This window comes from Hoeflea algicola (assembly GCF_026619415.1).
Lineage (GTDB): Bacteria > Pseudomonadota > Alphaproteobacteria > Rhizobiales > Rhizobiaceae > Hoeflea > Hoeflea algicola.
In genome coordinates this window covers 2,824,190-2,881,860 of record NZ_JAOVZR010000001.1, presented here as the reverse complement: position 1 = coordinate 2,881,860, position 57,671 = coordinate 2,824,190, and the positions used below count along the sequence as shown (strand labels likewise).

The 57,671-nt window shown below is 60.3% G+C and carries 47 protein-coding genes, 2 pseudogenes and 1 riboswitch (2 of these 50 running past the window's edge); of the genes and pseudogenes, 29 read left to right on the top strand and 20 right to left on the bottom strand.

Features of this window, described 5'->3' with window-relative positions; genetic code table 11:
* Both OEG84_RS14115 and OEG84_RS14110 read right to left on the bottom strand, forming a co-directional pair.
* Nucleotides 1-356 carry the start of a response regulator gene (locus OEG84_RS14115; protein WP_267654335.1) on the bottom strand. 904 nt of this gene lie to the left of the window's left edge, so 356 of the gene's 1,260 nt are visible here — the first part of the coding sequence; the start codon lies at nt 354-356; its stop codon lies off the left edge, out of view.
* An 88-nt stretch (nt 357-444) separates the two neighbouring features.
* Complete coding sequence (locus OEG84_RS14110) at nt 445-1,803, bottom strand: GGDEF domain-containing response regulator (RefSeq protein ID WP_267654334.1); 1,359 nt, start codon at nt 1,801-1,803, stop codon at nt 445-447.
* A gap of 705 nt (nt 1,804-2,508) precedes the next feature.
* Between OEG84_RS14110 and OEG84_RS14105 the strand changes: the two genes are divergently transcribed.
* Nucleotides 2,509-4,359, top strand: coding sequence for a putative bifunctional diguanylate cyclase/phosphodiesterase (locus tag OEG84_RS14105; RefSeq protein ID WP_267654333.1), 1,851 nt, complete (start codon nt 2,509-2,511; stop codon nt 4,357-4,359).
* 59 nt (nt 4,360-4,418) lie between these two features.
* Nucleotides 4,419-4,718 carry a hypothetical protein gene (locus OEG84_RS14100; protein WP_267654332.1) on the top strand — a complete coding sequence of 100 codons (300 nt, stop codon included), beginning with the start codon at nt 4,419-4,421 and terminating at the stop codon, nt 4,716-4,718.
* Nucleotides 4,719-4,843: 125 nt separating this feature from the next.
* On the opposite strand, the gene OEG84_RS14095 is transcribed toward OEG84_RS14100, so the two are convergent.
* Nucleotides 4,844-5,590 carry an NYN domain-containing protein gene (locus OEG84_RS14095; protein WP_267654331.1) on the bottom strand — a complete coding sequence of 249 codons (747 nt, stop codon included), beginning with the start codon at nt 5,588-5,590 and terminating at the stop codon, nt 4,844-4,846.
* A gap of 174 nt (nt 5,591-5,764) precedes the next feature.
* Nucleotides 5,765-7,156: an MATE family efflux transporter gene (locus OEG84_RS14090; protein WP_267654330.1), complete on the bottom strand. Its 1,392-nt coding sequence runs from the start codon at nt 7,154-7,156 to the stop codon at nt 5,765-5,767.
* Between the two features lie 331 nt (nt 7,157-7,487).
* On the opposite strand from OEG84_RS14090, the gene OEG84_RS14085 reads away from it, so the two are divergent.
* On the top strand, nt 7,488-9,269 hold the full coding sequence (locus tag OEG84_RS14085; RefSeq protein ID WP_267654329.1) for an IlvD/Edd family dehydratase: 1,782 nt from the start codon (nt 7,488-7,490) through the stop codon (nt 9,267-9,269).
* On the top strand, nt 9,256-10,011 hold the full coding sequence (locus tag OEG84_RS14080) for an SDR family oxidoreductase (RefSeq protein ID WP_267654328.1): 756 nt from the start codon (nt 9,256-9,258) through the stop codon (nt 10,009-10,011). The genes OEG84_RS14085 and OEG84_RS14080 overlap by 14 nt, the downstream gene beginning before the upstream one ends.
* A gap of 83 nt (nt 10,012-10,094) precedes the next feature.
* Here the strand turns inward: OEG84_RS14080 and OEG84_RS14075 are convergent, their stop codons facing one another.
* Nucleotides 10,095-11,024 carry an AEC family transporter gene (locus OEG84_RS14075; protein ID WP_267654327.1) on the bottom strand — a complete coding sequence of 310 codons (930 nt, stop codon included), beginning with the start codon at nt 11,022-11,024 and terminating at the stop codon, nt 10,095-10,097.
* A gap of 354 nt (nt 11,025-11,378) precedes the next feature.
* Here OEG84_RS14075 and otnI point away from each other — a divergent pair, with 354 nt between their 5' ends.
* Nucleotides 11,379-12,158 carry a 2-oxo-tetronate isomerase gene (gene otnI, locus OEG84_RS14070; RefSeq protein WP_267654326.1) on the top strand — a complete coding sequence of 260 codons (780 nt, stop codon included), beginning with the start codon at nt 11,379-11,381 and terminating at the stop codon, nt 12,156-12,158.
* Between the two features lie 14 nt (nt 12,159-12,172).
* Here the strand turns inward: otnI and OEG84_RS14065 are convergent, their stop codons facing one another.
* Nucleotides 12,173-13,372 carry an MFS transporter gene (locus OEG84_RS14065; RefSeq protein ID WP_267654325.1) on the bottom strand — a complete coding sequence of 400 codons (1,200 nt, stop codon included), beginning with the start codon at nt 13,370-13,372 and terminating at the stop codon, nt 12,173-12,175.
* Between the two features lie 313 nt (nt 13,373-13,685).
* Here OEG84_RS14065 and OEG84_RS14060 point away from each other — a divergent pair, with 313 nt between their 5' ends.
* Both OEG84_RS14060 and OEG84_RS14055 read left to right on the top strand, forming a co-directional pair.
* Nucleotides 13,686-14,612, top strand: coding sequence for a fatty acid desaturase (locus tag OEG84_RS14060; protein WP_324288207.1), 927 nt, complete (start codon nt 13,686-13,688; stop codon nt 14,610-14,612).
* A gap of 254 nt (nt 14,613-14,866) precedes the next feature.
* Nucleotides 14,867-15,076 carry a cold-shock protein gene (locus tag OEG84_RS14055; RefSeq protein WP_267654323.1) on the top strand — a complete coding sequence of 70 codons (210 nt, stop codon included), beginning with the start codon at nt 14,867-14,869 and terminating at the stop codon, nt 15,074-15,076.
* Nucleotides 15,077-15,619: 543 nt separating this feature from the next.
* On the opposite strand, the gene rpmF is transcribed toward OEG84_RS14055, so the two are convergent.
* From rpmF to mtgA, 3 genes are all read right to left on the bottom strand, one after another.
* A complete protein-coding gene (rpmF, locus tag OEG84_RS14050) occupies nt 15,620-15,805 on the bottom strand; it encodes a 50S ribosomal protein L32 (RefSeq protein ID WP_267654322.1) in 186 nt (61 codons plus the stop codon).
* Between the two features lie 205 nt (nt 15,806-16,010).
* Nucleotides 16,011-16,658 (bottom strand): glutathione S-transferase family protein, encoded by a 648-nt coding sequence (locus OEG84_RS14045; protein ID WP_267654321.1) that lies wholly within the window; start codon nt 16,656-16,658, stop codon nt 16,011-16,013.
* A gap of 117 nt (nt 16,659-16,775) precedes the next feature.
* Complete coding sequence (gene mtgA, locus OEG84_RS14040; RefSeq protein ID WP_267654320.1) at nt 16,776-17,522, bottom strand: monofunctional biosynthetic peptidoglycan transglycosylase; 747 nt, start codon at nt 17,520-17,522, stop codon at nt 16,776-16,778.
* Nucleotides 17,523-17,682: 160 nt separating this feature from the next.
* On the opposite strand from mtgA, the gene OEG84_RS14035 reads away from it, so the two are divergent.
* Nucleotides 17,683-18,600, top strand: a complete 918-nt coding sequence (locus OEG84_RS14035; RefSeq protein ID WP_267654319.1) for a polyprenyl synthetase family protein — start codon at nt 17,683-17,685, stop codon at nt 18,598-18,600.
* A gap of 231 nt (nt 18,601-18,831) precedes the next feature.
* Nucleotides 18,832-21,324 (top strand): hybrid sensor histidine kinase/response regulator, encoded by a 2,493-nt coding sequence (locus OEG84_RS14030; protein WP_267654318.1) that lies wholly within the window; start codon nt 18,832-18,834, stop codon nt 21,322-21,324.
* A gap of 61 nt (nt 21,325-21,385) precedes the next feature.
* Here the strand turns inward: OEG84_RS14030 and ispG are convergent, their stop codons facing one another.
* Nucleotides 21,386-22,627, bottom strand: a complete 1,242-nt coding sequence (gene ispG, locus OEG84_RS14025) for a flavodoxin-dependent (E)-4-hydroxy-3-methylbut-2-enyl-diphosphate synthase (RefSeq protein ID WP_267654317.1) — start codon at nt 22,625-22,627, stop codon at nt 21,386-21,388.
* 104 nt (nt 22,628-22,731) lie between these two features.
* Nucleotides 22,732-23,175 (bottom strand): TspO/MBR family protein, encoded by a 444-nt coding sequence (locus tag OEG84_RS14020; RefSeq protein WP_267654316.1) that lies wholly within the window; start codon nt 23,173-23,175, stop codon nt 22,732-22,734.
* Nucleotides 23,176-23,432: 257 nt separating this feature from the next.
* Here OEG84_RS14020 and OEG84_RS14015 point away from each other — a divergent pair, with 257 nt between their 5' ends.
* On the top strand, nt 23,433-24,218 hold the full coding sequence (locus OEG84_RS14015; protein WP_267654315.1) for a DUF2189 domain-containing protein: 786 nt from the start codon (nt 23,433-23,435) through the stop codon (nt 24,216-24,218).
* Between the two features lie 35 nt (nt 24,219-24,253).
* On the opposite strand, the gene OEG84_RS14010 is transcribed toward OEG84_RS14015, so the two are convergent.
* Complete coding sequence (locus tag OEG84_RS14010) at nt 24,254-24,583, bottom strand: ArsR/SmtB family transcription factor (RefSeq protein ID WP_267654314.1); 330 nt, start codon at nt 24,581-24,583, stop codon at nt 24,254-24,256.
* An 88-nt stretch (nt 24,584-24,671) separates the two neighbouring features.
* Entirely contained in the window at nt 24,672-25,517 is an 846-nt protein-coding gene (locus tag OEG84_RS14005; protein WP_267654313.1) for a MurR/RpiR family transcriptional regulator, read from the bottom strand.
* Nucleotides 25,518-25,658: 141 nt separating this feature from the next.
* Between OEG84_RS14005 and OEG84_RS14000 the strand changes: the two genes are divergently transcribed.
* The 10 genes and pseudogenes from OEG84_RS14000 (at nt 25,659) to OEG84_RS13950 (ending at nt 38,744) form a co-directional block, all read left to right on the top strand.
* The gene (locus OEG84_RS14000) at nt 25,659-26,441 is read left to right on the top strand and encodes an N-formylglutamate amidohydrolase (protein WP_267654312.1); all 783 of its coding nucleotides are present in this window, start codon (nt 25,659-25,661) and stop codon (nt 26,439-26,441) included.
* A 63-nt stretch (nt 26,442-26,504) separates the two neighbouring features.
* Nucleotides 26,505-27,032, top strand: a complete 528-nt coding sequence (locus OEG84_RS13995) for a TRAP transporter small permease subunit (RefSeq protein ID WP_267654311.1) — start codon at nt 26,505-26,507, stop codon at nt 27,030-27,032.
* The gene (locus OEG84_RS13990) at nt 27,029-28,363 is read left to right on the top strand and encodes a TRAP transporter large permease (RefSeq protein ID WP_267654310.1); all 1,335 of its coding nucleotides are present in this window, start codon (nt 27,029-27,031) and stop codon (nt 28,361-28,363) included. Before OEG84_RS13995 ends, OEG84_RS13990 begins: the two co-directional genes overlap by 4 nt.
* Before the next feature lie 43 nt (nt 28,364-28,406).
* Nucleotides 28,407-29,460: pseudogene (locus OEG84_RS13985) on the top strand (TRAP transporter substrate-binding protein).
* Between the two features lie 180 nt (nt 29,461-29,640).
* The gene (locus tag OEG84_RS13980) at nt 29,641-31,005 is read left to right on the top strand and encodes a glutamine synthetase family protein (protein WP_267656187.1); all 1,365 of its coding nucleotides are present in this window, start codon (nt 29,641-29,643) and stop codon (nt 31,003-31,005) included.
* Nucleotides 31,006-31,063: 58 nt separating this feature from the next.
* Nucleotides 31,064-32,452, top strand: coding sequence for an aldehyde dehydrogenase family protein (locus tag OEG84_RS13975; protein WP_267654309.1), 1,389 nt, complete (start codon nt 31,064-31,066; stop codon nt 32,450-32,452).
* Nucleotides 32,449-33,594: an iron-containing alcohol dehydrogenase gene (locus OEG84_RS13970; protein ID WP_267654308.1), complete on the top strand. Its 1,146-nt coding sequence runs from the start codon at nt 32,449-32,451 to the stop codon at nt 33,592-33,594. Before OEG84_RS13975 ends, OEG84_RS13970 begins: the two co-directional genes overlap by 4 nt.
* Nucleotides 33,595-33,895: 301 nt before the next feature.
* Nucleotides 33,896-34,640, top strand: a pseudogene (locus OEG84_RS13960) (helix-turn-helix transcriptional regulator).
* Between the two features lie 87 nt (nt 34,641-34,727).
* Nucleotides 34,728-38,186 (top strand): pyruvate carboxylase, encoded by a 3,459-nt coding sequence (pyc, locus tag OEG84_RS13955; RefSeq protein ID WP_267654305.1) that lies wholly within the window; start codon nt 34,728-34,730, stop codon nt 38,184-38,186.
* Between the two features lie 153 nt (nt 38,187-38,339).
* Complete coding sequence (locus tag OEG84_RS13950) at nt 38,340-38,744, top strand: hypothetical protein (protein WP_267654304.1); 405 nt, start codon at nt 38,340-38,342, stop codon at nt 38,742-38,744.
* Nucleotides 38,745-38,748: 4 nt separating this feature from the next.
* On the opposite strand, the gene OEG84_RS13945 is transcribed toward OEG84_RS13950, so the two are convergent.
* Entirely contained in the window at nt 38,749-39,180 is a 432-nt protein-coding gene (locus tag OEG84_RS13945) for a GlcG/HbpS family heme-binding protein (RefSeq protein ID WP_267654303.1), read from the bottom strand.
* Between the two features lie 225 nt (nt 39,181-39,405).
* Nucleotides 39,406-39,999: a polyhydroxyalkanoate synthesis repressor PhaR gene (gene phaR, locus OEG84_RS13940; RefSeq protein ID WP_267654302.1), complete on the bottom strand. Its 594-nt coding sequence runs from the start codon at nt 39,997-39,999 to the stop codon at nt 39,406-39,408.
* Nucleotides 40,000-40,255: 256 nt separating this feature from the next.
* Between phaR and OEG84_RS13935 the strand changes: the two genes are divergently transcribed.
* The 7 genes from OEG84_RS13935 to OEG84_RS13905 all read left to right on the top strand — a co-directional run bounded on the left by OEG84_RS13935 (nt 40,256) and on the right by OEG84_RS13905 (nt 49,488).
* On the top strand, nt 40,256-41,431 hold the full coding sequence (locus OEG84_RS13935; RefSeq protein WP_267654301.1) for an acetyl-CoA C-acetyltransferase: 1,176 nt from the start codon (nt 40,256-40,258) through the stop codon (nt 41,429-41,431).
* 32 nt (nt 41,432-41,463) lie between these two features.
* Nucleotides 41,464-42,189 carry an acetoacetyl-CoA reductase gene (phbB, locus tag OEG84_RS13930; protein WP_267654300.1) on the top strand — a complete coding sequence of 242 codons (726 nt, stop codon included), beginning with the start codon at nt 41,464-41,466 and terminating at the stop codon, nt 42,187-42,189.
* An 879-nt stretch (nt 42,190-43,068) separates the two neighbouring features.
* Nucleotides 43,069-46,302 carry a helicase-related protein gene (locus OEG84_RS13925; RefSeq protein ID WP_425602916.1) on the top strand — a complete coding sequence of 1,078 codons (3,234 nt, stop codon included), beginning with the start codon at nt 43,069-43,071 and terminating at the stop codon, nt 46,300-46,302.
* A gap of 11 nt (nt 46,303-46,313) precedes the next feature.
* Nucleotides 46,314-46,700, top strand: a complete 387-nt coding sequence (locus OEG84_RS13920) for an RNA-binding S4 domain-containing protein (protein WP_267654298.1) — start codon at nt 46,314-46,316, stop codon at nt 46,698-46,700.
* A 278-nt stretch (nt 46,701-46,978) separates the two neighbouring features.
* Nucleotides 46,979-47,317, top strand: a complete 339-nt coding sequence (gene fdxA / locus OEG84_RS13915) for a ferredoxin FdxA (RefSeq protein WP_267654297.1) — start codon at nt 46,979-46,981, stop codon at nt 47,315-47,317.
* A gap of 413 nt (nt 47,318-47,730) precedes the next feature.
* Entirely contained in the window at nt 47,731-48,324 is a 594-nt protein-coding gene (locus OEG84_RS13910; RefSeq protein WP_267654296.1) for a CarD family transcriptional regulator, read from the top strand.
* 300 nt (nt 48,325-48,624) lie between these two features.
* Entirely contained in the window at nt 48,625-49,488 is an 864-nt protein-coding gene (locus OEG84_RS13905; RefSeq protein WP_267654295.1) for an RNA polymerase factor sigma-32, read from the top strand.
* Nucleotides 49,489-49,600: 112 nt separating this feature from the next.
* On the opposite strand, the gene OEG84_RS13900 is transcribed toward OEG84_RS13905, so the two are convergent.
* From OEG84_RS13900 to thiB, 4 genes are all read right to left on the bottom strand, one after another.
* Nucleotides 49,601-51,070 (bottom strand): M48 family metalloprotease, encoded by a 1,470-nt coding sequence (locus OEG84_RS13900; protein ID WP_267656186.1) that lies wholly within the window; start codon nt 51,068-51,070, stop codon nt 49,601-49,603.
* A gap of 167 nt (nt 51,071-51,237) precedes the next feature.
* Nucleotides 51,238-51,963 (bottom strand): thiamine ABC transporter ATP-binding protein, encoded by a 726-nt coding sequence (locus OEG84_RS13895; protein ID WP_267654294.1) that lies wholly within the window; start codon nt 51,961-51,963, stop codon nt 51,238-51,240.
* Nucleotides 51,960-53,600 carry a thiamine/thiamine pyrophosphate ABC transporter permease gene (gene thiP / locus OEG84_RS13890; RefSeq protein WP_267654293.1) on the bottom strand — a complete coding sequence of 547 codons (1,641 nt, stop codon included), beginning with the start codon at nt 53,598-53,600 and terminating at the stop codon, nt 51,960-51,962. Before thiP ends, OEG84_RS13895 begins: the two co-directional genes overlap by 4 nt.
* Before the next feature lie 16 nt (nt 53,601-53,616).
* Nucleotides 53,617-54,627: a thiamine ABC transporter substrate binding subunit gene (gene thiB / locus OEG84_RS13885; RefSeq protein ID WP_267654292.1), complete on the bottom strand. Its 1,011-nt coding sequence runs from the start codon at nt 54,625-54,627 to the stop codon at nt 53,617-53,619.
* Between the two features lie 38 nt (nt 54,628-54,665).
* Nucleotides 54,666-54,774: riboswitch (TPP riboswitch) on the bottom strand.
* 64 nt (nt 54,775-54,838) lie between these two features.
* Here thiB and OEG84_RS13880 point away from each other — a divergent pair.
* Both OEG84_RS13880 and OEG84_RS13875 read left to right on the top strand, forming a co-directional pair.
* Nucleotides 54,839-55,492 (top strand): thiamine diphosphokinase, encoded by a 654-nt coding sequence (locus OEG84_RS13880; RefSeq protein WP_267654291.1) that lies wholly within the window; start codon nt 54,839-54,841, stop codon nt 55,490-55,492.
* Between the two features lie 2 nt (nt 55,493-55,494).
* Nucleotides 55,495-57,321, top strand: coding sequence for an ABC-F family ATP-binding cassette domain-containing protein (locus OEG84_RS13875; protein WP_267654290.1), 1,827 nt, complete (start codon nt 55,495-55,497; stop codon nt 57,319-57,321).
* 12 nt (nt 57,322-57,333) lie between these two features.
* On the opposite strand, the gene OEG84_RS13870 is transcribed toward OEG84_RS13875, so the two are convergent.
* Nucleotides 57,334-57,671 carry the 3' portion of a hypothetical protein gene (locus OEG84_RS13870; protein ID WP_267654289.1) on the bottom strand. Its footprint extends 37 nt past the window's final position, so 338 of the gene's 375 nt are visible here — the last part of the coding sequence; the start codon falls outside the window, past its right edge; it ends in the stop codon at nt 57,334-57,336.

Sequence of the window (57,671 nt, the reverse complement as noted above, 5' to 3'; positions counted from 1 at the left end):
GGCAGGAAATCATAAAACCCCATGCGGAAAGCCTTGATTGCTGTGCGCTGGGATTCATCGGCCGACAGCATGACCACCGGTGCAAGGTGGGGGAAGCGGAGCTTGAGTTGTTCGTGCAGCCGGAAACCGTTCTCTGCATCGAGGTTGTAGTCGAGAAGAATGCAGTCGGGCATCTCCTTTTCCAGAACCTGGACCAGGGTGAAGCTGTCACCGGCTTCCATCGTCCTGATATGTGCCTGTCCGAGCAGCGCAGCAAGATGGCCCCGGTACAGATGGTCATCATCGACAATGCAGACCGAGCGGCCATTGAGCGTTATGTCCGAACTTTCGGCGGCTTTGTCGTAGGTCACATTCATTTGTCTGGTCCAATCGTTTGGAGCAAAGAAGCCGGAAGGCAAACAGCGTCACGGGACACACGAAGAGCGGTGGGTGTCCGGATCTCCATCAAGTCTTGCCCGCATCTGCAGAGGCAGTCTTGCTGCAAGCGGGCGTTGCCTCCGGTTCGGCGATGACAACCTGATCGCGGCCATTGCTTTTGGCCAGGTAAAGTGCCTTGTCGGCCTGGGCGAAGAGAGCCGCACCGTCGCCGTCCGCAGTGCACCCGGCAACGCCGATACTGACGGTCAGCGAGAACTGTTCGCCGAGACCGTCAAAAGTCATCTTTGCAAAATGCTTGCGGAAATTTTCCATCACCTCGAAGATCATGTCCGGCGACGTGTCGAGCAGCAGAACCGCGAATTCCTCACCGCCATAGCGGCCGACCACATCGGTCTTGCGGACCCAGCCGACCAGCGCCCGCGCCAGGATAGACAGGACCTTGTCGCCAACCGGGTGCCCCCAGGTATCATTGACTTTCTTGAAGTGATCGACATCGATCATGGCGACGCAGAATTGCAGTTTGGTGCGGCGGTAGCGCGCCATTTCATGGCCGACACGTTCCTTGAAGCGGCGGTGGTTGAGCAAGCCGGTCAAGCCATCGCGCTCTATCAGGTTGCGCAGAACACGAGCCCGCTGCACCCGCAGATGGATCAGCGAGACCAGCGCATCTAGGTCGGCCCGTTTCGAGATGAAATCATCTCCGCCGAATTGCCGCGCTTTCATCTGAACCTGCTTGTCTTCTTCGGAGGACAAGAACACGATCGGGATCGAGAGGTGGTTTTGATGCTGGCGAATGATTTTGGCGATTTCGATGCCATTGGTGCCGGGCATCTGAAGATCCATGATGACGAGATCGAAAAAGGATCGCTCCATTGTCATGATGATGTTGAATGGGTCATTGAGAACCGAAACGGTCATGCCATTGGCGCGCAGCATCTCGGCATAGACTTCAGACGCCAGCGGGTCATCGTCGACCAACAGGATCGACGCAGGCTGACTGCTCATCTGGCCGCCAAAATGCTCCAGCCAGTTGATGAATTCGGCCTGATCGATCGGGGCGCTCATCACGGTCGTTACATTCGCCTGGGCACATTTGGCGCGAAACGAAAATGAGGATTCCGGCGAAATCAGTATCTTGGGTACGAGTTCGTCCATTGCCTGGCAAATCTCGAGCGCACCGGGAAGCGCGCCGTCGATTACCACGATTGTGCCGGTGCCTGCCTCTTGAGCTACAGTGAGCTGGGTTGAGGTTTCGACTGGGGCGGGGATGTAGCTCATCGGCCCCAGGATGGAGGTTATAGAGTCGAGAAACTCGCCACCACCTATGACATGCACCGAAGGCCGCGATGCATTGCTGAACAGGGTTTCCACCGGAACGGAAGTGTCGGGCTCTAATCCACTAACAAGAGATACAACGTTCAGCATTTCATATCTCTCTTGTTGCGGTGACGGTGATGTGTCGGAAATTTCGTGCGAAATCAGGCCCCTTCTTCAACGTCCTTCCTGATAGGGAACGTCTATGTATCAATGTTCCTACATTTTTGTCGCGGGCTTCATTGTATATTCCCCTCAATTAGATAGTAATTCTCTGATGCAAACAGACTAATTTGCATTAAATAGGATATTTACAATTTGTTAATTTATTTTATTTCGATTAATAACCAATTAAGCTGTCAACCTCGAATGTAACGCACTATTTTTCGAAACGGGAATGACGCAAGATTGGCTTGATGCCGGTTTGATTTGCTTGCGGAATTAGTCTCGTTCTGATTCACCGTGTGCGAGGGACGTTGGTATGTGGCTGGTGGCAGGCAACGAAGCCGATTGAGCGGCATTCCCACTTGTCAGGGGATTGCCCGGAAAATGGCCGGCGCATTGTCGGTGGCTTCATCTTCGTTATCGGCAGTGGAGTGCGAGAGTATAACGCGCCTTCGAGCTATTGTTTGCTGCGATTGCCACCTCATCAGGCGCAACGCAAACCTGCCCCTGAGCCGTTTTGGCAAGCTAATGTTAACCACCGCGAAGCCTTCTCAGCGAAATTGGTCCTAAAACGTGTCGTTGGGGCTTGCGTAAAGAAAATAGACATTCGCTTCTGTTGTTGTGGCGAGGTTGCATCTGAAGGAACAGTCTATGCAAGCCAGACGCGAGTCCGAATTGTCGGCACTGCAGAACGAGATACTTGAGGCTGTGGCCACAGGCGTGCCTTTTACCGAGGTTGCGGACACCTTGTGCCGACGCGCCGAGGCGCTCGCCCCTGGCGCCAATTGCACAATCGCTTCAATTGACGCGGGTGGCTTTATCCATCCGGTTGCCGGGCCCGGCCTGCCCCGATCCTATGGCGAAGCGCTCGACGGACACCCGATCGGGCCAGAAGTGGGGTCCTGCGGCACTGCCGCTTTTCTCGGCATCCCCGTTGAAGTTACAGATATCGCCACCGACTTTCGCTGGAAGGATTACCAGGATCTTGCCCTTCCTTTAGGGTTGAAGGCCTGCTGGTCCAGCCCGATCAAATCGCGCGAGGGTAGGGTGGTGGGAACTTTTGCATTCTACTATCGTGAGTCTCGCGGGCCGAGCGACGTGGAGCGTCAACTCGTTGATACCTGCGTGCATCTGTGTTCCATCGCCATGGAGCGAGCCGAGGTCAGTCGCCGCCTGCAGCATCTGGCCTATCACGACCAGATGACCGGCCTTTTCAACCGCTATGCTTTTGATGAAATCATCGCCCAGAGCATGTCTCTGCCGGCGCGGAGTTTCGGCCTGTTGTTGCTCGATATCGACAATCTCAAACAGGTCAATGACCGCATGGGCCATTCGGTTGGAGATGCGTTGATCTGCGAAGTTGCCCGGCGCCTTGCAAATGTTGGCGCAGGCATCAATGTATATCGGCTTGGCGGTGACGAATTTGCGGTTATTTGCTCCGATTGTGACGATGCCGAAAACATGGCTGAATTGGCTGGACGCTTGCTCAGCCAGATGGAGCAGCCCTACGAATTCGACGGCAATACCATGCTGTTGCAGATCACCATTGGTGGCGTTCTCAGCAACAGCGATGGCACCAGCGCCGACTTGCTGCGCCAGAATGCCGACCTGGCGCTCTACCATGCCAAGCAGACGGCCAGAGGCGACTATATACATTTCCACCCCGGCCTGCGTACCTCGATCCAGTGTCGAACCGAGCAGATTGCGCTGTTGGACTCGGCGCTGAATGAAAACCGCGTTTTTGCCCATTTTCAGCCGGTCATCTGCATGCGCCGGGCCAAGATCGTCGGTGTCGAGGCTCTGGCGCGTATTCGCACCGATGAGGGAAATGTTGTCAGCGCCGGTGCCTTTGCCATGGGGCTGACCGATTCCAAGAATGCGTTTCGCCTGACCGGTTGCATGCTGGAGCAGATTGCCAGCGCCATGCGCTGCTGGATCGACGAGGGTCTGGAGCTCCGCCACGTGGCGGTAAACCTCTCGACCGTTGATTTCCAGCGCGGCAATCTCGAGGAACGCCTGCGGGCGCCGTTCGAGGCCCATAATGTTCCGCTGAGCTTTCTCCAGATTGAGGTTACCGAGAATGTGTTGATGGATCAAGAAGTGGCCAGCCAGGTTGCCCGTCTGCGGGCGCAAGGCATGCAGATCGCGCTTGACGATTTCGGTACCGGCTTCGCCTCGCTCAGCCACCTCAGGGATTTCCCGCTCGACTATATCAAGATCGACAAATCCTTTGTCGACAGCTTGCTCACCGATACCGCCTGCAGCGCGATTGTCGAGGCGTTGATCAGCATGGCGCACAAAATGCAGATCGGCATAATCGCCGAAGGGATCGAAACCGCCGAACAGGCCGCCCGTCTGCTGGAGATCGGCTGTCCGCTGGCGCAGGGCTATCACTATGCCCGCCCGGTCGATGGCGAGACCATCACCACATTGCTCCGGTCGTTCAACGGCAAGGTTAGCCCGCCGGCAACCGGTTCGGATCACGTGCGCAATTCGGCCTAAGTGCCGCACGTATAGGCAGGTAAAGCTGTTCCCAGCATGCGCGCAAACGGCTCAGGATCGTGCCGCCGAATCTCAAAATGATTTGCCAGACATCAGCTGGCGGCAGTCTGGTCACACGCGGCAGTCAAACCTATGGTCTGCCGATGAAAATATTTCTCTACGTCGTTGCCGCAGCAACTTTCCTCGGCCCGATTATCGGCTGGGCCTATATTGTTGGCCTGGCATGCGCGTTTCAACCAAACTCTCCCGGCTGCAGTGTGCGCCTGCAAGATTATTGGGATGTGGATTTCCTGATCCTGGCGGCTTTGCCCTGGATCGCCGGCACGGTCAGCCTGTTCTTGGCATCAAGAAGACAGTGACTGCAGACATAATATCAAACCACTTGTGGCGTGCTTGTGGACTGGCGCTGGCGACTCGTGATTTCCCATCGGGAGAACGAGCCACTCGCTCAGGATGGCTTCCGGACCAGTAAAATCCAAGACGATCAGGCGCCGTCTTTTTTACGCCGTGTGGGCTTGATCCGGATGCGCAGTGACTTTCCATCCACCTGGTCGAGATCAAAGGCGCCGGTCTTGCGGACGAGATCGCTCAGTTTGCGAAAACCGTAGGTGCGGGGGTCGAAATCGGACGAGAGGTTGGCCAATTGGGTTCCCAGAGCGCCGAGTGGCACCCAGCCGTCCTCACTTTCCATCTGCGCGATCACTTTTCGCAGGACCGGTGTTGCGGCGCTGGGTTGTCGCAGCGGTTTGGATTCCTCGGAGGCGTCGTTGCCGTTTGATGCGGGCGCGGGCAGCAGGTTCTCGGTGTAGATGAAGCGCCGGCAGGCCTGCCGGAAACTCTCGGGCGTCTTTTGTTCGCCGAAACCGAAGACATCGACGCCCTGCTCACGAATACGGGAGGCGAGCCGGGTGAAATCGCTGTCGGATGACACCAGGCAGAAACCATCGAAGCGACCGCTGTGTAAAAGATCCATGGCGTCGATCACCAGGGTGATGTCGGAGGCGTTCTTGCCGGTGGTGTAGGCGAATTGCTGCTGGGGAATGATTGCGTGGCGCGCAAGCACCTCGGTCCAGCCTTTCGAACGAGTGCTGGAGAAATCACCGTAGATCCGCCGGACACTGGCTTCGCCGATCTTGGCGACCTCCTCGAACAGGCCGTCGGCGATCTTGGCGGACGTGTTGTCGGCGTCGATGAGAATGGCGAGCCTCGGCGACCGGTTTTCAATAGCCATGAATGATCTCCTCGTGCGTTCCGGATCCGTTTTGCATCAACAGTGATTCCAGCCGGACAGCCGCGGGCCATCCTCGTCGCAAACACAGGCCCCTGTCAAAACCATCTGACTAAACCGGTGGCGCGATAGCTAGCCTGAAAGCGGTTGTCAATGCGGACTGGCGGGACGCTGCACTCATGCGGTGCCTCCTCCGGAGCCGACAAACAGGCCCCAGCGAAGGGTGCGGCGCCGCGCGCTCTGCCATAGCACCAGCACGGCCACGATCGCGAGCAGCGCCTCCGCCGTGGGGGTTGCCCACCAGATCGCATGAACGCCGAAAAGATACGGCAGGGCAAAGATCAATGGCAACATGAACAGATAGGGCTTGGACAATCCGAGAATGGCAGCGCGCGGGGCATCGCCGACCGCCTGGAAATGAGCGGCGAGCATGATGTGCGGTCCTGACAGAAAATAGAGCATCACCATTGCCGGCATGATTGCCACAATCTCGGTTACGACCTGCGGATCGTTTACGAAGGCCGCGCCGATGGCCCCCGCGAAGATCGTCGAGGTGGCCTGAACCGCAATGCAGAACAGCAGTGCAATCCCGAGGGCGAGTAAGAGACTGGCGTTGGTGCGCCGCCACAACCCGGCGCCATAATTGTTGCCGGTAACGGTCTGCATTGCCTGCGACAGGCCGAGAACCGGCAGAATGGCGAAGGTGAGAACCCGCGTGACGATGCCATAGGCGGTAACGGTGGCTGCGTAATGGGGCGTGTTGGCCAGTTGCAGGGCCAGCAGGATGGCCGAGGATACGAGCGCGATGCCGACGAAATTCAGACCCTGCGGCGCGCCGAGCGCGAGCATTTTGCCCCACCCGGTGGTGGTAACGTGCCGCAACACCGAAGTCGGGCGCAGTAAAGTTTGGCCCCGGCTACGATAAGCCAAGATGATAATGAGCGCCAAAGCCTGCGCCAGCACAGTGCCGTAGGCTGAACCCGGGACGCCGAAATCAAAAACCGCGATCAGCAGATAATTGAAGCCGATGTTGCTGAGCGAAACTGTAAGGCTTGCCGCCGCCATGAAGCCGACGTGGCCTTCGCTGCGCAGGGCATCGGATTGGACCGACAATATGAAAAGTAGCGGCGAAAAGAGAACGAGAATCTGCAGATAGCTCGTCGCCAGCGTCGCAAGATTCTGGTTTCCGCCGGCAGCCAGTGCGATGACCGGCCCGCCGAACAGCACGTAGAGGGCAATCAAAACTGCGCCGGCGGCAAGCGCCAGCCAATGGGCGCTGGCAAAAACCTGTTGGGCCGCATCCAGTTGCTTGCCGCCCAGATGCCGGGCCAGCAGGCTGGCCATGCCGCTGGCGACCATCGTGGCGACGGCGACGATCAGCATGTAGAGCGGAAACACCACGGTGACTGCGGCAAGTGCGGTGTCACCGACATAGTGGCCAAGAAACAGAGCGTCGGCGACGGTCAGAAGACCGTTCATGCCCATCACGAAGATGATGGGAAGCGCGGTTTTGACAAAGATCGCGGGCAGGGGCCCGTCGAGAAACGGATTACGGGAAGAATCGGACATCTCACTGCATTCCTCATGCGCGAGTCTCGCCGTGGTGGATGGGTCCCGCATTGCCATCCGCGCGAGACGCGGAGAGGTTTACAGAGAAAGGATCTCGCACAGAACTTCACCAAAACTCGTTTCGAGTCTGCGGGAGGCAGGCGTCTGCAGCCAGGCGCGGCTTTAGATGATTGCTGTGGCGAGGTCAAGATTTCAGGATCGCGGGAGCCAGCTTTTTTGCGTTGACGAATTCGCCAGCGTGATAATGTGGATGATCTTCGATGAAGATTCTTTGACAAAGGCGCGGCTTTCGATCTCTCTGGCGGCCGGGCAACATATTAGGGACATACCGATGAAACTCCGTTCGCAACGCTGGTTTGACAACCCCGAAAATCCGGGAATGACGGCTCTCTATATCGAGCGTTATCTCAATTACGGCATTACCCGCGAAGAGTTGCAGTCCGGCAAACCGATCATCGGTATCGCCCAGACAGGCTCGGACCTGTCGCCGTGCAACCGGCATCATCTGGAGCTCGCCAAGCGGGTGCGCGACGGCATTGTTGCGTCCGGCGGTATCTGCTTCGAATTCCCGGTGCACCCGATCCAGGAGACCGGCAAGCGGCCGACGGCGATGCTTGACCGCAACCTTGCCTATCTCGGCCTGGTCGAGACGCTTTACGGCTATCCGCTCGATGGCGTGGTGCTGGCGATCGGTTGCGACAAGACCACGCCGGCGCTGCTGATGGCAGCTGCCACAGTCGATATTCCAGCCATCGCGCTGTCGGTGGGGCCGATGCTCAATGGCTGGCACAATGGCAAGCGGGCGGGATCAGGCACCGCGATCTGGGCGGCCCGTCAGGAGCTGGCCGCCGGCCGGATCGATTACGAGGAATTCATGAATGTCGCCTCGGCCTCGGCGCCGTCGGTTGGCTTCTGCAACACCATGGGCACGGCGAGCACCATGAATTCGCTGGCAGAAGCGCTGGGCATGCAGATTGCGGGCTCGGCGGCGATTCCGGCGCCCTACCGCGAGCGCGGCCAGATGGCCTATCAAACCGGTCGCCGCATTGTCGAAATGGTGCATGCCGACCGCAAGCCTTCCGATATCATGACGCAGAAGGCCTTCGAGAACGCCATTGTCGTCAACTCGGCGATCGGCGGCTCCACCAATGCGCCGATTCATCTGATCGGGGTGGCGCAGTATCTTGGGCTGGAGCTGACCAATGAAGACTGGCAGCGGCTGGGCCACAAGATTCCATTGCTGGTCGACATGCAGCCGGCCGGGCAATATCTGGGCGAAGATTTTCACCGTGCCGGTGGCGTGCCCGGTGTCATCTCCGAATTGCTCAAGGCAGGCGTGCTGCCGCATCCCGACGCCATCACGGTGACAGGTGAGACCGTCGCGGAAGCCTATGCGAATGCCTCAGTGTCTGACCACGAGGTAATCCGTCCCTATGGCCAGCCGGTGATGCAGGACGCGGGCTTCCTGGCGCTGAAGGGCAATCTGTTTGACACCGCGATCATGAAGACCAGCGTGATCTCGGAGGAGTTCCGTACGCGCTACCTGTCCAACCCCGATGATCCCGAAGCCTTTGAAGGCCGCGCCATCGTGTTTGAAGGTCCGGAAGCCTATCACGACAGGATCGACGACCCGGCGCTCGAAATTGACCCGAGTTGCATTCTGGTGATCCGCGGTGTTGGCCCGATCGGCTATCCCGGCGGCGCCGAAGTGGTCAACATGCAGCCGCCCGCCGAGCTGATCCAGCAAGGCATTACCGCCATGCCGTGCATTGGTGACGGGCGGCAGTCGGGCACGTCAGGTTCGCCATCGATCCTCAACGCCAGCCCGGAGGCCGCGGCAATGGGCGGACTGGCGCTGGTGCGTACCGGCGACAGGATTCGCGTTGATCTCAAGCTCGGAACCGCCAACATGCTGGTCGACGAGGCGGAGCTCTCCCGTCGCCGCACGGCGCTTGAAGCGGAAGGCGGGTTTGCCTACCCGGATCACCAGACGCCGTGGCAGGAAATCCAGCGCGGCATGGTCGATCAGTTCGACAAGGGCATGGTGCTCAAGCCTGCGGTCAAATATCAGCGGATCGTCAAGACCAAGGGGATGCCCCGTGACAATCATTGATCGCAACCAGCCGCTGAAGGGCCGGGTGGCGCTGGTTACCGCTGCCGGGCAAGGCATTGGCCGGGCAATCGCCGAGAAGCTGGCAGCCGATGGCGCAGAAGTCCATGCCTGTGATCTCAACGCCACCACGCTGGCTGATCTGTCGGTGGCGTCGACCAAGGTGGTGGACGCCACCGATGCGCGGGCTGTGGGGGAATGGATGGCACCTTTTTCCCGGATCGACATTCTGGTTCATGCCGTGGGTTATGTGCATCAAGGCACCATCGAGGAATGCAGTGAGGCCGATTGGCGGCGCAGCATGTCGATCACGCTCGACAGCGCCTATGTAGTGCTGGGGGCGGCGATCCCGAGAATGAAGCAGCACGGCGGCAGCGTGATTACCATCGCCTCGGTGGCCTCGTCGACCAAGGGCTTTGCCCGACGCGCTGCCTATGGCGCAGCCAAGGGTGGTGTAATCGGCCTGACAAAGGCCTGCGCCGCCGATTATCTGTCCCAGAACATTCGCTTCAACGCGGTCTGTCCCGGTACTGTCGACAGCCCGTCGTTGCGCGAACGGATGGCGGAACTGGCGCAAAGTCTTGGTAGTATGGAGGCTGCCGAGAAGGTGTTTCTGGATCGCCAGCCTGCGGGGCGTCTGGGGACCACGGCGGAGATCGCCGATGTTTGCGCCTTCCTGGCTTCTGACAGTGCGAGCTTCATCAACGGCCAGACACTCAACATTGACGGCGGCATAACGATCTGACGTCGATAATCATGTCCGGCTGGTTTCTTCCGGCCACCGCTGCCGCGCCGCGGACCGGCTTGTTCCCTCGTCTTTAGAAAGAGTCAGAGCGCGAGCCATGTGGTCAGGCCGATCAGCACCAGCGGGATTGCCACCAGTGCTATAACCGTCTGCGCTGCGGTAATGCCGGCCATCAAGGGGGCGTCGCCGCCAAGTTGTCGTGACAGGATATAGGCCGATGATGCCGTCGGCAGAACCTGGAACAAAAGTGCCGTGGTCAGGGCTGGGCCCTTCAAACCGATCAGAATTGCAGCAATGGCGGCGACCGCGGGCATTGCCAGAAACTTGAAGGTGGAGGCAAAAGCGACCGGCTTGAGCCATTGCTGTGCGGTGCTGAAATTCAGGGCAGCGCCAACGCAGAGCAGGCCGAGTGGCAGCGACGCGGCGCCCAGAGTCCGCATTGCCGGGCCAAGCCCGGGCGGAATGCCGAGCCCGAGCATCTGGAAGGCAATGCCGCTGAGCGAGGCGACCACCAGCGGGTTGACCGCGATCTGCTTGAGGACGCCGATGCCGGTCAATTTCGCCGATCCGTGCTTGGCGAAGATCAGAACGCAGAGAATGTTGACGGTGGGGACAAGGGCGGCATTGCAGATGGCGGCCAGCGCGATGCCCTTGGCGCCAAACAGGCCAGCGGCCAGCGTCACCCCGACATAGTTGTTGAAGCGCACACTGCCCTGAAACACCGAGGTGAAGGCCGGGCCGTCTACGCTGAGCAATGTCCGTGTCATCACAACCAGTCCGGCAACAGCGAGCGTCGACAGGATCAAGGTCAACGCCAGGTCCACGACCGGCAGTGCATCCAGTTGGGCGGTGGCGAGACCGTGGAAAAACAGGCTGGGCAGCAGAACGTAATAACTCAGCCGTTCCGCCTGGGACCAGAAACCGTCGTCGAGAAAGCCTCGCTGGCGTAGCAGCGTCCCGAAGCCGATCAGCAGCACGACCGGAATCAGCGCCAGCAATACCTCCGCGGTCATGGCCGAGGTCTCCTGGTCTGTTCGCTTTTGCGAGCTGTGGTCGTGGTATCGGCGCCAGCTAATCCGTCGGGGCAGGGCAGGTCCTTGGTGGGATATGTCGGGGTGTTGGCGGTGGTCATCGGCTTTCCATCGAAGGGGAACGGGGGCAGCTCTAGCAAGGCTGGCGACCAAGTTGAAATGCCTAATTCGTTTCGGTTGATAAGATAAATTGATGTGTGGGGCGATGAGAGTCACGGGTAGGCAAGGCGGCACCAAACATGGCTGCCTTTGGCGATGCCAGATTTGACAAGGCAGGCCTGAACAGGCTCAAGGGAGAGACGCCGACTGTGTGGTGCAAATCAGGAGGAACGCCGGGTGCCGCATTTTGCTGCAAATCTGTCGATGATGTTCACCGAGCATGGTTTCCTTGACCGGTTCCAGGCTGCGGCCGATGCCGGGTTTGATGCCGTCGAGTTCCAGTTTCCCTACGAGTTCCGAGCTGCCGATATAGCCGCGCGCAGCACTGCGGCAGGCGTGGAGGTGGTGTTGTTCAATCTGCCGCCCGGTGATTGGGAGGCCGGCGAGCGGGGGCTGGCGGCGCTGCCCGGGCGCCGCGCGGCGTTCGATCAATCGGTCGGCACCGGGCTTGACTATGCCGCTGCGCTCGGTACGAAACGGTTGCATGTGATGGCCGGGATCGGCAACCCGGCCGATGCGGCTACGGATGCAGCCTATGTCGTGTCACTCAATCATGCAGCTGATGCAGCGGCTGAAGCCGGCGTCATGCTGATGATCGAACCGATCAACGGCCGCGACATGCCGGGATATTTCCTCAATGACTTTGATCAGGCGGTGGCGCTGATTGACAGGCTCGGCCGGCCCAACATCGCACTGCAATTTGACATCTATCACCGACAGATTCTGCAGGGCGATGTGCTATCCGGGCTTGAGCAGTTGCTGCCTGTCATCGGCCACGTCCAGATCGCGTCGGTGCCGGGGCGCAATGAGCCGGGATCGGGAGAACTGGACGATTTTCTGGTTCTCGCAGCGCTCGACCGGCTCGGATACCGCGGTCTTGTCGGGTGCGAATACCGGCCCGCCGGATCCACGCTTGCAGGGCTTGGATGGCGGGAGCGGCTGGCGTCAGGTTCATAGATGGTTGAATTCCGTCAACCTGGCGTCATGTCGGCATGGCGGGTCAACCGCGAGAAAGCCAGCGCCACGACAATCAGCACAGGCAAAGCCAGATAGATCAGTGCGAATCCGGTATGCTCGGCGATGAAGCCGATGATCGACGGCGCGACCAATATTCCGGAATAACCCATGAAGGTGACTACCGAAATTGCCAGGCCCTGAGGCAGGCCTGGCAGGTTCCCGGCCGCCGAGAAGGCGATCGGAACCATGTTGGCAAGCCCCAGCCCGGTTAGCGCGAAGCCGACGATGGCCCATTCCGGCGAGGGCGCAAGCCCGGCCGCGATCAGCCCGATGATCGCCAGAACGGATGAGACCCGGAAGGTTCTCACCGCGCCAAACCGATCGCGCACGATATCGCCGAGAAAGCGCATCAGTGCCATGGCGGCGGAGAATGCGCCAAAGGCTAGCCCGGAGAGCGCAGGGCTGGCGCCCAGTTCCTGACGCAAATAGAGCGCGCCCCAGTCGAGGATGGCGCCCTCGGGCGTCATCGCGAACAGGCAGATCACGCCGGTCAGCCACACTGTTGCGCCGGCCGAGAACAGGCTGCGCCCGACGCCTGGAGCGTGTGAACCGGCCAGCGGCTGGGTGTGTGCTTGTGGCGGGTCGGCGAGAAGGCGCGGCCAGGCGAGAGCGACGGCCATTATCGCGAATGCGGTTACCGCCAGTGCATGCATCAGCGTGCCGTATTCGGCGATGATCACGCCACCAAGTGCGGCGCCGAACACGCCGCCCAGGCTCCAGAAGCCATGGCAGGACGACATGATGGCGCGCCGTTCGTGCTTTTCGACCTCGACTGCGTTGGCGTTCATCGCCACATCCATGCCACCGACCATGCCGCCCAGAATGAATAATGCCACCGCGGCCGACCAGATCGCCGGCGCCAGTGTGACCAGCAGCAGGCTCGGCGCCGCCAGTACCGCCATCAGCCGAACTACCTGGCGGGATCCGGCCCGTGCAATTGCCACGCCGACGAGCACCATGGCGCAGAGCGATCCGATGCCGAATGCCAGGATCATCAGTCCCAAGTCGCTTTCGTCGAGGCTCAGCCGCGTTGCGAATTCGGGGATCTTTGGCGCCCAGCTTCCCACCAGGAACCCGTTTGCGAGGAACATCATGGATACCGCAAGGCGGTTGCGGGTGAGGACCGGCGCTGCGGTTGTTGAGGAAAGTGACATGCTGCACCTGTGGCTAAATCGATTGAAGCAGATAGCTACAGACAACCGCGGTTGTGGTAAAGTACGGATGGTTCTTTGCCCGGGGCGACGATCTGGCACATCGGGATATTTGAATGGCGAGGCAGAAAAAGGTGCCGTTTGCGGCGCTGACGTGGTAAGTCCGCGCAACTGGGAGTGCCGGATGGGCAGAATGCCCACGGCTGAGCAAATAATCAGGAGAATATGAATGGCGACTGGAACCGCACGGGAATGGGTTCGACGATTGCAGCCGTACCGGATGCCAAGTGACCGGCGAAGCGCCTTTGAAACGATCTTGACCCTCGGTCTGCTGATCTCGATCTGGGCGCTTATGTGGTATGCGCTGTCGTTCAGCATCGTGCTGGCGCTGGCGCTGTCGATTCCGGCCGCGCTGATGATGGTGCGGCTGTTCATCATCCAGCATGATTGCGGACATGGATCGATGTTCTCCACCGCCAAGTGGAACGACCGGATCGGCCGGGCGCTGGGTGTGATCACGCTGACGCCTTATGACTATTGGCGTCGATCGCATGCCATCCACCATGCCGGATCGGGCAACCTTGATCGCCGCGGCGTGGGCGACATCGATACGTTGACAGTGGCCGAATACCTGGCGTTGTCGCGCGTCGGCCGGCTGAAATACCGGCTTTACCGGCATCCGCTGGTGATGTTCGGGATTGGACCAGCGTTTATCTTCATGCTGGAACACCGCTTGCCGGTGGCCGCACTCAAGGATGGAGTTATGTCCTGGACCAGTGTGATGATCACCAATCTGGCAATTGCGGCCATGTGGATCGGGCTGGGCATGCTGGTCGGTTTCAAGGCGTTCCTGATCATTCATCTGCCGATCATGCTGATCGGCGCCTCGATCGGGGTCTGGATGTTTTATGTCCAGCACCAGTTCAATCCGACCCATTGGGATCATGCGCCGGAGTGGGAGCGGGAATTTGCGGCCCTGCACGGGAGCTCGTTTTACGATCTGCCGCGGCCGTTGATGTGGGTGACCGGCAATATCGGCATCCATCATGTGCACCATCTTTCAAGCCGGATTCCGTTCTACCGGCTGCCGCAAGTGCTCAAGGATTTCCCCGAACTTGCCAGTATCGGCCGGTTGACCTTGTGGGAGAGCTTCCGCTGCGTGCCGCTGACGCTGTGGGATGAAGAGCGCCGCCGGCTTGTGCCGTTCCGTTCGGTGCACGGCCGGATGGCCGCTGCTGCCTGATGAAACTGCCATTCCGGCGCCACGCAGCCCAGTGGCCGCAACGTCGGAATGGCTCATTTGCGCTTTCGCTTGTGTTGAAGTCAGAAAGTGTGTAAGGATAGCCTATCGATTTTGACCGGACGACTTGGTCGCGGACCGCCGGAGGCGGGCAGACGCTCAACACTTCACGTAAAATTCGATGACGAACGCCTGCGCCGAGCGCTTTGAAGAGCGCTTGCGCTGGCAACTACATTCATGGACACAAAGGACCTTCCATGCAAACCGGTACAGTCAAATTCTACAATGATCAAAAGGGCTTCGGCTTCATCGCTCCGGACGACGGCAGCAAGGACGTTTTCGTCCATGCAACCGCTCTTGAACGCGCTGGCATGCGCGGTCTGGCCGAAGGCCAGAAGGTGTCGTTCGACACCGCCGAAGATCGTCGCACCGGCAAGACCGCCGTTTCGACCATTCAGGCTGCCTGAATAAAACAAGAAAGCATCGGCTGGCTTGGCTGGCCGTTGTGATCAGATCACGCCCGGGAACTTCGGTTTCCGGGCGTTTTTTGTGGGCGCGCGCATTTTGACGATGGTGGGGATGGATGTCGACCTGTCCGCATAAGCCCCCACAGCTGGCCCAGGAGAGGCGACGGCACACTGCCGCTCCCGCGGCGGAGGTGAGGCCCCGCGCAGAGATGCAGCCCGCCGTGTGCTCCGCCATCCGTTTCAGGTCTGACGCTGTCGTTTGGGAGTTGCGCAGTCAACTTAACGCGTCTGGGGCGCCTCACCGCATTTGGTTCATGCCATATGCGACGCCCACACGGATGCATTTGAACGCAGTCAGGATGAACCCCCTGACGCGGGGTGCTGCCAGTGGAGTGGATTTTTCAAACCGTACAAACACGAAAACAGCCGGCCCCGAAGGACCGGCTTGCAGATTCCGGAATTGGCAAAGAAGCCAGTGCGCGTCGTTAGCTGCGGAACCGGCTCAGGCGGCCGGAACGCAGGCGACGGGCGAGATCACTCAGATCAGGCGGATTCTTTTGGCGTCAGGACCTGGCGGCCGCGATACATGCCTGTCTTCAGGTCGATGTGGTGCGGACGGCGCAGTTCGCCCGAATCCTTGTCTTCGACATAGATCGGGGCCTTGAGGGCGTCGGCGGAACGGCGCATGCCGCGCTTGGAAGGGGTAGTTTTACGCTTTGGAACAGCCATGACGAACTCCAGTTCAACATACAGACATGATCAACGAACGACCCGAGGGGCCGAAATTGACACATGCCGATTTCGGAAATTTGCCGGGCTTATACATGGCATTTCCGGATTTGACCAGCATCGTGCCGCATTTTTTTGAGCCCGTCCGGTGTCATAGGCCAGCCCCCCCGACTGCGCAATGGCGCATCATCGGCGTCTGAGCCGGTCAGGCCTCGTCTTCTTCGACGATCCACGGTTCGGCGCGGCCAGCTGCTTCCCATTCCTGCCACGCCGGGAGCGCCTTCATGCGCGCCATGTAGCCGGCTGAAGCCTGAGTGGTCTCAAAGCCATAGACATCGAGACGATTGACCACAGGGGCATACATGGCGTCGGCAATGGAAAAATTGCCAAGCAGAAACGGCCCGCCGGTTTCGGCGAGGCACTCATCCCACAGCGACTGGATGCGAGCCGCGTCGGCGTCGATGGCAGCGGTCGTGGCAATTGCAGCGCGGGGTCTGCGCATGTTCATCGGGCAAGCGGAGCGAAGCGCTGAAAACGAGGAGATCATCTCCAGGCTGACCGCCATTGCCCGGCTGCGTCGGGCGTTGTCGTCGGGCCACAAGCCCGAGGCCGGGTTTGCGCGGGAGACGTGATCGAGGATCGCCAGCGATTCCCAGATGGTGACGCCATCGTCAATGAGAACCGGGACCTTGCCGGTGGGGGAGAATTTCACGAACGCCGGGTTGCCATTGCCCATGTCGAAAGGCACCAGCCTTTCCTCAAAGGCGATACCCGCCATGCGCATGCCGATCCAGGGTCGGAATGACCAGGAGGAATAGTTCTTGTTGCCGATATAGAGGATAGGGTCGGGCATGGTTCAGCGCTTTCGATGGTGGTTTCGATAGCGCCTCGTATTTTATGAATGCGTGGCGCTGTCACAGAGTGCGATGTTCGCATGGGCATCGGCGGCGAAAAGCCAATTTGGCTTAACTCAGTCATAAAGACATTTGATGTAAGCGCCGGATTGTTTGGCCCGGCCTTCGATAACACGGGCCAGCTTCTGCATGCTGCGCGACGGGTTGGCCGCGTTGCGCTTGATCGGATTGGGCAGGGTGACGGCCAGCCGCGCCGCCTGCCGGGCTGAAAGCTTGGCTGCGGAAACACCAAAATAGGCTTGCGCAGCGGCTTCGATGCCATAAACGCCGGGGGCCCATTCGGCGATGTTGAGATAGATCTCCATCAACCGCCGCTTCGACCAGACGACATCGATCCACAGCGCAAGCGGGATTTCCAGCGCCTTGCGCAGCACCGACCGGGTGGAGGGCAGAAACAGGTTCTTGGCGGTTTGCATCGGGATGGTGCTGGCGCCACGCGTCGCTTCGCCGTCAAGCGCGTCGTCAATGACGAGATTGAGCGCCTTCCAGTCGACGCCGGAGTGGGTGCAGAACTGCCCGTCCTCCGACATCATCACCGATTGCACCAGAACCGGGGCGATGGCGTCGAAGGAGACCCATTGCCGTTCATAAGAACGGCCGGCGGCATTTTCCGCCAGCATCAGCGTTGAAACCGGATGGATCTGCGGCAGGGCATAGAGCGGAATCAGCAGATAGGGCAGACCCACCAGCAGTACGATGATCAGCACAAACCATGTGATTAGCCGCCTGAAAAGCGAACGTCGCTGCGGGCCGCTGCCATTGCGGCCGTTTTTTGCGGTCTTGGAATGACTTGTCTTGGCCAACTGGGGTTCCTGCGCGCGTTTCGGCGTCAATGACGGCTGTTGACCGATGTCTTTAGCGGTCCTGACGGCGCAAGACCAGACTGCCGTACCGCGGATTTTATGGCGAGGAAGGCACAAACAAACCGTTGCCGCACAGAAGACGGCATGGCAAGAGACCGGCATGGATCAGGTTGGCAAAGACAGTTTCAATAATCGGCTGGATGGCGCGGCAGCACGGGTGGCGGCCCTGCTGGAGTTGATGTTGCGGGAAACGCCGCTCAAGGGTGAGATTGCCCGCCCGGAGCGCCTGATCTCCGCCATGCGCCATGGTGTTCTCAACGGCGGCAAGCGGATTCGCCCGTTCCTGGTGCTGGAGACCGCCCGCCTGCTGGGGGCGCCGGAAGACGCTGCCTTGCGCGTGGCCGCATCGCTTGAATGTATCCACTGCTATTCGCTGATTCATGATGATTTGCCGGCGATGGACGACGACGATTTGCGGCGCGGCCAACCCACGGTGCATGTCGCGTTTGACGAGGCGACGGCGATCTTGGCCGGCGACGGGTTGTTGACGCTGGCCTTCGACATTCTCTCGGCCCCCGAAACCGCGCTGCCGGACACGACCCGGCTGGCGCTGGTCAACCAGTTGGCGCGAGCGGCGGGGGTTGGCGGCATGGTCGGCGGGCAAGCGCTTGATCTTCAGGCCGAGCGGGTTGCGCCGGACGAAGCCGGCATTGTGCGGCTGCAGGCGATGAAGACCGGCGCTTTGCTGCGTTATGCCTGTGCCGCCGGTGCCATTGCCGCACAAGCAGACGCGGAAAGCCTGGCGCGGATGACGCGGTTTGGCGAGATTGTCGGTCTGGCGTTTCAACTGGCCGATGATCTGCTGGACGTGACCTCGGATGCGGCGACGTTGGGCAAGGCGGCCGGGAAGGACGCAGGCCGCGGCAAGGGGACGCTGGTGTCACTGCACGGGGTGGATGTGGCGCGACAGCGGCTTGATGGGCTTGTGGAAGAGGCGACGCTGCTGATGCAGCCCTATGGCGCCGCGGCCGGGACGCTGGTCGAGGCTGCCGGTTTCATAGCCAATCGCGACCGTTAAATCGCCGCGCGGCCACCCGAATAGACAAAAATCGCATTAAGGCTTTGATTTAATGCATGTCCGTTTATCGTTCCATGAATTGGTCTGAGCGGGTCCTGCATTTGTAGCCGCGGGATTCTCATGGACGCCGGTAGTGATTGGCGATGAAAATCGCGTCCGTCACCCCTACCCTCCATACGTGTTTATTAACCAACTAAAGGCAAAATCCGTCAAAATGGATGTTGCCGGACCATGACAGATACACTTGACGATCAGGCTGAGACAGCCACAGCACGCCGAACCATCATTGCCTTGCGCATTGGCTATATTGTTTCGCTATCGGCGATTGCGATCATCTGGATTTTCTTTTTTGTCGAGCAGATCGCTCACAATGAAGAGATTCAGCAGATTGGCGCGCTGTCGGAATCCTTTGCTGAAGTCGATCATGGAATGCGGGCCATCGCCGATCGCAGCAACCGGCTGGCGCAGACCTATGTCGATTACGCAAACTCTGTCGATCCGAGGCTTTCCAATCTGACACTGGCCGAAAAAAATAAGGTGCGCGATACGTTGGCGGTGGATCCCGACATCATTTCGGCGGTTTCGAGCTTGCGCTACCGGTTGGAAAGGACTCGTTGGAAGCTCAAGGCGCTGAAGGACGCCTGGGCTGAAGCGCCTGTGGGCCTGATCCACAAAATCCAGTCAAACTCGCGGTACATGACCAATTCCGATCCATTTCTCAATCATGCCCAGATGCTCGAGGCAAAACGTCTCGATGCGGCGCGGACCAAAAAGGATATGTACTGGACCGGGCGCGAAACCGACGCGCTCTATCAGGGCGTGGTCGAGCCGTCGAATCTGTATGTGCAGGAACAGTTCCGCGATTACCTCGCCGGCCTGTCGCTAGCCCAGGGCAAGTTGCTGCAGCACTACCTGACGGCAACCATGGTGGTTCTGATGGTGGTCGGGCTTGGCATTTTCCTGCCGATCGACATCATGATCCACAAGATGATCAATCGGCTGCAGGAAAAGCGTCGTGAGATCGATGCCGCGCTGACAAAGGCGCAGGCTGCGGATCGGGCAAAATCCGAGTTTCTGGCGACCATGAGCCATGAAATACGCACACCGATGAACGGCGTGCTCGGCATGGCCGAATTGTTGACACGGACCGAGCTTGATACGCGGCAGCGCACCTTTACCGACGTGATCCTCAAGTCCGGAAATGCGCTGCTCGAGATCATCAATGATATTCTGGATTTTTCCAAGATCGATGCCGGACAGATGGTCTTGTGCCCGAAATCTTTTAACCTTGTCGATACGGTCGAGGATGTGGCGACATTGATGTCGTCGAGGGTGGTCGAGAAGGACATCGAATTGGTGGTCCGGATTGCGCCGGGACTGCCGGATCAGTTGATCGGCGACCCGGGTCGGCTTCGCCAGATTCTGACCAATCTGGTTGGCAATGCGGTCAAGTTCACCGAAAAAGGCCATGTGATGGTCGAGATCAACTGGGCCGAAGTCGACAGCTCCGGCGGCGATCGGCGGTTGGCTATCTCGGTTGCTGTGCGTGATACCGGGATCGGCATTCCCGCCGACAAGATTGAGGCCATTTTCGACAAGTTCAGCCAGGTTGACGGCTCGTCGACCCGCAAGCACGAGGGCACCGGGCTTGGCCTGGCGATTGCCACGCGACTGGTCGACCTGATGGGCGGACAGCTGGCGGCCGTAAGCACGCCCGACGAGGGCTCCACCTTCAGCTTCACGGTGGAGATGGATGTGCATGGTGGCGACAGTGTCGCCAAGGTTTCGACGGCCGACGAGCTTACCGGTCGGCGCGTGCTGGTGATAGACGACAACTCCATCAACCGCATGATCCTGACCGAGCAGATGCGTGACTGGGGGTACGACTGCGTGGCAGTGGAAAGCGGCGAGATCGGACTCAACCTGCTGCGGCATGCGCGGGCTAATCATGGCATCGGCATTGATCTGGTGGTGCTTGATTTCCAGATGCCGGTCCTGTCGGGGGCGGAAGTTGCGCGGGCGATCCGCGCCGACCCGCTGATTGCCGACACACCGATTCTGGTGCTCTCGTCGATCGATCAGGCAGACCAGCTGGAATCGCTCAACCATCTGGACATTTTCGCGCAATTGACCAAGCCGGTGCGTACCGCACAATTACGGCAGACGGTACAGGCAGCGCTGCGGCAGACGCAGCCGGGCGGAGACGGCGCTGGCGCGGATGTAGCGACGGTGGTCGAGGCGCCGACCGCATCGCCGGCTGCACCGGTTTTAGCAACGACAATTGTCGCGCCGGAACCATCGCAGAGAAGTGCACCACTGATTTTGGTGGCCGAGGACAACCACATCAATCAGATCGTCTTCCAGCAATCGCTGGATGGGCTCGGCCTGGCCCAGAAGCTCGCGGTCAACGGGCGCGAAGCCGTGCGCCTGTGGGCGGAACTGCGTCCGACCCTGGTGTTGATGGATGTGTCGATGCCCGAACTCAGTGGCCTTGAAGCCACCGCCGAGATCCGCGCGATCGAAGCCCGCGAAGGGCTGTCACCGACGCCGATCATCGCGGTGACCGCGCATTCGCTGAAGGGTGACGAGGACCGGTGTCTGGCCGCCGGGATGGACGATTATCTCTCCAAGCCTATTTCACCGGAAAAGCTCGGTGCGATGATCGAGCGCTGGCTGCCCGGCGCCCTGGAGAATGCCGATAATGCCTATCGCGCGGCGCATTGACAGGCGCCGCGGGCTGATTTGAGATGCCAGCGTTGGACCCCGGACCCCGGTCGTGGCTGGTTCAGTCGCCTTGGCCGAAGCGCTTTTCGATGTAATTGGCGACCATGACCTGGAAATCCTCGGCGATTTTCGGGCCCCGCAGCGTTCCGGCCTTCTTGCCGTCGATGAAAACCGGGGCCGCCGGGCTTTCGCCGGTTCCGGGCAGAGATATGCCGATATCGGCATGTTTGGATTCACCGGGGCCATTGACGATGCAGCCCATGACGGCGACCTGCAGGCCTTCGACGCCGGGATACTTGTCGCGCCAGACCGGCATGTTGCGCCTTAGATCATCCTCGATGGCGCGGGCGAGTTCCTGAAACACGGTCGATGTGGTGCGGCCGCAACCGGGGCAGGCGGCGACCACCGGCAGGAACTGCCGGAAGCCCATGACCTGCAACAATTCCTGGGCGACGATAACTTCGCGGGTGCGGTCGCCGCCCGGTTCAGGGGTCAGCGACACACGGATCGTATCGCCGACGCCGGCCTGCAGGATGATGCCCATGGCGGCGGAGGAAGCGACGATGCCCTTCGAGCCCATGCCGGCCTCGGTCAGACCCAGATGCAGGGCATGGTCAGAGCGGCGGGCCAGTTCGGTGTAGACCGCGATCAGGTCCTGCACCTGGCTGACCTTGGCTGACAGGATAATGCGGTTGCGGGCCAGACCGGTTTCCTCGGCGAGTTTGGCTGAAAGCAGCGCCGACTGGATGATCGCTTCGCGGGTGACGTCGCGGGCGCTCAGCGGTGATCCTTCGGCGTGGTTCTGGTCCATCAGCCGGGTCAGCAGCACCTGATCGAGTGAACCCCAGTTGACGCCGATCCGCACCGGCTTGTCATAGCGGATCGCCATTTCGACGATTTCGACGAATTGCCGGTCCTTCTTGTCCTTGAAGCCGACATTGCCCGGATTGATCCGGTATTTGGCCAATGCTTCGGCGCAGGCCGGGTGATCGGCCAGCAGCTTGTGGCCGATGTAGTGAAAATCACCGACAAGCGGCACGTCGAGGCCGAGCCGCTCAAGCCGCTCCCGGATCTTCGGTACGGCTGCGGCGCTCTCGTCGCGGTCGACGGTGATGCGGACGATTTCGGAGCCAGCACGGTGAAGGGCAGCGACCTGAGCCACAGTGCCGTCGACATCGGCGGTGTCGGTGTTGGTCATCGATTGCACCACCACCGGGGCGCCACCGCCAACAATAACACCGCCGACATCGACGGCGACGCTTGAGCGACGGGCCTGCGGGACAATGAAGGGGGAAATGGTCATGGGCGGCCTCGGGTTGCAGTTTGCCTAAGGTGCGAAGCCTTGGGCTGGTCACTTCCTAAAACGGTAACTGGTCAATTGGAAGGAGTTTGATGGCGACGGACTAGTCAAACCGGGTTGAGCAGCCAGACCGCACGATTGAGTGCGGCGGCGGTGATCACCCACGCCGCGTAAGGCACAAATAACAGGGCTGCCAGCTGTGAGACCGTGCTGGCCATGGCGATATAGGCGAGAATGGCAAGCAGTAGCAGGCAGATGTCGACGAAAGCCAGGTCCATGCGGTGACGCCCGAAAAACAGCCATGACCAGGCGCCGTTAAAGATCAGCTGCAAAAGCCAGAGCGCCATGGCGATGCTGATCCCGCTTGCTTGCCAGACCAACCATCCGGAGATGGCGATGGCAATGTAAAGAATGGTCCAGACCAATGGAAAAGCCCAGTTCGGCGGGGTCCATGCAGGACGGCGCAAGCCCTGATACCATGCGCCGGGCTTGAAGAAGACGCCGCTCGATGCGGTTGCAACCACAAGCACGGTAATGACGATGGCGGACATTTGATGTTCCCCGGACGGCAGTGGCAGGATATGGCGAAGCTGCTGCGTTGCGCAGACTCGCCGATCTCCCGTCAAAGGTAGTGTGGCGGCGCAGATTTGCCAGTAGCTCCAATGGGTGGCTGTCTGCTTTTGAGGGCAATGCCGGTCCTTCGTTCGGCCGGGGTCTGCAGGGGTGACGCTTGATCAGGATCATTGCCGGAATGCACCATCGTCGGCAAAAGCAGGATGTGAGTTGTGGGGAAGAGAGGGAGGATGACATGACCAACGTCACGTCAGGGGTGGGAAGTGGGGCGCCGCCGATCCGCGAGGTTTCGCTGGCCGATGTAAGCGCCAGCCTTGCCGATGGCTGGGCGGATTTTCGCGCGCATCCGGGCTTCGGACTGTTTTTTGGCGGGATCTACATGGTCGGCGGATGGCTGATCCTGGCGTTTCTCAACCGGGTCGGTGCGCCGTGGATGATCATTCCGTTGGCAATCGGCTTCCCGCTGCTGGGGCCATTTGTGGCAGTCGGGCTCTATGAAGTGAGCCGACGGCGCCGGGCTGGCGAGCCGGTCACCCGCAAAGGAGTTCTGGCCCAGGTGTTTTATCAGCGTGAACGCCAGCTTGGCTGGATGGCCTTTGTGGTGATGTTCATTTTCTGGGTCTGGGTCTATCAGGTGCGGCTGCTGTTCGCGCTGTTTTTGGGGTTCAAGTCGTTTTCCAGCTGGGATGCATTTGTGCAGATCGTGCTGTCGACGCCGGAAGGGTGGGGGTTCCTGATCGTGGGCACCATTGTTGGTGCCTTTTTGGCCTGTGTGCTGTTTTCAACAACGGTGATCGCCTTGCCGATGCTGGCCGAGCGGGAGGTGGATTTCGTCACCGCGATGATCACCAGCGTCGCCGCGGTGGTCAAGAATCCGGTGCCAATGCTGGCGTTCGGCTTCATCGTCGGGCTGGCCACGCTTGTCGCGCTGCTGCCGGCCTTTGTTGGGTTGCTGGTGATCCTGCCGGTGCTTGGGCACGCGACCTGGCACCTCTACCGGCGCGTATCTGCGCCCGTTTGAGCGTGTCCATCTGAGAACATTCGTCGGGTAGGGGATCAGGAGCAGGAAATCTGGCGGATCACCGGCTGGCACAGCGTCGGGTTGCCGCCGCAGCAATCTTCCAGCAGGAAGCCGAGCAGACCGCTGATGCCGTCATGATCAGCGTGATAGCGCACGGTACGGCCGTCACGCACGCGGCGTACCAGACCGGCCTTCAACAAGATGCCGAGATTGGTCGACATTGTGTTCTGGCGGACACCGAGGCGTTCACCGATTTCACCAGAGGCAAGTCCCTCTGGGCCAGCCGATACCAGCAGCCGGAACACGGCGAGCCGGGTTTCCTGACCAAGGGCTGCGAAGGCATCAAGGGCGCGCTGCTGATCCATATTCAATGGGTATTGGATAGGTCCGGTTTGCGCAAGACGGTGACGGCGCGCAGCGGCAGCGATTGTCGCCCTGAATGTCGCTGCGGGATCACCGCTGTGGCGGGTTGTTCCAGTGAATATCCTCAAGCGTCTGCATGCGGGTACGGGCGGACGAGGACTGGGCCCGCGAGACCCGGTCGATCAGCGCTTCGGCCAGAGCCAGCAGGGTAACACTGGAATCCCAGGTACGGTTGGCATCAACGACGCAGGGCAGCACCACCCGGGCGGAGCGGGCGATCGGTGACAGCCACGGGTCGGTTATCAGCAGGATGCGGGCCTTGCGCTCGACCATCAATTCACCCAGCCGGACAAGATCGGCCTGATAGCGGCGGATATCGAAAAGCACTGCTACGTCTCCGGGACGGACATCGAGCAACTGGTCGCGCCATGTCGATGTCTGACCGCTGAAATGCCTGACATTGGGACGGATGATCGTAAGGTGTGCGGCCATGTAAGCAGCGATTGTATCGGTGAAGCGACCGCCCAGGAAATAGCAGGTCGATTTGTGATCGGAGAGCAGTTCACAGGCCGCCTCGAATTCGCTCTCCGTGATTGCTTTCAGAGTAGCCTCGAGATTGGCGGAGATCACCGAAAAACTGGCCTTGAGTGCAGGATTGTCGGCTGCCGGCGCCGAGCTGCGGGCGCGTTCGAGCGGCGACATCAATTGTGCCTGCACGTCCTTGCGCAGCACCCGCTGGAATTCCGGATAGGAGTCGAAGCCGAGCCGGGAAACGAACCGCAACACCGTGGGCGCGCTGGTTCCGGCAAGGGCTGCGAGTTCGGCGATGGTTGAAAGCCCGATGCTGGGATAATTGGCAAGGAAAGCGTGGGCGACCTTCTTTTCCGCGCCCGGCAGCGTGCCCAAAGCTGCCTGCACCTGTTCGCGTATGGCCATTTCCGGTTCCCGATCTGTTGATTCCAAATATGTAATAAAAATTACAGGATTGACAGGGAGCACACAATACTAATCAATGTTACGCAAGCGGCCGGCACAGGCCGCAGGTTATCGGGAACAGTTATCAAGGTGCGAGACCGCATGCTGATCGATCCTTCAGAAGGTCCTGTCTTTGCCGTTCACCGTGAAAACGGGGCGAGCGATGTGGTGCTGGTCTGCGAACACGCGGCACATACCATTCCGCGCAAGCTGGGCACGCTTGGGCTGGAAGAAGCCACCCTGAAAAGCCATATCGGCTGGGACCCTGGCGCGGCCAATGTTGCCGAACGGCTCTCCGAAATTCTCGACGCGCCGCTGGTGATGCAGCGGTTTTCGCGGTTGGTCTATGATTGCAACCGCCCGCCCGAAGCCGCTGACGCTTATCCCGAACGCAGTGAGATTTATTCGGTTCCAGGTAATCAGAACCTGAGCGAAGAGGACCGTGCATGCCGGGCCGAGGCGCTCTATCACCCGTTTCATAATGCGATTGATGCTCTCATCGACAGCCGTCTGAGCGTGGGCCGGCGGGTTGTTCTGGTCACCGTGCATTCCTTCACCCCGGTCTATTTCGGCAAACCGCGCGATGGATTGCTCGGTATTCTGCACGACGCGGATAGCCGGCTTGCCGATGCGATGCTTGCGGCAGTTGCAAAGGAGAAGCTCGAAGGCGTGCGGCGAAACTATCCCTATGGTGCCGACGACGGCGTCACGCACACCCTCAAGCGGCATGGCCTGGCCCGGCAAATCGCCAATGTGATGCTGGAAATCCGCAATGACCTGATTGCCGATGCGCCTGGTCAAGAGCTCTGGGCGGACCGGATCGCCAGGCTGCTTCGCACCGCACTTTCCGATCTCGAAGAACAGGGAGGGCGCCTGCATGCCTGAACTTGCGATGCCTGGAATGGCGACCCGCCTGTGGCAGGTGGTGTGTGAGCGGAGGGGGCAAGCATGAAGCTGGCCGAACGCTATATTCGTGTGGTCGACGCCTTCAACCGTCGTGTCGGCCGGTTTGCGATGTATCTGATCTTCGCGCTGATGGGCGTGCTGTTGTGGTCGTCGGTGAGCAAATATGCCGGGTCGCCAGCGCTGTGGACGCTGGAAATGGCGCAGTTCATCATGGTTGCCTATTACCTTTTGGGCGGGGCCTATTCGATGCAACTGGGCGACCATGTGCGGATGGATCTGGTCTATGCGAGCTGGTCGCCACGGCGCAAGGCGGCGGTTGATGCGGTGACCGTGCTGTTCTTGCTGTTTTACCTTTGCGTGCTGCTCTACGGCGCGGTTTCCAGCACCACCTATGCCATCGAATATGGCGAGCGCGCCCACTCGGTGTGGCGGCCCTATATGTGGCCGGTCAAGCTTATCGGCGGCATCGGCATCTTCTTGATGCTGTTGCAGACATTTGCCGAGTTTCTTCGTGACATCCTTTATTTGCGCGGCGTCAGCGTCGACCACCAAAGCGAGGCGGGCCTTTGAGCTACGAACTTATCGCGTTGTTCATGTTTGCCGCCATGATGGCGCTGTTGTTGACCGGGCAACGCGTGTTCGGCGTGATCGGCGCCGTGGCGGTGATCGCGGCGCTGCCGCTGTGGGGTACGGGCGGCGTTGAAATCGCCTTCGCGCAGTCTATCAAGCTGATGAAATGGTATCCGCTGCTCACGCTGCCGATGTTCATTTTCATGGGCTACATGCTTTCCGAAAGCCGCATTGCTGATGATCTTTACCGGATGTTCCATGTCTGGTTCGGACCAGTGCCGGGCGGGCTGGCGATCGGCACCATTCTGCTGATGGTGGTGATTTCGGCAATGAACGGGCTGTCGGTGGCCGGCATGGCGATCGGTGCGACCATTGCGTTGCCGGAACTTCTGCGCCGCGGCTACGACAAGGTGATGATCACCGGGGTGATCCAGGGGGGATCCAGTCTGGGGATCCTGATACCGCCTTCGGTGGTGCTGGTGCTTTATGGCATGATCGCCCGGCAGCCGGTCAGCCAGCTGTGGCTGGCGGGGGTATTTCCGGGGCTGCTGATGGCCGGCCTGTTCATTCTCTACATTGCGGTGCGCTGCAAGCTGCAGCCGCATCTGGGGCCGCCGCTCTCAAAAGCAGAACGCGATGCCATCACTTGGAGTGAACGGATAAGCCTGCTGCGTGCCGGCATCCTGCCCTTCATGATCTTCTTCCTGATGAACGGCCTGTTCCTGATGGGCTACACCAGCCTGGTGGAAAGCTCGGCGGTTGGCGCGCTGGCCTCGATGCTGGCTGCGATCATCAAGCGGCGTTTGACCCGCGAGGTGTTTGAAAACACGGTGCGCAAGACGCTCGGCATTTCCTGCATGTTCATGTGGATCATTCTGGCGGCATTGTGCTTTGGCGCGGTGTTTGACGGGCTCGGCGCAGTGCGCGCCATCGAGGATTTCTTCCTCGGCCAACTCGGGCTTGAGCCGTGGCATGTGCTGATCCTGATGCAGCTGAGTTTTTTGCTGATGGGCACCTTTCTTGATGATACGGCAATGCTGGTGATCGTCGCACCGCTCTACGTGCCGCTGGTCAAGATATTGGGGTTCGATCTGGTGTGGTACGGCATCCTTTATACGATCACCTGCCAGATCGCCTACATGACGCCGCCGTTCGGCTACAATCTGTTCCTGATGCGGGCTATGGCGCCGCCGGAAATCACGATTCGTCATATCTACCAGTCTGTTATTCCCTTCGTCGCGGTCATGCTGCTCACCTTGGTGATCGTGATGATGTTCCCGGAGCTGGCCTTGTGGTTGCCGCAGCAGTTCCAGGGCAAATTACGAGGCTGACATGAGCAGATCCTAAGAAGATGAAACCGAAAAGGAGAACAGCATGAGCAATATCAAGAGGCGTCAATTTCTCACCAAGGCCGGCGTTGCTGCCGGCGCGGCGGCCGGAACAGCCCTCGCGGCGCCTGCCGCGATTGCACAGGAACCGATCCGCTGGCGTATGCAGACCTATGCCGGGGCGGCCCTGGGCCAGTTTGTAACCCAGCCCTTCGTCGATGCCTTCAACAAGGCGGCCAATGGCGAGATGGTGATCGAGCTGTTCTTCGCCGACCAGATCGTGCCGACCGGCGAATTGTTCCGTGCCATGCAGGCTGGCACCATTGATGCCGTCCACTCGGACGATGATCTCGATGGCATCGCCCGTCGAAGTGGGTTTGTTCGGCGGCTATTTCCCGTTCGCCACCCGCTCGATTCTCGATGTGCCGGTGCTGTTCCAGCAATACGGCCTGGGCGATATCTGGCGCGAAGCCTATTCCGGAACTGGCGTTGTCTGGCTTTCGGCAGCTGGCCAGGACCCGTGCAACTTCAACACCAAGAAGGAAATCACCAGCGTTGCCGATCTCGACGGTCTGAAGCTCTACACGTTCCCGACGGCCGGTCGCTTCCTGACCCAGTTCGGTGTGGTGCCGCTGTCAATTCCCTACGAGGACGCCGAAGTTGCGGTGCAGACCGGCGAGCTCGACGGCATGTCCTGGTCGGGGATCACCGAGGACTACACTGTCGGCTGGGCCAATGTGACCGATTACTTCCTGACCAACAATATCTCCGGCGCCTGGATCGGTTCGTGGTTTGCCAACGAGGAAAAGTGGAACGAGTTGCCCGACCATCTCAAGGCGCTCTACATGTCCTGCATGGAAGCCAGCCACACGTTCCGCAACCAGTGGTATTGGGGTGGGGAAGCCAAGCTGCGCGCCACCGGCGACAAGCTTAAGCTCCGCTCGGTTCCGGCCAAGGACTGGAAGCAGGTCGAAGATGCTGCCATCAAGTTCTGGGATGAAATCGGCGCGGAAAGCGAAACCAAGGCCAAGGTGATCTCGATCTTCAAGGATTACAACAAGGTCATCAACGGTGCCGGGTTCCCCTACGGCGAAAGCTGAGGCAACGCGCCTTTGAAATCTCCGCCTCCCGGCTCGTCCGGGGGCGGTTTGCCGCAGTGCCGCCGGGCGCCAGTCATGCCAGCATCGGACCACTGCACCTTCTCGATGTCGCGTGTGCCGCTTCAGATCGTTTCTGGAATGAGACAATGCGCGCTTACCGCCTATCAGGATCAGATTGCCATGGCCGGAAACCTTACATTCGACGAGCTGAAATCCGCCGCGCGCTCCGGCGATATCGACACGGTGCTGGTGTGCTGTGTCGACATGCAGGGGCGGCTGATGGGCAAGCGGTTTCATGTCCAGAATTTCATCGATTCAAGCCATCAGGAGACCCATTGCTGCAACTACATGCTGGCAACCGATCTCGAGATGGCGACCCCGGATGGCTATGCCACCACCAGTTGGCGGGCGGGCTACGGCGATTACGTGATGAAGCCCGACCTTTCCACCATGCGCCGCGTGCCGTGGCTGGACGGCACGGCGATGGTGTTGTGCGATCTGCTTGATCACAAGACCCACAAACCGGTGCCGCAGTCACCGCGGCAGATTCTCAAGGTCCAGATCGCCCGGCTCAAGGAGTTGGGCTACGAGGCAATGATGGCCACCGAGCTTGAGTTTTTCCTGTTCGAGCAGAGCTTTCGCGAGCTCGCCCAATCGGGCTATCGCGAGCTGACGCCAATCAGCGCCTACAATGAGGACTACCACATTCTCCAGACCACCAAGGAAGAGGGCATCATGCGCCCGGTGCGCAATCACCTGTTTGCTGCCGGCATTCCGATCGAGAATTCCAAGGGTGAGGCCGAGACCGGCCAGGAAGAGCTCAATATCCGCTATGCCGAAGCGCTCGATTGCGCCGATCACCACACGATTGCCAAGCATGCGGTCAAGGAAATTGCCTGGGCGCAGGGCCGGTCGGTGACTTTTCTGCCGAAATGGCACCCCAAGAAGGTCGGTTCGTCGTCGCATGTGCACATGTCGCTGTGGAGCGGCAAGACCCCGGTTTTCCGCGACGAGAGCGGTGAATACGGCATGTCGGAGCTGATGCGCCATTTCATGGCGGGCCTGATTGAATATGCGTCCGACTACACCTGGTTCATGGCGCCCTATGTCAACAGCTACAAGCGCTTCATGAAGGGCAGCTTCGCGCCGACCCGCACGGTCTGGTCGGTTGACAACCGCACCGCCGGCTTCCGCCTTTGCGGCGAAGGCAGCAAGGCGGTCCGCGTTGAATGCCGCATCGGCGGCTCGGACATGAACCCGTATCTTGCCCAGGCCGCCCTGCTCGCCGCGGGTATCAGGGGAATCGAGGACAAGCTGAAACTGGCGCCACCGACCGGCGGCGACATCTACGAGAACGCGGAGGCCCGGCACATTCCCTCGACGCTGCGAGCGTCCACTGAGACCTTGCGCAGTTCGAAAATGCTGCGTGAAGCCATGGGTGATGACGTGATTGATCACTATGTACGCTGCGCCGAATGGGAGCAGGAAGAATTCGACAAGGCTGTGACCGACTGGGAAATTGCGCGCGGCTTTGAACGGGCGTAAGGGCGGTGCGGATCGTTACCAGTCAGGCCGGCAGGCCATCTATTAGGAGTTCAATGCAATGAGCGTTTTGAAATGCATATCGCCGATCGATGGCTCGGTGTACGCCGAACGGCCGGTGATGGGCGTCGAGGAGGCCGCGTCTGCTGTGGCGCGGACCCGCAAGGCGCAAAAGGACTGGGCCCGCCGGCCGCTCGACGAGCGCATCGCGCTGGTCCGTGCTGGCGTTGCCCGGCTTCACGAGATGAACGATGAGGTGGTGCCGGAACTGGCCTGGATGATGGGTCGGCCGGTGCGCTATGGCGGCGAGTTCGGTGGCGTCAACGAGCGCGCTACCTATATGGCCGAGATTGCCGCGCGGGCGCTGGCGCCGATCGAGATCGAGAATTCGGCTCAGTTCGAACGCCGCATTGTCCGCGAGCCGCACGGCGTGGTGTTTGTGGTCGCACCCTGGAATTATCCCTACATGACGGCGATCAACACAGTTGCGCCGGCGCTGATCGCCGGCAATACGGTGGTGCTCAAGCACGCCACGCAGACCTTGCTGGTTGGCGAACGCATGGCCCGCGCGTTCCGCGAGGCGGGCCTGCCGGAAGACGTGTTCATCAACCTGTTCCTCGATCATCCCGGAACAGAGAAGCTGATTTCAGCGGGAAGCTTCAATTTCATCAATTTCACCGGCTCGGTGGGTGGCGGCAAGGCAATCGAGCGGGCCGCGGCAGGAACCTTCACGGGGATAGGTCTTGAGCTTGGCGGCAAGGATCCCGGTTATGTAATGGAAGACGCCGATCTTGACTGGGCGGTCGATGTGCTGATGGATGGGGCGATGTTTAATGCCGGGCAATGCTGCTGCGGCATCGAACGGCTGTATATTGCCCGGCCACTCTATGACGCGTTTGTCGAAAAGGCCGCGGCCTGGGTGTCTTCTGGCCTCAAGCTCGGCAATCCGCTGGAACAGGACACCACCATCGGGCCTATGGCCAATGTCCGCTTCGCCAAAGAGGTCAGGGCACAGACGCAGGAAGCCATCGCCAGTGGCGCGCGCGGCCTGATCGATCCGAAACAGTTCCCCGCTGATGATGGTGGCGCCTACCTGATGCCACAGGTGCTGGTTGACGTGACCCACGACATGCGGGTGATGCGCGATGAAAGCTTCGGGCCGGTGGTCGGCATCATGCCGGTCGACAGCGATGAAGAAGCGCTGACGTTAATGAACGATTGCCAATTCGGCCTGACTGCCTCGCTGTGGACCAATGATGCCGAACGTGCGGCCCGCATCGGTGCCGAAATCGAAACCGGCACGGTGTTCATGAACCGGGCCGATTATCTCGATCCGGCATTGTGCTGGACCGGCTGCAAGGCCACCGGCCGCGGCGGTTCGCTGTCGGAAATCGGCTTTCACAACCTCACCCGTCCCAAATCCTACCACCTGAGAAAGAAATCCGCATGAGCCCGCGCGCCAACTGGTCCTATCCCACTGCAATTCGTTTTGGCGCCGGGCGCGTCTCGGAGCTGGCTGAAGCTTGCGCTGCAGCGGGCATGAAAAAGCCGTTGCTGGTTACCGACCGGGGACTGGCCTCGCTGCCGATTACCGCCAATGCGCTTGAACTTCTGGATGCCGCAGGCCTTGGACGGGCGATTTTTGCAGAGGTTGATCCGAACCCGAACGAGAAAAACCTCGAAGCCGGCGTTGCGGTGTTCAAGGCTGGTGGTCATGACGGTGTGATCGCCTTTGGTGGCGGTTCGGGGCTCGATCTTGGCAAGCTGATCGCGTTTCAGGCCGGGCAAACACGTCCGGTCTGGGATTTCGAGGATGTGGGTGATTGGTGGACCCGCGCCAATGGTGATGCCATCGCTCCGATCATTGCCGTGCCGACAACTGCGGGCACCGGCTCGGAAGTCGGCCGTGCGGGCGTGCTGACCAACTCGGTAACCCACGTCAAGAAGATCATTTTTCATCCCAAGTTGCTGCCTTCGGTTACCATCTGCGACCCGGAACTGACCGTTGGCATGCCGAAGATCATCACAGTGGGCACCGGCATGGACGCGTTCGCGCATTGCCTGGAGGCCTACTCGTCGCCGTTCTATCATCCGATGAGCCAGGGAATCGCGCTCGAAGGCATGCGGCTGGTCAAGGAAAACCTGCCGCTGGTGTTTGCTGATGGGTCCAATATCGACGCTCGCGCTGAAATGATGAGTGCGGCGGCGATGGGCGCGGTGGCTTTCCAGAAAGGCCTCGGCGCCATCCATGCGCTGTCGCACCCGATCGGTGCCGTCTATAACACCCACCACGGCATGACCAATGCCGTGGTGATGTCTCCGGTGCTGGTGATGAACCGGCCGGCGATCGAGGAGCGGATTGCACGGGCTTCGCACTATCTGGGAATTTCGGGCGGGTTTGACGGGTTTTACGATTTCGTGCTCGGCCTACGCGCCGATCTCGGTGTCCCCGACAAGCTGGCAGCACTTGGCGTTGGCCGTGACCGGATTGATGAAATGACTGAAATGGCGCTTGAAGATCCGAGCGCCGGCGGCAATCCGGTGACCATGACTGCAGAGAACACACGGGCCCTGTTTGAAGCCTGTATCTGAAGTTTTGCTGCTGCGCCGCGTGCCTTTCGGGCATGCGGCGCAGCTTGCGATGTATAGATTTGCCTTTCCCGAGCCGTCGCTGGTGTGCGGCAAATGCCGGAATGGCGTTGTTTTTTCACGATAATTCATTTTATGAGGCGTGCCTGAAAGGCGGATCCGCGCGAGACTTGCGCAAAACGCAATGGAGGGTTGCTATATGTGCAAGATTTCGGGTTACAATCGTTTCAAGAACGTGATTTGACTCACAGGCATCGCCGATTTCCGCGGGGGCCCGCGCAATCAGCTGCCAGCGGAGGAAGCCATGAACATGAACCCAGTTCTGCAGTTCCTGGAAGCCGAGAACCATGACGAGGACGATGCCGAGGCCATACGCGCGCGGCTTGCCCATGCCATTGGTGCGCTCGGATTCGATTTTTTCACGCTTGTGAGGCAACCGGGGCCCGAAAGCGATCTCGACAGGCATCATGCTGGCAGGCCAATGGCCGAAAGGCTGGCCCGAGCTTTATGTGAAGCGCAAATATGCCACCATTGATCCGATGGTCCGATATCTCGGGCATAGCCAGTGCGGGTTTCGTTGGCGTGAACCGATGCAGGCTTTTGAGTTTGATCCGCAGCGCAAGCGGATGGAACGGATGATGGTGGATGCGCGCCGTCACGGACTGGAAGACGGCTATGTGTTTCCGGTTCACGGCCGGCGCGGGCTGGTAGGGGTGTTGACGGTGGCCGGTCACAGCATTGATCTTTCGCCATCCGAAATGGCGATGATGGATGCCTTGGCCAAAAAGGCGTTCTGGGGACTGCTCGAGACACAGGATCCGGCCGCCCATCGACGGCTCAGCCGCCCGGTGGTGGTGCAGATGACCAAGCGCGAGATGGAGACGCTCGAATATCTCGGCCATGGTATGACCTCCAACGAGATGGGAGAGACGCTTGGCCTCTCGGCGCACACCATCGACTGGTACATGAACGGTATCCAGGAAAAATTGCAGGCCAAGAACCGGCACCATGTTGTGGCGATCGCATTCAGACTCGGGCTCATCTCTTAATTTGCACTGCAGCAAAACAGACGCTATTGAATGGGCGCGGGGTCGGGTTGGACCCCGATCCCTTCGCCCAAACCCGGGAGCCTGTTTGTGCCAATCTCCAAGATTCTTGTTGCCAACCGGTCTGAAATAGCCATTCGCGTGTTTCGCGCGGCCAATGAGTTGGGGCTGAAGACCGTCGCCATATGGGCGGAAGAAGACAAGCTCTCGCTACACCGGTTCAAGGCGGATGAATCCTATCAGGTCGGCCGCGGGCCACACCTGGCACACGACATGGGCCCTATTGAAAGCTATCTTTCGATTGAAGAGATCATCCGGGTGGCAAGATTGTCGGGGGCTGACGCGATCCACCCCGGATACGGGTTGTTGTCGGAGAGCCCGGAATTCGTCGACGCCTGCGAAGCTGCGGGTCTTACCTTCATCGGCCCGAAAGCTGACACCATGCGCCGGCTTGGCAACAAGGTGGCGGCGCGCAACCTTGCCATCGAGATCGATGTTCCGGTGGTGCCCGCGACCCAGCCGTTGCCTGATGACATGGATGAAGTCGCCCGGATGGCTGAGAAGATCGGTTACCCGATCATGCTGAAGGCTTCCTGGGGCGGCGGTGGTCGTGGGATGCGCGCCATTCGCGACCCCAAGGACCTTGCCCGTGAAGTGACCGAAGCCAAACGTGAAGCCATGGCTGCGTTCGGCAAGGACGAGGTTTACCTTGAAAAGCTGGTGGAGCGGGCCCGCCATGTCGAAAGCCAGATTCTGGGTGATACCCATGGCAACGCGGTTCATCTGTTCGAGCGCGACTGCTCGGTCCAGCGGCGCAACCAGAAGGTCGTCGAGCGCGCACCCGCGCCTTATCTGAGCGAAGCGCAGCGCCAGGAGCTGGCAACCTATTCGCTGAAAATCGCCAATGCCACCGGTTATATCGGTGCCGGTACGGTCGAATATCTGATGGATATCGATACGGGTGCGTTCTATTTCATCGAAGTCAATCCGCGCATCCAGGTCGAGCATACGGTCACTGAAGAAGTGACCGGCATCGATATCGTCAAGGCGCAGATCCATATTCTTGACGGCGAAGTGATCGGCACGCCAGAATCCGGGGTTCCGGCGCAGGCCGATATCCGCCTCAATGGTCACGCGCTGCAATGCCGGATTACCACCGAGGATCCGGAACAGAATTTCATTCCCGACTATGGCCGCATCACCGCCTATCGCGGCGCCACCGGCTTCGGCATCCGGCTTGATGGCGGCACCGCCTATTCAGGCGCGGTGATCACCCGGTTTTATGACCCGCTTCTCGAAAAGGTCACCGCTTGGGCGCCGACGGCGGAAGAGACCATTCGTCGGATGGACCGGGCGCTCAGGGAGTTCCGGATTCGTGGCGTGGCCACCAATCTGACCTTCCTGGAAGCCATCATCACGCACCCGAGCTTTCTCGACAACACCTATACGACACGGTTTATTGACACGACGCCGGAACTGTTCGAGCAGGTCAAGCGGCAGGACCGGGCCACCAAGCTTCTCACCTACCTTGCCGATGTCACGGTCAACGGACATCCCGAAACCAAAGGCCGGCCAATGCCGGTCGAGGATGCTGCAGCACCGCGTGTGCCCTTTGTCGAATCAGCCATCCCCGACGGCACCCAGCAGCGGCTCGATGCGCTTGGTCCGAAAGGCTTTGCCGAGTGGATGCGGGCGCAGACCCAGGTGCTGCTGACCGACACGACAATGCGCGACGGGCATCAGTCGCTGCTGGCGACGCGGATGCGCACGCACGACATCGCGTCGATTGCCGGCACCTATGCACGGGCCTTGCCGAACCTGCTGTCGCTGGAATGCTGGGGTGGGGCAACCTTCGATGTTTCCATGCGTTTTTTGACCGAAGGCCCGTGGGAGCGGCTTGATCTGGTACGCCAGGGTGCGCCCAACCTGCTTTTGCAAATGCTTTTGCGCGGCGCCAATGGTGTTGGCTACAAGAATTACCCCGACAACGTCGTCAAGCACTTCGTGCGCCAGGCGGCGCAGGGCGGCATCGGCCTGTTCCGGGTGTTCGACTGCCTCAACTGGGTGGAAAACATGCGGGTGTCGATGGATGCCGTATGCGCGGAAGACAAGCTTTGCGAAGCGGCGATCTGCTATACCGGCGACATCCTCAATTCGGCGCGGCCGAAATATGATCTGAAATATTACACAGGGCTTGCCACCGAGCTCGAAAAAGCCGGCGCGCATATCATCGCGGTCAAGGACATGGCCGGTCTGCTAAAGCCGGCGGCAGCGCGGCAATTGTTTACCGCCTTGCGTGATGCCACCGACCTGCCGATCCATTTCCACACCCATGACACGTCCGGTATCTCGGCGGCCACGGTGCTGGCGGCGATCGATAGCGGGGTCGACGCGGTCGACGCGGCGATGGACGCGCTGTCGGGGAACACTTCGCAGCCTTGTCTCGGCTCGATCGCCGAGGCGCTACGCGGCGATGAGCGCGATCCCGGCCTCGATCCAGAATGGATTCGCCGGATTTCGTTTTACTGGGAGGCCGTCCGCAACCAGTATGCCGCTTTTGAGAGCGACCTCAAAGGACCGGCGTCGGAAGTCTATCTGCACGAAATGCCCGGCGGGCAGTTTACCAACCTCAAGGAGCAGGCGCGCTCACTGGGGCTTGAAACCCGTTGGCACGAAGTGGCACAGGCCTATGCTGACGCCAACCAGATGTTCGGTGATATCGTCAAGGTGACACCTTCCTCGAAGGTGGTTGGCGACATGGCGCTGATGATGGTCAGCCAGGATCTGAGCGTCGGCGACGTCGAAAACCCGGAAAAGGACGTCTCCTTTCCCGAATCGGTGGTCTCGATGATGCGCGGCGATCTGGGGCAGCCGCCCTCCGGCTGGCCGGAGGCTCTGCAAAGCAAGGTGCTGAAGGGCGAAGAGGCCTATACGGCGCGACCCGGATCATTGCTGGCCGCAGCCGACCTCGACGCCGAGCGCAACGAGATCGAGACCAAGCTGGAGCGGAAGATCAGCGAAAACGAATTTGCTTCGTACCTGATGTATCCCAAGGTGTTTACCGATTTCGCGCTGGTCAGCGAGACCTATGGGCCAGTGAGCATGCTGCCGACGCCAGCCTATTTTTACGGCATTTCGGTTGGTGGCGAATTGTTGGTCGAGATCGAGAAAGGCAAGACGCTGGTGATCCAGAACCTTGCCCAGAGCGAGCCCGACGATAAGGGCCTGGTTACGGTGTTCTTTGAACTCAACGGCCAGCCACGGCGGATCAAGGTGCCGGACCGGGCACATGGCGCATCGGGATCTGCGGCGCGGCGCAAGGCGGAACTCGGCAATGACGCCCATGTCGCGGCCCCGATGCCGGGCGTGATCTCGACGGTGGCGGTGGCCCAGGGTCAGAAAATCAAGGCCGGGGACGTGCTGGTGTCGATCGAGGCGATGAAGATGGAAACGGCCATCCATGCCGAGCGCGATGGCACGCTGGCAGAAGTTCTGGTCAAGACCGGGGATCAGATCGACGCCAAGGATCTGCTGGTGGTTTACGCCTGAGTTAAACCGCGGGCGCGTGCCTGTGGGTTTCGATGCCCGGCTTCGGGCTTGCGCCGGGGCTGATGATTTCGCAATGTCGCAATGCGTCTCTTGCGCGCGCCTGGCTCCATCGGGGCCGGGTGCGCCTTATCTGCCACCACGAGGATATATCCCATGCTTGCCGCCATTCCGCTGATGATCGTGCCACTGGTGCTCTACAATCTTGTCATGCTGGGAATCGTCGGCGGCGGTATTGCCGGGCTGGGTTCTACCGTCACCTCGATGTCGATGATGTCGGGGGCAACCTGGACCATGAGTCTGGGTGACCTGCTGATTGTCATCGCGCTGGGGCTGTTGTTCATCGAAGTGCTGAAAGCAACCCGTACCGGCGCCTGGTCAGTGATCGATCACATGCTGTCGATGTTTGTTTTCGTGGCGTTTCTGGTCGAGTTTCTGCTCGTGCGGGATGCCGCCACCCAGGTGTTTTTCATCCTGATGGTGACGGCTCTAATCGACGTGATCGCCGGTTTTTCCGTCGCTATCCGCTCGGCCGGCCGCGATGTTTCCATCGGTCTGTAGTGGTTCAGCCGCCGTCGGCGGTTAAGCCTGCGGCTTCGATGCCGGTAATGGCGCAGATCTCGTCATTATCGGATGAATCTCCGGTGATTCCGACCGCGCCGATGATGGCGCTCTTGCGGTCGCGGACCAGAACACCGCCCGGGACGGCAACGATTTTGCCGCCGGAGACCGCCGACAGCCCCTCGAGGAAATGCGGCCGGGTTTCAGCCTGGGCGTTGAGCCAGCGCGAGCCGGCGCCAACGGCCAGCGCGCCATAGGCTTTGCCGCTGGCTATTTCAAAGCGCATCATCGAGGCGCCGTCCTGGCGTTGAAACGCCTTGGGGTGGCCGCCTGCGTCCAGCACGACAACGCTCAGCGGTTTGAGATCCAGTTCCTTGCCCTTGGCGAGCGCCGCTGTGATGATCTTGAGCGACTTGGCGAGCGTAAGGTCGGTCATGGTGCATACCTCTCATGAAATCGTTGGAAAAATCGAAACAGGTATACGCATCAAAGCGGCGGGGACGCCAGTTATCTGTTCGGAATATGAGGCGGGAAGCTGCTATCGGAATAGCGATACAATCGGCCGAGCTAAGGCCGGACGCGTCGGGTTGGGGCGCAGGTGGCGCAGCCGAAGCGGCGCTGCCACTCCGGGTACGGCGCTGCTTGGAGAAGCGCGTACCGCTTAATTGCCGATCGAGTTGATCTTGTCCTGCAAGGCCTTGAGTTGCGCTTTCAGATCGTCGATGTCCTTGGACGTGTCAGACTTCTTCTGGCTGTCCTCGGGCTCGCCCGAATGACCCAACGCAAACGGCGAAAACATCTGCATCGCCTTCTGGAACATCTCGGTGTTGCGGCGCACCTGGTCCTCGACCAGCTGCAACGGTAGCTGGATGTTGGGCGCCATCGGATTGTTGCCATTGGTGCTGGCGAGCTGGGCGCGCATCTGTTCCTGCTGGTCGGTCAGCGCCGACATCGAATGTTCGAGATAGCTTGGCACCACCATCTGCAGTTGGTCACCGTAAAACGAGATCAGTTGCCGCAGGAAGGATACCGGCAGCAGAGTATTGCCGGTTTTGGATTCCTGCTCGAAAATGATCTGGGTGAGAACCGAATGGGTAATGTCGTCGCCGCTCTTGGCGTCCAGAACCGAAAAATCCTCGCCCTTCTTGACCATCACCGCGAGGTCATCGAGCGTCACATAGGTGCTCGTCCCGGTATTGTAGAGACGGCGATTGGCATATTTCTTGATTGTTACCGGGCCACTGTTTTTTGCCATCTTCGCTCTCCTTCAAGGTCCTGTTGGACCCAGGATCTTGATCCTGAATGTCATAGTTTGAACAGGACTGTAGGCGAAAATGCCTTGGAATGACAATTCCTTTGTGCATTGCGGTGAATGCGGCCTTCCGCAGGTCATACAATAGTTTTGATTATATCGATTGCGCCGTGTTTTTTGCAGTGCGATATTTGACAGCCGGATCAAGCTCCGTCACGTTCGATCCAGCCTCACACTTTCAGATGACAGGAATTTCGTCATGAGCTCAATCGTTATCGCCAGCGCCGCCCGTACCCCCGTTGGGTCCTTCAACGGCGCATTCGCAAATGTCTCCGCCCACGCGCTTGGCGCGGCCGCGATCAAGGCGGCGCTCGAACGCGCCGGCGTTGATGGTGCCGATGTCGACGAAGTCATCATGGGGCAGGTGCTGCCCGCGGGCGAAGGCCAGAACCCGGCGCGCCAGGCGGCGATGGCGGCTGGCATCCCGCAGGAAACCACTGCCTGGGGGCTCAACCAGCTGTGCGGTTCGGGCCTGCGCGCGGTCGCGCTCGGCATGCAGCAGATCGCCATGGGCGATGCCAAGATCATAGTCGCCGGCGGGCAGGAATCCATGTCGATGGCGCCGCATTGCGCGCATCTGCGCGCTGGTACCAAGATGGGCGACGTCAAGTTTACCGATACCATGCTGAGCGACGGCCTAACCGATGCGTTCTACGGCTACCATATGGGCGTGACTGCCGAAAACATCGCCAAGAAATGGCAGCTCAGCCGCGAGCAGCAGGACACTTTCGCCGTGGCTTCGCAGAACAAGGCGGAAGCCGCCCAGAAGGCAGGCCGGTTCGCCGACGAGATCGTTCCGTTTGTGATCAAGGGCCGCAAGGGCGATGTCACCGTTGAGCATGACGAGTACATCAAGGCCGGCACCACGATCGATGGCGTCGGCAAGCTGCGCCCGGCCTTCGACAAGGAAGGCACGGTAACCGCCGCCAACGCCTCGGGGTTGAACGATGGTGCTGGTGCTGTGGTGCTGATGAGTGCCGAGGAAGCCAAGAAGCGTGGTATCGAGCCGCTGGCGCGGATTGTCTCATGGGCAACCGCTGGCGTCGATCCGCAGATCATGGGCACAGGCCCGATCCCGGCTTCGCGCAAGGCCCTTGAAAAGGCAGGCTGGAGTGTCGGCGATCTAGACCTGGTCGAGGCCAACGAAGCCTTTGCCGCGCAGGCCTGCGCGGTCAACAAGGAACTCGGTTGGGACGAGGCGATCGTTAACGTCAATGGCGGCGCGATTGCCATTGGTCATCCGATCGGCGCTTCCGGCGCACGCATTCTCAACACTTTGCTGTTCGAAATGAAGCGCCGCGGCGCCAAGAAAGGCCTGGCGACGCTGTGCATCGGTGGCGGCATGGGTGTGGCCATGTGTGTCGAACGCGACTGAATACATAATCATAACAATCTGGGAGGATCGGCATGAGTAAAGTAGCAATCGTGACGGGAGGGTCACGGGGCATTGGGGCGGCGATTTCAGTGGCCTTGAAAGCGGCCGGGTATACGGTCGCCGCCAATTATGCTGGCAATGACGAGGCGGCTGCGAAATTCACCGCGGAAACCGGGATCAAGGCCTTCAAATGGTCGGTCGCCGATTACGACGCTTGCGTCGCCGGCATTGCCCAGGTGGAAGCCGATCTCGGCCCGGTGGCGGTGCTGGTCAACAATGCAGGCATCACCCGCGACGGGATGTTTCACAAGATGACGCCGCAGATGTGGAACGAAGTGATTTCCACCAATCTGTCAGGCCTGTTCAACATGACCAACCCGGTGTGGAGCGGCATGCGCGAACGCAAGTTCGGCCGTGTTATCAACATCTCCTCGATCAATGGCCAGAAGGGCCAGGCGGGACAGGTCAATTATTCGGCAGCCAAGGCCGGAGACATCGGCTTTACGCGGGCGCTGGCCCAGGAAGGCGCGCGCGCAGGCATCACGGTCAACGCCATTTGCCCCGGCTATATCGGCACCGACATGGTCAAGGCCATCGACGAGAAGGTACTCAAGGAGCGCATCATCCCGCAGATTCCGGTGGGCCGGCTTGGCGAGCCCGAGGAAATCGCCCGCGCGGTGGTGTTCCTGGCGGCCGACGACGCCGGTTTCATCACTGGATCGACGATCTCGGCCAATGGCGGTCAGTATTTCAGCTGATCAAGCCATTGATCCTGCCACGACAACAAACGGCTCCTTCGGGGGCCGTTTTCATTTGCGCCCGCCGCGTATCTCGAAGTGAGCCGGACAAAGGTTAATTCTGGCACGAATTTTCGGATGCGGAATGGGGCTGCGGCGCCGGAAATGGTGCCCAGGGAACGCAGTTCCTACCAGATTTTGCGGTGAACAAACGGCCAACGCCCGCAAATCGCTGATTCGTTCCGCTGCTGTTCTGAAAGTTAACGTGGCGGGTTGAGCTGTTGTTGCGTGTACACGCGAACCGTCTGGAAAGATTAATCAATTCCTAACGAAATGGTGCCGGAGGGAAGCCGATGGTTTGGCAAAAGTTAACAGTGGCGGCCCATTTGACGTGGTTCGGCGAACAGGCGGTTCTGTATCTGGTAGGGGATTGTGCCGTTGTTGCGACATGTTGGGGTGAACAAACAGAGAAACAAGTCAGGTAGGTGATTCGTCGCCGATTCGTTCCGGCGCTGTTCCGAAAGTTAACACGGGATCGAAAATGCCAGTGATTTCGTTAGGGATCTGTTTGGAATAATTAATGAAATATGAAGTCGAGCAAATTGCCGAATAATCCGGTTGCGGTGCCGGAGCGGCTGGATGCAAAGGTTAACAGCCACCCCGATATTCGCGTAGGTTGTTGCCGTGCTGATTCAGCATCTAGTGCGATCCGCGGTCGGTTTTCCCATATGTTGCGGTGAACAAAAGCAGAATATGGATGAGTCATTGATTCGTCGCTGGTTTGTTCCGTCACTGTTCCCCTGGTTAACGCGGCGGCCGTGATGGGAACGGATTTTAGCACTGTTTCGAACCTGCCAATGTGCTAGGACGAAGCTTGTACTGATCCTGAAACGGACGATGATGCCCGCTTCCCGCAGCCACCCTCCCGAACCGCTGATTCTGTCTGGCCGCGGCGTTACTGCCGTGCTTGGGCCGACCAACACCGGCAAGACCCATTATGCGATCGAGCGCATGGCCGCGCATTCCTCCGGGGTGATCGGCTTGCCGCTGAGGCTTTTGGCGCGCGAAGTCTATGGCCGCATGGTCGACAAGGTCGGTGCGCAGCATGTCTCTCTGGTCACCGGCGAGGAAAAGATCACCCCGCCGGGCGCGCGCTATTCGGTCTGCACAGTGGAGGCGATGCCGCAGCAGACTGACGCCGCCTTTGTGGCTATCGATGAGGTGCAGATTGCCGGCGACTTGGAGCGCGGGCACGTGTTTACCGACCGGATCCTGTCGTTGCGCGGTCGCGAGGAGACATTGCTGCTGGGGTCTGCCACCGTTCGCGGGATCCTCGAACACCTGTTGCCAGGGATCACCATCGTCGAGCGGCCAAGGCTGTCGGAACTGCACTATGCCGGTTCGAAGAAGATCACCCGGCTGCCGCGGCGCTCGGCGATCGTTGCGTTTTCCGCCGACGAGGTCTACGCCATCGCCGAACTGGTGCGCCGCCAGCGTGGCGGGGCTGCGGTGGTGCTGGGCGCGCTGAGCCCGCGCACCCGAAACGCCCAGGTCGAGCTCTACCAGAATGGTGATGTCGACTACCTGGTCGCTACCGACGCAATCGGCATGGGGCTCAATCTCGATGTCGATCACGTCGCCTTCGCCCAGGAGCGCAAATTCGACGGCTATTCCTACCGGCAACTGACCGCGTCGGAGTTCGGGCAGATCGCCGGCCGTGCCGGACGGCATCTGCGCGATGGCACCTTCGGCGTCACCGGCCAGGTCAATCCATTGGCCGATGATCTGGTGCAGCGGCTGGAAAGCCACGTATTCGAACCGGTCAAGATTCTGCAGTGGCGCTCCAAGCAACTGGATTTTTCCAGCCTGCAGACATTGCAGGCGAGCTTGGAACAGGTTCCGGCGCTCCAGGGGCTGACACGGGCGCTGCCGACGGTCGATCAGCGGGCACTTGAACATCTGGTTAATGATTTCGAAGTTCGTGACCTCGCCAGCACGCCGGGCAATGTTGCCACCTTGTGGGATGTTTGCGCTTTGCCCGATTACCGGCGTATCGCACCGGCCCAACACGCCGATCTGATCGCCACGATCTATGGCGATCTGATACGCCGCGGAGCCGTCAACGAGGATTTTCTTGCCGAACAGGTGCGCCGAACCGATTCTACCGATGGCGAAATCGACACTTTGTCGGCGCGGATTTCACAGATCCGAACCTGGACATATATCTCAAATCGGCCCAATTGGCTTGCCGATCCGACACACTGGCAGGAAAAGACTCGCGAAATTGAAGATCGATTGTCAGATGCACTGCATGAAAGGTTGACGAAACGCTTCGTTGACCGCAGGACATCTGTGCTCATGAGGCGCCTGAGAGAGAATTCTATGCTCGAAGCAGAAATTAGTGTGAATGGTGATGTTTTCGTAGAAGGTCACCTGATTGGACAATTAGCCGGATTCCGGTTCGTGGCTGACACCTCGGCGGAAGGTACCGACGCCAAGGCGGTCAGTGCGGCCGCGCAAAAGGCGTTGGCGCTGGAGTACGAGGCGCGGGCAGCACGGCTGCACGCTTCGGGCAATTCCGATTTCGCCATTGGCGCGGACGGCACGGTGCGCTGGCTCGGTGATCCGGTGGCGAAGTTGGCCGCCGGCGACCATGTGCTCAAACCGCGGGCGATCCTGCTTGCCGACGAACAACTGAGCGGTGCTGCGCGCGATTTCGTTGCTGCGCGCATCGACCGGTTTGTCAATCATCATATCGCCACCGTGCTCAAGCCTCTCGATGATCTGGCTCGGGCGGAAGATCTTGACGGTCTGGCGCGGGGGCTGGCTTTCCGGCTGGCTGAAAGCCTCGGCATTCTGTTCCGTCGCGACGTTACCGACATGATCAAGGATCTTGACCAGTCGGCGCGCGCAAGCCTGCGCAAATATGGCATCCGCTTCGGGGCCTATCATATTTTCATGCCGGCCTTGCTGAAGCCGGCGCCGGCCGAACTGGTGACGCTGTTGTGGGCGCTGGTCAATGATGGCTTCACAAAGCCGGGCTATGGTGATGTGACGCCGCTATTGGCTGCTGGTCGCACCTCGGTTGCCACTGATCCGGCGATTGATCGCGAGTTCTACCGGCTGGCCGGTTTCCGGTTCCTGGGAAAACGCGCCGTGCGGGTCGACATTCTGGAGCGTCTGGCCGATCTGATCCGTCCGGCACTGCAGTGGAACCCGGGAGCTGCTGGCGCGCGGCCGGAAGCGGCTTATGACGGTCGACGTTTCATCACTACAACCGGCATGCTGTCGATCCTGGGCGCTACCCAGGACGATATCGAGGAAATCCTCAAGGGGCTTGGCTATCGTGCCGATGAGGTTCCGGCCGAAGCGGCGCAAGCTCACATCGCCGCCCTTGAAGCGGCTCAGGTCAACACTGTAGGCGGCGACAGCAAGGGGCCGGTGGTCGAGGTCGTAGTTTCACGTACGGCCGCAGAGCGCCCGCTGAAGCCCACCGCATCGGTTGAAGGCGACGCACCTGCTGTGGCGGAAGATGCGAAGCCGACTGGGGTGTTCGAGGCGATCGTGCCGGCTGAAACATCCGAGGCCGCGGCGGAGATTACGCCCGCAGCCGCTGAGACCGGCGATGCGGATGTGAAAACCTCGACGGATGAAGCAGTCGCGGCAAACGGCGATCAGGCCGAGCCCGTGGCCGCTGCGGTTGAATCCGATGCGGTAAAGGCTGATGCTCCCGCTGGCGCAGAAACCGAGGCTGATGAAGCCGAAACACCACGCCCGGTGCTGTTGTGGCGCCCTGGTGGGCAACGGGGAGCGCGCCCAGGCGCCGGTGAAGGCCGGGGTAGGCGTGATGGCGGCAATCGCGGTGCGCGTGGTGGCGAGAAGACCGGCGCTACGGATGGTGATGCGGGCGGTGAAGGCCGCCCCAACCGTGGCCACCGAGGCAAGCCCGGTCCTCACGGCAAGGGTGGCAAGCCGGGTGGCGGCAAGGGCGGTTACGGCAAGGCTGGCGCAGGCAAGGTTGGTGAGGGCCATCGCGCGCCGCGGACCGAGCGCCCGCCACAACGGGAAAAGCCGATTGACCCGGATTCACCGTTTGCTGCTCTGGCGGCCTTGCGTGACAAGCTGAAAAAATAGGCCGGGCCTGAATGAATCAACCGGCGCGCCTGCGAATCGACAAATGGTTGTTTTTCGCGCGCGTGCTCAAATCCCGGACCCTTGCCGGCAAGTTTGTTGCCGGTGGCAATGTGCGGGTCAACAGCGAAAAGATCGATCAGCCGAGTCTTTCGGTCAAGCCGGGGGACGTGCTGACGATTTCGTTGGAGCGCCGTATCCTGGTGCTCAGAATCGTTGCCTGCGGCCATCGGCGCGGTCCCGCGCCGGAAGCCCAGGCGCTGTATGATGACCTCACGCCCGCGCCGAGCGAAACACAAAAGATCAATGCCGTGGGCCAGAGGGAACCCGGCGCCGGCCGTCCGACCAAACGTGACCGGCGGGTAATCGACCGGTTTCTCCAGTCAGATGCAGACGATTGACCGCTGCGGCCCGATCGCGCGCGGGGTGTGCCTTGTTTGCGAATGGCTGACGATTTGTCGCACATGGCGGGCGTCTGTCGCGGTGCGGCAAATTGGTGGCGCTGGAAGTCTTGCAAAGCGTGCTTAAAGCCGGTACCTCACCGCCGTTGTTCATGAATGCGTCTCGCATTGGAATAATTTTCCTTGAGCCAAAACGCGGTTGCATGAATACACAGTGACGGTGCGGCATTCGCCCAATTGCACGAACGCGCAGCGCGTCAAAACGCCAGGAGATACAGATGACCTATGTGGTGACCGACAATTGCATCCGCTGCAAATACATGGATTGCGTTGAAGTCTGCCCTGTGGACTGCTTCTACGAGGGCGACAACATGTTGGTCATTCACCCCGATGAATGCATCGATTGCGGCGTTTGCGAGCCGGAATGTCCGGCCGAGGCCATCAAGCCCGATACCGAGCCGGGGCTTGAGAAATGGCTTGAGGTCAACACCGAATTCGCCGATAAATGGCCCAACATTACAATCAAGCGCGACCCGCCTGCCGACGCCAAGGATTTTGACGGTACGCCTGCCAAGTTCGAAAAGTACTTTTCGGCGGAGCCCGGCGAGGGCGACTGATCACGCCATTTGATGTTGCTTTGCAGCAATTTGACTGTTGCGTTGCATCATGGAGGACGATTGCCGACATCGATGATGATGGGCGGCAGCGACGTGCGCGCGCAAATCGTTGATTTCCGTCATATTTTGTGATAGGTTTCGTCTTACTGACATCTTCAAGGCGCCGTCGGGGCGAAACAAGAAGCAAAAACGGAAGTAAACGTCCTTACCAACGGCGACCGACCTCCTCTCAGCGCAAGTGCTGGCGGAACGGCACTCGCCGCGCGACGTTTGTCCAATTCGTCCGTTTTGCCGGTTTTGCCCGCGTCGTGGTTTTGTTAGGGCATACGCCCCCCGGCGTGCGCAGGACCTGTCCGGACAAACCATGTCCGTGCTCCAGTGTCCGGTTCCGTAACAGGGAGTTTTGAAAACGCATGACAACCCAGCAGAAAAAGCCTTCACAGAGACAGGGTTTCAAGACCGGTGAAGCGATTGTTTATCCGGCTCACGGCGTTGGCCAGATTGTCGCCATTGAAGAACAGGAAGTGGCGGGTCACAAGCTTGAGCTTTTTGTGATCGATTTCGAAAAGGACAAGATGCGGCTCAAGGTGCCGGTCGCCAAGGCTTCAACCATCGGTATGCGCAAACTGTCGGAAACCGACTTTGTTGAGCGCGCATTGAAGGTTGTGCAGGGTCGCGCCCGCGTCAAGCGCACCATGTGGTCGCGCCGTGCGCAGGAATATGATGCCAAGATCAATTCCGGCGATCTGATTTCGATCGCAGAAGTCGTTCGCGATCTGTATCGGGCCGAAAACCAGCCGGAACAGTCGTATTCCGAACGTCAGCTTTATGAAGCAGCGCTCGACCGGATGGCGCGTGAACTCGGGGCCGTCAACAAGATGTCGGACACCGAGGCGGTTCGTCTGATCGAGACCAACCTCAACAAGGGCCCCAAGCGTGGCAAGGCCAGTGACGAGGAAGCCGCTCAGGACGGCGCGCAAGATGGCGCCCAGGAAGAAGCTGCGTAACAGCTTCCCACAGCAGTCTTTCAAGGCCCGGGCCGCATGCAGCGACCCGGGCCTTTTTTATGCTGCTTCATTCGATCAATAGGACGACGCTCTGATTGGAACCTTCGGCTCTGTCATCCGTTGAGTTACACGCGCAGACCGTAACGAGATTGGTTGATTGCGGCGTATTCGGTCTGCATCCATCGCAGGGCATGGAACCAGGGCAGGAAGTGCAATCACGGTGATGTCATTGGTCTTGATGATCCGAAGTCCGGTTAGGCGCGTAATATGAATAGGACATAAGATCGAAAGGAGGGTGTCATGACAGCGACTTCCGCAAACCGGCAAATGGTACGCGCGGCAATGGCTGCTCCCTATCTCGAACGTGAGGAGGAACATGACCTCGCCGTGGCCTGGAAAGACCACAGGGATCAGGATGCACTCCACAAGATCACCATGGCGCATATGCGGCTGGTTATTTCCATGGCGTCGAAATTCCGCAATTTCGCCCTTCCGATGAGCGATCTCGTGCAGGAAGGATATGTCGGGTTGCTGGAAGCAGCGGCCCGGTTCGATCCGGAACGCGAAGTCCGCTTTTCCACCTATGCCAGTTGGTGGATCCGGGCATCGATTCAGGATTACATTCTGCGCAACTGGTCCATCGTTCGTGGCGGCACCAGCTCGGCTCAGAAATCGCTGTTTTTCAACCTGCGGCGATTGAGGGCGCGGCTGGCCCAAGGCGACCCGACTCTGACCGAAAGCGCCATCCATACGCAGATCGCCGGCACGCTTGGCGTCAAGGCCAAGGATGTTGCCGTGATGGACGCGCGTCTTTCAGGGTCGGATTCGTCACTCAACGCGCCGATATCGGACGGCGAAGGCGGCGCGTCTTCGGATCGGATGGACTTCCTCAAGAGCGACGAACCGCTGCCCGATGAGCAGGTGTCGACAATCATTGACGAGGAACGGCGCAGCATCTGGCTTGGAGACGCACTCAACACGCTGAATCCGCGCGAGCTGAGAATCATTCGCGAGCGTAGGCTGGCTGAAGACGGGGCAACGCTGGAATCGCTGGGCACGGCGCTTGGCATTTCCAAGGAACGGGTCCGGCAGATCGAAAACCGCGCGCTGGAAAAACTCCGGGCGGTGCTTTCGACCCAGACACCGGAAATTGCCAGTCTGTAGAATGGTCTGGTCAGCCATGACGGGGTGACACTTTGCCGGCAGGCAAAGCGCGCCAAATCAGGAACCCGCGCGGAGGAGCTTGCGCTCGCTGCCGACTTGGCGGGCGCCCCTCTTACTGGTCGGTGACGATCTTGATCCGTTGTCCGGGCTTGATGGTCTGGCCGGGTGATAACGCGTTGAGCAGCCTGAACAGCTCGACCTTGCGCATCCGTGCTGACAGCGAGGTGAGCGTGTCGCCCGCAGACGCTGTTACAATGCGGATGCGCAGCGGCTTGAGTGCCTTGATCTCGCTTGACGACATCTTGCGGAACCCGGAGCGGATGATCGAGGCGGTCGCGGCGAGATCACTGCTGCCGCGTGGTGCGGCGGTGAGGAACCGGTAAATCCGGTCCTTGATGCGGATCACGGTGATGTCGAAATCCCATTTATCGGCACTTGCCTTGGCGGTAGCCGCCGGCAGGCCGCCGATGCGGGTTTGACGTATAGAGCTTTCATCAAGACCGGTGACCCAGCCGCTGGCGATGTAGGTTGCCAGCGATTGCCGGCTTTTGTCGGTGACGCCATCAAAGCGGATTGCCAGATCGCGTGGCCCGGTGGCCAACACCGCCTCGGCCTGGTTGTCGATCCGGAAACCCTCGGGCACAGCAAACCGAACACCTAGCACCGGATGCAGGAATTCATTGCCGCGCACATAGCCTTCATTGGGGCTATCGCCGAACAACAACCCGTCGATACCGTCGAGGTAGTAGTCACGGCCGCGGTCGCCGACGCCTTCCTGGCCGAAGGCGCGCGCGTGATTTTTGGCCAGTTCCACCCGTTGCGGAGGGTTGGGGTGGCTGGCGAGAAAGTCGAGGCTGGCGTCGGCTTCAGGATCGACGGCGCCAAAACGCTGGTTGGCGTTCATCGATTCGAGGAACCGGGCGGCGGCAAACGGATCGTAGCCGGCCTCGCCGAGCATCCTTACCCCGATGACATCGGCCTGAAGTTCCTGGTTGCGCGAGAACGCCGCGAGCGAGAGCTTGCCCCGGGCGAGTACCTGCCGTCCGGCGAGTGAGTCGGAAAACAGCTCCTCGGCCACCTGGCCCGCGAGTTCGACTTCCTGTTCGCGGCGTTGCCGTTCGATGCCGTGATTGGCCGTAACATGGGCCATTTCGTGAGACAGAACGGCGGCAACTTCGGATGCGTCGTTGGCGAGCGCCAACAGTCCTCTTGTCACATACAGATAGCCGCCGGGCAGCGCGAAGGCGTTGACGGCGGGCGAATTGAGCACGGTGATACGATAGGCCTGCTGCGGGTTTTCCGACACCAGTGTGAGCGCGCCGACAATGCGGGCGACCAGCCGCTCGGTCTTGGCGTCGCGGAATTCGCCACCGTAACTGGCGATGATGCGCGGATGCTGATCGGCGCCAATGCGAGTTCGCGGATCGCTCGCACCGGCCTTCTCGGCCGTTTGTGGCGCATCCGAGGGCTTCAGGCTGGGTTCGTAGACGTCGACACCAAGGGTCTGGCAGCCCGACAACAGCAACGCGGCGCCGAGCACGGCCAGAGCCAGCCGGGGCGTTCTCCTGCCAGGGGCAGTCATGGTCAAAAGTGGGCTTGGGTTCTTGGCCATTGTCCGCGTCTGTTTTCGGTTGAGCTATGCCGGGACGGAGGCTGGGGAGCATCAGGAACCGGGGCGGTTCCACGGTTTAGCTTACTTCGCGGCGCTTCTCCAGTGGCAAACCTGCGCGACCAAATTGTGGCGGAAGCTCAGTTTCCGCTCTGACGACCGAGATAGGCCTCGAGATCGGGCAGATCGCGGCGTTCAAAAAAGCCCTGTGCCGGATCATCGGCGGCGATACGCCCCTTGTGGATGAACAACACTTCGTCTGCGGCCGCACGGGCCTCGTCGGGGTCGTGGGTGACCATCAACACGGTAGCGCCGACTTCGGCGCGGATGTCGAGCATCAGACCGAGCATGTCGGCGGCCAGACCCGGGCCGAGACCATCAAATGGTTCATCAAGCAGCAGCAGCGGGCGGCGACGGGCGAAGGCACGGGCAAGGGCAACACGTTGGCGTTCGCCGCCTGAGAGCGTGGAAGGCATCCGCCGCCCGAAGCCGGGCAACCCGACCCGGTCGAGCGCTGCTTCGACCTGTGCCCAAGCACTGGCGTCGAGCCGCAGTGCCGGATCGAGGCCGATGCCGATATTGGTTCGTATGTCGAGATGGGCAAACAGGTTGTTGTCCTGGAACACCATGGAAATGCCGCGTTCGGACGGCGGCAGATCGTTGACCCGGCGGCCCTCGATCCGAATTTCGCCGGAGCGCGGGGTGAGAAACCCGGCGGCGAGATTGAGCAGCGTCGACTTGCCGGCGCCGGAAGGCCCGAGAATGGCCGTCACCGTACCGGGGGCGCGGGCAAATGAGAATTCGGCGCTGAGATCGCCGATTCCATAGGCCACATGAGCGAAATCGATGGCTGGGCTTGTGGTCATGGTTGCTGGGTCCCGCCGCGGTTGCCGAGCCGGTCGGCGATGAAGATAAGCACCATTGTGGCGATTCCCAGGAGTAGCGCCAGCCCGGCGGCGTCGGTGGTGCGGTAACTGCCGAGCTTCTGGTAGAGCAGCCATGGCAAGGTGATGATGCGATCGCTGCCAAACAGGGCGATGGCGCCGAGATCACCCAGTGACAGCGCCAAGGCAAAGGCAAACCCGGTCGCCAACGGCAGCAGCATCGCCTTCAGGTCGATCTGCCTTATGCGGTTAATGCCGGTGATGCCGAGTGACAGCGCCAGCTGGCTGTTGCGCGCCATGGCGGTATTATAGGCGGGCTCGATCACCCGCATGACGAAGGGAAGGGCCATCAGCGCGTTGATGGTGACGATCGCGGTGAGCGGTGCAACGAGTTGCCCGGCGCCGCCGCCGAGCATCAGGAACCAGCCGGCGCCCAGCACCACCGGCGGCACCAGCAGCGTCAGTGATCCGGCAGCGCCCCACATTGCGGACAACAAACGGAGGCCTGACAACCGGCGTGGCGCTGGTGCGGACGTCGGGGCGTTGGCCGAATGTCGGGCTCGCACCATCAGGCTTGAGAGCAACAGGGCCAGCACTGCCGAAGCGATGCCGATGCCGAGGCTGGTTGCGGTTGCCCGCCAGAAAATCGCGTCGGAAAGCAGGCGCGGCAGATCCGCCACCAGTCCGGCGCCGATCACGGCAAGCATCGGCGCTGCCACGAAAATGACCGCGAGCAGGATCAGAGCCGCATCGGCAATTGCGTGCACGCCGCCGCGGACATCGGGCCGGTGGGCGCTGCCACCCTTGGTATTGCCGGGATCGGCCGGCGCGGAAACAAGCTTGAGGCCTGCCATGATGGTCAGCGTCAGGACGATCTGGATAGTCGACAAGAGCACCGCCCGGCCGGGATCGAAATCGAACCGCAGCGCCTGGTAGATCGCCACTTCCAGCGTTGTCGCCCGCGGCCCGCCACCAAGCACCAGAACGAGTGTGAACGAGGTGGCGCAGAGCATGAAGACCAGACCCGCGGCGCCGGCAATCGACCCGCGCATTGCCGGCCATTCGACCAGCCGGAACAGGCTGAATCCGCCCATGCCGAGGTTGGCGGCGGTCTTCCAGTATTCCCGCGGCAGCCGTTCAAGGCCGGGCAGGATCAAGCGGGTGGCGAGCGGCAGGTTGAAAAACACATGCGCCAGCAATATGCCGCCCAGGCCGTAAATCGAGAAGGGAGTTTGTGCGCCGAGATAACCCAGGGCGGTGTTGGCAACACCGTTGCGGCCCCAGATCTCGATCAGGCCAAGGGCAGCCACCAGTGGCGGCAGGCCGAGAGGCAGGGTGAAGAGGATGATCAACCAGCGCCGTCCCGGGAAAACCGGGCGACGGGCCAGTGCACGTGCCAGCGGAACCGCGAAGACGACACTGAGCAGGGACGAAAGACCTGCCTGCAACAAGGTGAAGCGGGTGATCCGGTAGAGATAGCTGCCCTGACTGGTGCCGGCATCGCTGCTTAGGCCATAGGAGACGAGCACGATGATCGGCAAGGCCAGAGCCAGGCCGATGACAGCGAGGGCGGCAATGCCGCCGGCCCTCGCTGCGCGGTGTTCAGCCCGGGTCAGCATCAAAGCTGCACCCTGCTCAGCGACTCATGGCGGCAAGCCACTCGTCAATCCAGGCGGCACGGTTGGCGGCGACCTCGTCGGGCGCATAGAGGAAGGACTTGGCAGGCGACACCAACTTGCTGAAGGCTTCCGGCAATGCCACGTCGATCGCCGCGGCCGGCATCATCCAGTTGTTGGTGGGGATCTCGTTCTGAAAGCCCGGCGTCATCATGAAGGCAAGGAACTCGCGCGCCAGATCCTTGTCGGGGGCGTTGGCTAGCATTCCTGCCACTTCGATCTGCAGATAATGACCTTCGGAGAATTCGGCAGCCTGATAGCGGCCGGTCTTTTCTACTACCATATGGTAGGCTGGCGAAGTGGTATAGGACAGCACCATCGGCGCCTCGCCCGAGGTGAACAGACCATAAGCTTCGGACCAACCCGGGGTGACGGTGAGCACGCGCTTGCTCAGCTTCTGCCAGGCCGCAGCGGCATCATTGCCATAGACCGACTTGACCCAGAGCAGCAGCCCGAGCCCCGGTGTCGAGGTGCGGGGGTCCTGGATGACGATTTTCTGCGCGGGATCACCTTCAACCAGTTGCTTGAGGCTGGTCGGCGGCGTTTCGATTGCCTCGCTGTCGTAAACCACGGCGAAATGGCCATAATCATAGGGGATGAAGGTGTCATCGCTGAAGTCGCGGGGGACCGAAATGGCCGCGGTGTCGAGGCCATGGACTTCGAACAGGCCGGTCGCCTTGGCGTCAGTGATAAGGTTGGTGTCGAGGCCGAGCACAATGCCGGCTTCGGCCTTGGCGCCCTCGAGCTTGAGCCGGTTGAGCAGCGCCACGCCATCGGCCACGCCAACCCATTTGAGATCGCAGCCGCATTCGGCCTCGAACGCCGCCTCGATCTTGGGACCGGGACCCCATTCGGCGATGAAGCTTTCATAGGTGTAGACAGTCAGCGATTTGTCTGCGCCGGCCGCGGGATTGGCAGCAAGGGGGAGAGCCGTCGCAAGGGCAGCCGCGAGAAACCATGATTTGCGCATTGATCGCGCCTCCTTTTGTTCAAAAAACAGGAATAGGCGCGTGGAGCACGTCTAATCCCTCCGCCGGTACAAACCGGATCAGGTTCTTCGGGTTGGCTGTCAGGCCTCTCAGCACGGTTTTGACGCCGGGCACCCCGTTAGAGCGAGACAAGACATAGAATTTCTTCCTGACGCTGGCAAGTGGGCGCAAAGCTGCTATTGGCTGTCCGCGATGAGAGCTGATTTGACATTTGCGATCCTGCTGGGCGGTGCGCTCGAGATTGACGACCGGGTTCTTGACCTGGTCCGAGGCGCGCGGGCGATCGCCGCCGATGGCGGGATGATCCATGCCCGGGCGCTGGGGCTGACGCCGGAACTGTGGGTTGGTGATTTCGATTCTGCCGATGACGCGTTGCTGGCGCGCCATGGCGATGTGCCGCGGCTGCCGTTCGCTGCGGCCAAGGACCTGACCGATGGCGAGATCGCGGTTGAACAGGCAATCGAGCGCGGTGCGCAGCGGCTGGTTATGGTCGGGGCACTGGCTGGCGAACGCAGCGATCACGCGCTTGCGCATCTTTTCCAGGCTGTCGCTCTTGGCGAACGCGGATATGACGTGGTGCTGACATCGGGCACAGAAGAGGCTGTTCCTCTGCGCCTGGAAGAGCGCGTGCTGGATTTGCCCGTCGGATCGCTGTTTTCGGTGATTGCGCTCGGCGCACTAACTGGTCTGAGCCTATCGGGTGTGAAATACCCGCTGGAAAAGGCTGACATTCCATTTGCCGCATCGCGCACCATATCCAATGTCGCTATGGGCGCGGTTACCGTCAGCCTCGAATCCGGGCGCGCGCTTTTGCTCGCCCGTCCTCATGATTTAACCGGAGCTTGAGCATGGCACCGCCAATTCTCAAACTTGATGATATTTGCCTGTCGTTCGGCGGCGACCCGCTGCTTGATGGTGTCCAGCTGCAGGTCGAGCCGGGCGAGCGGATCTGCCTTGTCGGGCGTAACGGCTCGGGCAAGTCGACGCTGCTCAAGATTGCCGCGGGGCAGGTTGAGCCGCAATCGGGCGAGATCTTCCGGCATCCGTCGGCAACCATCCGCTATCTGCCGCAGGCGCCGGATTTCGAAGGTTTCGCGACGGTTCAGGCCTATGCGGAAGCAGGGCTGGGACCAAATGACGATGTGCACCGGGTCAACTACCTGCTCGAACACCTGGGTCTTGATGGCGACGCCGATCCGCAGACATTGTCGGGCGGCGAGGCGCGACGGGCGGCGCTGGCACGGGTGCTGGCGCCGGAGCCTGATATCCTGCTTCTCGATGAGCCGACCAACCATCTCGACCTGCCGACGATCGAATGGCTGGAAGAGGAATTGTTGCGCAGCCGCAGCGCAATGCTGGTGATTTCGCATGACCGGCGGTTTCTCGAGCGCGTCAGCCGGGCAACGGTCTGGCTCGACCGGGGACGGTCGCTGAGACTTGACCGCGGGTTTGAACATTTTGAAGCCTGGCGCGATTCCGTGCTCGAAAACGAAGAGCTCGAGCAGCACAAGTTGGGACGTCAAATCGAGCGTGAAGAACACTGGTTGCGCTATGGCGTGACCGCGCGACGCAAGCGCAACATGCGGCGGCTGTCTGACCTCAAGACCATGCGTGCCGAGCATCGTGGCCACAAGGGCCCGCAAGGGCGGATCAACGCACAGGTTGCCGAGGGTCGCGATTCGGGCAAGCTGGTAATCGAGGCGGAAAATATATCCAAGAGTTATGGCGGAGCGCCGGTGGTGCGCGATGTCTCGATGCGGATCAATCGCGGCGACTGCATCGGTATTGTTGGTCCGAACGGCGCCGGCAAAACAACCTTGCTGAAGATGCTGATCGGGGAACTCAAGACCGATACCGGTTTTGTGCGACACGGCTCAAAGCTCGATATCGCCGTGCTCGACCAGCGCCGCGAAGTACTCAATCCGGAAGAGACGCTGGCGCATTATCTCACCGATGGGCGCGGTGACAATCTTCTGGTCAACGGCGAAGCCAAGCATGTTACGGGTTACATGAAGGATTTCCTGTTCCAGCCGGAGCAGGCGCGCACACCGATCCGCAATCTGTCGGGCGGCGAAAAGGCCCGGCTGGTGCTGGCGCGAATTCTGGCGCGCCCATCAAACCTGCTGATCCTTGACGAGCCGACCAACGACCTCGACATGGAAACGCTGGACCTGTTGCAGGAGGTGGTTTCATCCTATCCCGGCACCGTGATCCTGGTCAGCCATGACCGTGATTTTCTCGACCGTACTGTGACATCGACGCTGGCGCCGGCCGACCAGGCCAATCCGGACGGACGCTGGATCGCCTATGCCGGTGGTTACACCGACATGCTGGCCCAGCGCGGCGAGGAAGCGCGCGAGAAAAAGGCAAAACAGGCTCAGGAGGCGGGCCGCACGTCCGCTGGTTCAAAGCCCGCTGCGCCTGCGCGCGAAAATGCGCGCAAGCTGTCCTACAAGCAGAAATTTGCGCTTGAATCATTGCCCGGCAAGATCGCCGCCGGGCAAGAAAAACTTGCGAAAATCGAGGCCGAAATGGCCGATCCGGCGCTATTTGCCAAGGACCCCGACGGGTTTTCCGCCCGCGCCAAGGCGCACCTGGCGCTGAAAGCCGAGATCGAGGCGCTGGAAGGCGAATGGATGGAACTCGAAATGCTGCGCGAGGAAATCGAGGGTTGAAAAGCGGGCGGCCTATTTTGCCTCTTCCACCGACGCAACCACGAATGTGTGCAGCTCATCTTCACCGTGATCGCGGATCGACACATACTCGCCCGGTTTGAAGACGTGGTTGGAGAACCGGAAACCGGTTTCATCGTCGTCATCTCTGTCGGGTTCATAGTCGATAATCCAGCCACCTTTGGGGTGGTGAACAAGATAGCCGAGTTCGGACCGTTCGCCGTCCCAGAAGCGGGTGACGGTGGCTGATGACGGCGATTTCTCCCAGGCCGCCTGGTCAAGATGGCCATCTGCGTCGAGCGGGGCATGAATGTCGTAGCCGCGATGCTGGTTGCCTTCGGGAAAATCCTTGT

Bases quoted from the DNA above. Each gene is read 5' to 3' on its own strand.
- OEG84_RS14035 (WP_267654319.1), top strand. From the start codon at position 17,683: ATGGATCAGGTTGGCAAAGACAGTTTCAATAATCGGCTGGATGGCGCG.
- OEG84_RS14085 (WP_267654329.1), top strand. From the start codon at position 7,488: ATGAAACTCCGTTCGCAACGCTGGTTTGACAACCCCGAAAATCCGGGA.
- thiB (WP_267654292.1), bottom strand. From the start codon at position 54,627: ATGCGCAAATCATGGTTTCTCGCGGCTGCCCTTGCGACGGCTCTCCCC.
- OEG84_RS13875 (WP_267654290.1), top strand. From the start codon at position 55,495: ATGGCACCGCCAATTCTCAAACTTGATGATATTTGCCTGTCGTTCGGC.
- OEG84_RS14095 (WP_267654331.1), bottom strand. From the start codon at position 5,590: ATGGCTATTGAAAACCGGTCGCCGAGGCTCGCCATTCTCATCGACGCC.
- OEG84_RS14055 (WP_267654323.1), top strand. From the start codon at position 14,867: ATGCAAACCGGTACAGTCAAATTCTACAATGATCAAAAGGGCTTCGGC.
- OEG84_RS14000 (WP_267654312.1), top strand. From the start codon at position 25,659: ATGCTGATCGATCCTTCAGAAGGTCCTGTCTTTGCCGTTCACCGTGAA.
- OEG84_RS14030 (WP_267654318.1), top strand. From the start codon at position 18,832: ATGACAGATACACTTGACGATCAGGCTGAGACAGCCACAGCACGCCGA.
- OEG84_RS14075 (WP_267654327.1), bottom strand. From the start codon at position 11,024: ATGACCGCGGAGGTATTGCTGGCGCTGATTCCGGTCGTGCTGCTGATC.
- OEG84_RS14090 (WP_267654330.1), bottom strand. From the start codon at position 7,156: ATGTCCGATTCTTCCCGTAATCCGTTTCTCGACGGGCCCCTGCCCGCG.
- OEG84_RS14005 (WP_267654313.1), bottom strand. From the start codon at position 25,517: ATGGCCATACGCGAACAGGTGCAGGCAGCTTTGGGCACGCTGCCGGGC.
- OEG84_RS13970 (WP_267654308.1), top strand. From the start codon at position 32,449: ATGAGCCCGCGCGCCAACTGGTCCTATCCCACTGCAATTCGTTTTGGC.
- rpmF (WP_267654322.1), bottom strand. From the start codon at position 15,805: ATGGCTGTTCCAAAGCGTAAAACTACCCCTTCCAAGCGCGGCATGCGC.
- OEG84_RS13950 (WP_267654304.1), top strand. From the start codon at position 38,340: ATGCTTGCCGCCATTCCGCTGATGATCGTGCCACTGGTGCTCTACAAT.
- OEG84_RS13975 (WP_267654309.1), top strand. From the start codon at position 31,064: ATGAGCGTTTTGAAATGCATATCGCCGATCGATGGCTCGGTGTACGCC.
- OEG84_RS13925 (WP_425602916.1), top strand. From the start codon at position 43,069: ATGCCCGCTTCCCGCAGCCACCCTCCCGAACCGCTGATTCTGTCTGGC.
- OEG84_RS13895 (WP_267654294.1), bottom strand. From the start codon at position 51,963: ATGACCACAAGCCCAGCCATCGATTTCGCTCATGTGGCCTATGGAATC.
- OEG84_RS13880 (WP_267654291.1), top strand. From the start codon at position 54,839: ATGAGAGCTGATTTGACATTTGCGATCCTGCTGGGCGGTGCGCTCGAG.
- OEG84_RS14020 (WP_267654316.1), bottom strand. From the start codon at position 23,175: ATGTCCGCCATCGTCATTACCGTGCTTGTGGTTGCAACCGCATCGAGC.
- OEG84_RS13900 (WP_267656186.1), bottom strand. From the start codon at position 51,070: ATGACTGCCCCTGGCAGGAGAACGCCCCGGCTGGCTCTGGCCGTGCTC.
- phbB (WP_267654300.1), top strand. From the start codon at position 41,464: ATGAGTAAAGTAGCAATCGTGACGGGAGGGTCACGGGGCATTGGGGCG.
- OEG84_RS13905 (WP_267654295.1), top strand. From the start codon at position 48,625: ATGACAGCGACTTCCGCAAACCGGCAAATGGTACGCGCGGCAATGGCT.
- OEG84_RS14065 (WP_267654325.1), bottom strand. From the start codon at position 13,372: ATGTCACTTTCCTCAACAACCGCAGCGCCGGTCCTCACCCGCAACCGC.
- OEG84_RS13920 (WP_267654298.1), top strand. From the start codon at position 46,314: ATGAATCAACCGGCGCGCCTGCGAATCGACAAATGGTTGTTTTTCGCG.
- OEG84_RS13980 (WP_267656187.1), top strand. From the start codon at position 29,641: ATGGCCGGAAACCTTACATTCGACGAGCTGAAATCCGCCGCGCGCTCC.
- thiP (WP_267654293.1), bottom strand. From the start codon at position 53,600: ATGCTGACCCGGGCTGAACACCGCGCAGCGAGGGCCGGCGGCATTGCC.
- OEG84_RS13945 (WP_267654303.1), bottom strand. From the start codon at position 39,180: ATGACCGACCTTACGCTCGCCAAGTCGCTCAAGATCATCACAGCGGCG.
- phaR (WP_267654302.1), bottom strand. From the start codon at position 39,999: ATGGCAAAAAACAGTGGCCCGGTAACAATCAAGAAATATGCCAATCGC.
- OEG84_RS13910 (WP_267654296.1), top strand. From the start codon at position 47,731: ATGACAACCCAGCAGAAAAAGCCTTCACAGAGACAGGGTTTCAAGACC.
- OEG84_RS14015 (WP_267654315.1), top strand. From the start codon at position 23,433: ATGACCAACGTCACGTCAGGGGTGGGAAGTGGGGCGCCGCCGATCCGC.
- OEG84_RS14010 (WP_267654314.1), bottom strand. From the start codon at position 24,583: ATGGATCAGCAGCGCGCCCTTGATGCCTTCGCAGCCCTTGGTCAGGAA.
- OEG84_RS14110 (WP_267654334.1), bottom strand. From the start codon at position 1,803: ATGCTGAACGTTGTATCTCTTGTTAGTGGATTAGAGCCCGACACTTCC.
- OEG84_RS14105 (WP_267654333.1), top strand. From the start codon at position 2,509: ATGCAAGCCAGACGCGAGTCCGAATTGTCGGCACTGCAGAACGAGATA.
- ispG (WP_267654317.1), bottom strand. From the start codon at position 22,627: ATGACCATTTCCCCCTTCATTGTCCCGCAGGCCCGTCGCTCAAGCGTC.
- OEG84_RS13935 (WP_267654301.1), top strand. From the start codon at position 40,256: ATGAGCTCAATCGTTATCGCCAGCGCCGCCCGTACCCCCGTTGGGTCC.
- OEG84_RS13995 (WP_267654311.1), top strand. From the start codon at position 26,505: ATGAAGCTGGCCGAACGCTATATTCGTGTGGTCGACGCCTTCAACCGT.
- fdxA (WP_267654297.1), top strand. From the start codon at position 46,979: ATGACCTATGTGGTGACCGACAATTGCATCCGCTGCAAATACATGGAT.
- OEG84_RS14045 (WP_267654321.1), bottom strand. From the start codon at position 16,658: ATGCCCGACCCTATCCTCTATATCGGCAACAAGAACTATTCCTCCTGG.